The 47163-nt window shown below is 54.3% G+C and carries 43 protein-coding genes and 4 tRNA genes; 8 read left to right on the forward strand and 39 right to left on the reverse strand.

Annotated elements, in window-relative coordinates; translation table 11 throughout:
* Window positions 1-79: 79 nt before the first annotated feature.
* A complete protein-coding gene (locus JUF11_RS10680) occupies window positions 80-436 on the reverse strand; it encodes a YxeA family protein (RefSeq protein WP_204119599.1) in 357 nt (118 codons plus the stop codon).
* Window positions 437-517: 81 nt separating this feature from the next.
* On the reverse strand, window positions 518-1243 hold the full coding sequence (locus tag JUF11_RS10685; protein WP_204119600.1) for a GH25 family lysozyme: 726 nt from the start codon (window positions 1241-1243) through the stop codon (window positions 518-520).
* A 178-nt stretch (window positions 1244-1421) separates the two neighbouring features.
* Between JUF11_RS10685 and JUF11_RS10690 the strand changes: the two genes are divergently transcribed.
* From JUF11_RS10690 to JUF11_RS10700, 3 genes are all read left to right on the forward strand, one after another.
* Entirely contained in the window at window positions 1422-1613 is a 192-nt protein-coding gene (locus JUF11_RS10690; protein ID WP_203632775.1) for a hypothetical protein, read from the forward strand.
* Between the two features lie 27 nt (window positions 1614-1640).
* Window positions 1641-2555 carry an SPFH domain-containing protein gene (locus tag JUF11_RS10695; RefSeq protein ID WP_203632772.1) on the forward strand — a complete coding sequence of 305 codons (915 nt, stop codon included), beginning with the start codon at window positions 1641-1643 and terminating at the stop codon, window positions 2553-2555.
* A gap of 120 nt (window positions 2556-2675) precedes the next feature.
* The gene (locus JUF11_RS10700; RefSeq protein WP_204119601.1) at window positions 2676-3398 is read left to right on the forward strand and encodes a glycosyltransferase family 2 protein; all 723 of its coding nucleotides are present in this window, start codon (window positions 2676-2678) and stop codon (window positions 3396-3398) included.
* Window positions 3399-3499: 101 nt separating this feature from the next.
* On the opposite strand, the gene rlmD is transcribed toward JUF11_RS10700, so the two are convergent.
* The 17 genes from rlmD to JUF11_RS10785 form a co-directional block, all read right to left on the reverse strand.
* Window positions 3500-4867 carry a 23S rRNA (uracil(1939)-C(5))-methyltransferase RlmD gene (gene rlmD / locus JUF11_RS10705; RefSeq protein WP_204119602.1) on the reverse strand — a complete coding sequence of 456 codons (1368 nt, stop codon included), beginning with the start codon at window positions 4865-4867 and terminating at the stop codon, window positions 3500-3502.
* Window positions 4868-4989: 122 nt separating this feature from the next.
* A complete protein-coding gene (locus tag JUF11_RS10710; protein WP_204119603.1) occupies window positions 4990-6009 on the reverse strand; it encodes a diacylglycerol kinase in 1020 nt (339 codons plus the stop codon).
* 196 nt (window positions 6010-6205) lie between these two features.
* Complete coding sequence (gene gatB / locus JUF11_RS10715; RefSeq protein WP_204119604.1) at window positions 6206-7636, reverse strand: Asp-tRNA(Asn)/Glu-tRNA(Gln) amidotransferase subunit GatB; 1431 nt, start codon at window positions 7634-7636, stop codon at window positions 6206-6208.
* The gene (gatA, locus tag JUF11_RS10720) at window positions 7636-9093 is read right to left on the reverse strand and encodes an Asp-tRNA(Asn)/Glu-tRNA(Gln) amidotransferase subunit GatA (RefSeq protein WP_204119605.1); all 1458 of its coding nucleotides are present in this window, start codon (window positions 9091-9093) and stop codon (window positions 7636-7638) included. Before gatA ends, gatB begins: the two co-directional genes overlap by 1 nt.
* A gap of 2 nt (window positions 9094-9095) precedes the next feature.
* On the reverse strand, window positions 9096-9392 hold the full coding sequence (gatC, locus tag JUF11_RS10725; RefSeq protein ID WP_204119606.1) for an Asp-tRNA(Asn)/Glu-tRNA(Gln) amidotransferase subunit GatC: 297 nt from the start codon (window positions 9390-9392) through the stop codon (window positions 9096-9098).
* Between the two features lie 136 nt (window positions 9393-9528).
* The gene (locus tag JUF11_RS10730; protein ID WP_204119607.1) at window positions 9529-10677 is read right to left on the reverse strand and encodes a CamS family sex pheromone protein; all 1149 of its coding nucleotides are present in this window, start codon (window positions 10675-10677) and stop codon (window positions 9529-9531) included.
* A gap of 15 nt (window positions 10678-10692) precedes the next feature.
* Window positions 10693-12708 (reverse strand): NAD-dependent DNA ligase LigA, encoded by a 2016-nt coding sequence (gene ligA / locus JUF11_RS10735; RefSeq protein WP_204119608.1) that lies wholly within the window; start codon window positions 12706-12708, stop codon window positions 10693-10695.
* Window positions 12709-12720: 12 nt separating this feature from the next.
* On the reverse strand, window positions 12721-14961 hold the full coding sequence (pcrA, locus tag JUF11_RS10740) for a DNA helicase PcrA (RefSeq protein ID WP_373305870.1): 2241 nt from the start codon (window positions 14959-14961) through the stop codon (window positions 12721-12723).
* Window positions 14962-15096: 135 nt separating this feature from the next.
* Window positions 15097-16614, reverse strand: a complete 1518-nt coding sequence (locus JUF11_RS10745) for a DUF438 domain-containing protein (protein WP_204119609.1) — start codon at window positions 16612-16614, stop codon at window positions 15097-15099.
* Window positions 16607-16837 (reverse strand): DUF1858 domain-containing protein, encoded by a 231-nt coding sequence (locus JUF11_RS10750; protein ID WP_204119610.1) that lies wholly within the window; start codon window positions 16835-16837, stop codon window positions 16607-16609. The genes JUF11_RS10745 and JUF11_RS10750 overlap by 8 nt, the downstream gene beginning before the upstream one ends.
* Complete coding sequence (locus JUF11_RS10755; protein ID WP_204119611.1) at window positions 16824-18131, reverse strand: 3'-5' exonuclease; 1308 nt, start codon at window positions 18129-18131, stop codon at window positions 16824-16826. The genes JUF11_RS10750 and JUF11_RS10755 overlap by 14 nt, the downstream gene beginning before the upstream one ends.
* 351 nt (window positions 18132-18482) lie before the next feature.
* Window positions 18483-19781 (reverse strand): adenylosuccinate lyase, encoded by a 1299-nt coding sequence (gene purB / locus JUF11_RS10760; protein WP_204119612.1) that lies wholly within the window; start codon window positions 19779-19781, stop codon window positions 18483-18485.
* A 1-nt stretch (window position 19782) separates the two neighbouring features.
* A complete protein-coding gene (locus JUF11_RS10765) occupies window positions 19783-20907 on the reverse strand; it encodes an ATP-grasp domain-containing protein (protein WP_204119613.1) in 1125 nt (374 codons plus the stop codon).
* Window positions 20904-22241: a nucleobase:cation symporter-2 family protein gene (locus JUF11_RS10770; protein WP_125581529.1), complete on the reverse strand. Its 1338-nt coding sequence runs from the start codon at window positions 22239-22241 to the stop codon at window positions 20904-20906. The genes JUF11_RS10765 and JUF11_RS10770 overlap by 4 nt, the downstream gene beginning before the upstream one ends.
* The gene (locus tag JUF11_RS10775) at window positions 22241-22831 is read right to left on the reverse strand and encodes a xanthine phosphoribosyltransferase (RefSeq protein WP_204119614.1); all 591 of its coding nucleotides are present in this window, start codon (window positions 22829-22831) and stop codon (window positions 22241-22243) included. The genes JUF11_RS10770 and JUF11_RS10775 overlap by 1 nt, the downstream gene beginning before the upstream one ends.
* Window positions 22832-23084: 253 nt before the next feature.
* The gene (locus JUF11_RS10780; RefSeq protein ID WP_204119615.1) at window positions 23085-23678 is read right to left on the reverse strand and encodes a glycoside hydrolase family 73 protein; all 594 of its coding nucleotides are present in this window, start codon (window positions 23676-23678) and stop codon (window positions 23085-23087) included.
* A 1-nt stretch (window position 23679) separates the two neighbouring features.
* On the reverse strand, window positions 23680-24171 hold the full coding sequence (locus JUF11_RS10785) for a hypothetical protein (RefSeq protein WP_125581523.1): 492 nt from the start codon (window positions 24169-24171) through the stop codon (window positions 23680-23682).
* A 287-nt stretch (window positions 24172-24458) separates the two neighbouring features.
* On the opposite strand from JUF11_RS10785, the gene JUF11_RS10790 reads away from it, so the two are divergent.
* Window positions 24459-25088, forward strand: coding sequence for a hypothetical protein (locus JUF11_RS10790; RefSeq protein WP_204119616.1), 630 nt, complete (start codon window positions 24459-24461; stop codon window positions 25086-25088).
* A gap of 44 nt (window positions 25089-25132) precedes the next feature.
* Here the strand turns inward: JUF11_RS10790 and JUF11_RS10795 are convergent, their stop codons facing one another.
* The 17 genes from JUF11_RS10795 to JUF11_RS10875 form a co-directional block, all read right to left on the reverse strand.
* Entirely contained in the window at window positions 25133-25708 is a 576-nt protein-coding gene (locus JUF11_RS10795; RefSeq protein WP_236000566.1) for an ECF transporter S component, read from the reverse strand.
* 125 nt (window positions 25709-25833) lie between these two features.
* Complete coding sequence (locus tag JUF11_RS10800) at window positions 25834-26352, reverse strand: alcohol dehydrogenase (RefSeq protein ID WP_204119618.1); 519 nt, start codon at window positions 26350-26352, stop codon at window positions 25834-25836.
* Window positions 26353-26747: 395 nt separating this feature from the next.
* Window positions 26748-26833: transfer RNA gene (locus JUF11_RS10805), tRNA-Leu, on the reverse strand.
* Between the two features lie 74 nt (window positions 26834-26907).
* The gene (locus JUF11_RS10810) at window positions 26908-27354 is read right to left on the reverse strand and encodes a SprT family protein (RefSeq protein WP_204119619.1); all 447 of its coding nucleotides are present in this window, start codon (window positions 27352-27354) and stop codon (window positions 26908-26910) included.
* A 17-nt stretch (window positions 27355-27371) separates the two neighbouring features.
* Entirely contained in the window at window positions 27372-28130 is a 759-nt protein-coding gene (locus JUF11_RS10815; protein WP_204119620.1) for an ABC transporter ATP-binding protein, read from the reverse strand.
* Complete coding sequence (locus JUF11_RS10820) at window positions 28123-29022, reverse strand: ABC transporter permease (protein ID WP_203633664.1); 900 nt, start codon at window positions 29020-29022, stop codon at window positions 28123-28125. Before JUF11_RS10820 ends, JUF11_RS10815 begins: the two co-directional genes overlap by 8 nt.
* Window positions 29022-30020, reverse strand: coding sequence for a tryptophan ABC transporter substrate-binding protein (trpX, locus tag JUF11_RS10825; RefSeq protein WP_204119621.1), 999 nt, complete (start codon window positions 30018-30020; stop codon window positions 29022-29024). The genes JUF11_RS10820 and trpX overlap by 1 nt, the downstream gene beginning before the upstream one ends.
* A gap of 574 nt (window positions 30021-30594) precedes the next feature.
* Window positions 30595-31032, reverse strand: coding sequence for a hypothetical protein (locus JUF11_RS10830; RefSeq protein WP_204119622.1), 438 nt, complete (start codon window positions 31030-31032; stop codon window positions 30595-30597).
* A 22-nt stretch (window positions 31033-31054) separates the two neighbouring features.
* On the reverse strand, window positions 31055-33712 hold the full coding sequence (locus tag JUF11_RS10835) for a cation-translocating P-type ATPase (protein ID WP_204119623.1): 2658 nt from the start codon (window positions 33710-33712) through the stop codon (window positions 31055-31057).
* Window positions 33713-34029: 317 nt separating this feature from the next.
* The gene (gene nadE, locus JUF11_RS10840) at window positions 34030-34857 is read right to left on the reverse strand and encodes an NAD(+) synthase (protein ID WP_204119624.1); all 828 of its coding nucleotides are present in this window, start codon (window positions 34855-34857) and stop codon (window positions 34030-34032) included.
* 58 nt (window positions 34858-34915) lie between these two features.
* Window positions 34916-36376 carry a nicotinate phosphoribosyltransferase gene (locus tag JUF11_RS10845; RefSeq protein WP_204119625.1) on the reverse strand — a complete coding sequence of 487 codons (1461 nt, stop codon included), beginning with the start codon at window positions 36374-36376 and terminating at the stop codon, window positions 34916-34918.
* Window positions 36377-36647: 271 nt separating this feature from the next.
* Window positions 36648-37349 (reverse strand): GntR family transcriptional regulator, encoded by a 702-nt coding sequence (locus JUF11_RS10850; protein ID WP_125582777.1) that lies wholly within the window; start codon window positions 37347-37349, stop codon window positions 36648-36650.
* A gap of 75 nt (window positions 37350-37424) precedes the next feature.
* On the reverse strand, window positions 37425-38225 hold the full coding sequence (gene proC / locus JUF11_RS10855) for a pyrroline-5-carboxylate reductase (RefSeq protein WP_204119634.1): 801 nt from the start codon (window positions 38223-38225) through the stop codon (window positions 37425-37427).
* A gap of 79 nt (window positions 38226-38304) precedes the next feature.
* Complete coding sequence (locus JUF11_RS10860) at window positions 38305-38826, reverse strand: GNAT family N-acetyltransferase (protein WP_204119626.1); 522 nt, start codon at window positions 38824-38826, stop codon at window positions 38305-38307.
* Window positions 38827-38872: 46 nt separating this feature from the next.
* A tRNA-Tyr gene (locus JUF11_RS10865) sits at window positions 38873-38953 on the reverse strand.
* 60 nt (window positions 38954-39013) lie between these two features.
* On the reverse strand, window positions 39014-39826 hold the full coding sequence (locus JUF11_RS10870) for a metallophosphoesterase (protein ID WP_204119627.1): 813 nt from the start codon (window positions 39824-39826) through the stop codon (window positions 39014-39016).
* A 12-nt stretch (window positions 39827-39838) separates the two neighbouring features.
* A complete protein-coding gene (locus JUF11_RS10875; protein WP_204119628.1) occupies window positions 39839-40774 on the reverse strand; it encodes an Rgg/GadR/MutR family transcriptional regulator in 936 nt (311 codons plus the stop codon).
* Between the two features lie 97 nt (window positions 40775-40871).
* On the opposite strand from JUF11_RS10875, the gene JUF11_RS10880 reads away from it, so the two are divergent.
* Window positions 40872-42149, forward strand: coding sequence for an MFS transporter (locus JUF11_RS10880; protein ID WP_204119629.1), 1278 nt, complete (start codon window positions 40872-40874; stop codon window positions 42147-42149).
* A gap of 317 nt (window positions 42150-42466) precedes the next feature.
* On the opposite strand, the gene JUF11_RS10885 is transcribed toward JUF11_RS10880, so the two are convergent.
* Entirely contained in the window at window positions 42467-43936 is a 1470-nt protein-coding gene (locus JUF11_RS10885) for a peptide MFS transporter (RefSeq protein ID WP_204119630.1), read from the reverse strand.
* Window positions 43937-44288: 352 nt separating this feature from the next.
* Here JUF11_RS10885 and JUF11_RS10890 point away from each other — a divergent pair, with 352 nt between their 5' ends.
* Complete coding sequence (locus tag JUF11_RS10890; protein WP_203633658.1) at window positions 44289-44702, forward strand: hypothetical protein; 414 nt, start codon at window positions 44289-44291, stop codon at window positions 44700-44702.
* A gap of 49 nt (window positions 44703-44751) precedes the next feature.
* Here the strand turns inward: JUF11_RS10890 and JUF11_RS10895 are convergent, their stop codons facing one another.
* Window positions 44752-45549, reverse strand: coding sequence for a DNA/RNA non-specific endonuclease (locus JUF11_RS10895; RefSeq protein WP_204119631.1), 798 nt, complete (start codon window positions 45547-45549; stop codon window positions 44752-44754).
* 262 nt (window positions 45550-45811) lie between these two features.
* Here JUF11_RS10895 and JUF11_RS10900 point away from each other — a divergent pair, with 262 nt between their 5' ends.
* Complete coding sequence (locus JUF11_RS10900; RefSeq protein WP_204119632.1) at window positions 45812-46663, forward strand: hypothetical protein; 852 nt, start codon at window positions 45812-45814, stop codon at window positions 46661-46663.
* Between the two features lie 208 nt (window positions 46664-46871).
* A tRNA-Thr gene (locus tag JUF11_RS10905) sits at window positions 46872-46944 on the forward strand.
* 142 nt (window positions 46945-47086) lie between these two features.
* Here JUF11_RS10905 and JUF11_RS10910 read toward each other — a convergent pair.
* Window positions 47087-47159 (reverse strand) — tRNA-Asn (locus JUF11_RS10910).
* Window positions 47160-47163: the final 4 nt, after the last annotated feature.

Consider the following 47163-nt stretch of genomic DNA (forward strand, 5'->3'; position numbering starts at 1 on the left):
TAGTACTAACAAGAATAGGTCTTCATGGCCTTTTTGGTCTAGTCGTCAGGGTGTTGCACTTGAATTGTAAACTGGGGAATTATTCAAGATTAGCTTGGGCTTGTTTCGGTAAGTCCACGGCGTCGACGGCTTCCCAGCTCGTGACCCCTTTTTTCGTGTTATACACCAACTTGAGATAAGCCCCGCGGCGCAGCGGCCGGGATTTGTTGGCGTTAAAGGTTAGGGTTTGGCTCTTGCCTTTGTCATCGTAGCCAGTCAGCTCATAGCGATAATCGGCATAAACATTGCCAGCTTTGTCCCGTTGGTTGATTTTCGTGCCGGCGGTGGTGATTTTCGTATAATACGTCGTGCCACCATAGTTAGTGACTTCATACCATTTGAAACCACCAAAGGCCAAGGCCACAATCAAAACCAACGCAATCAAGAATTTTTTCATCGTTATCTCACCTCACCCATGATTATCGCAGGATTGACCTTTGGCAACCATCGATTCGGCGAACAGTGAGTGACAATTCTGTTAGTTGGTGAGCTGGGCTTTGAAGGTCTGTGTTGTGGCCAAATAGGCAACCGCCGTGTAATCTGTCCCGGCGGCTTTCAAAGTGCCGCTTTGCCAGTACTGCACCTGCTTGCCGGGATGGCCACCAATTTGCCAGCGCGGCGCCGAAGAAGCCACTTCGGTTAAATCTCCCAGCACCTGCTTGCTCCCCATCAGAATAAACGGATGCGTGGTGTAGCGCTGCAGCTCCACAATAAAGGCGCGCACCTTCGCCGCCACGACGGCTTTTTTCGGCGGCTTGGCAGCATATTGGCCATAGAACGCCACCTGAATACCGATGGGCAAGGTCCCTAGATTTTTCCCGACTTTGGTGGCAAAGTATCGCGCTTGGGCGGCGGGATCGCTGTCGAAGCTGAAGTAATGGTAAACGCCCACGGCTAGCCCGCTGCCGGTGGCCTGCTCGTAGTTAGTGCTGTAGGTGTCATCAAAAAAGCTGGCGCCTTGCGTCCCTTTCAGATAAACGAAGCGCAAGCCTTCGCTTTGCAGCGCCTGGAAATCGGCGTTACCATCGCTTTGACTGACCACCACCCCGCGCACCGCATACTTGGCCACGCCGGTGCGCCGCTGGCTCCACAGCCAGCCGCCCAGTCCTGCCGCTGCCAGCAAGGCGACGACTGCGGCCACCAGCAGCCAGCGCCGCCGTTTGCGGTAGGTATTTGAATAGATGGGACGTTTTCGTCTCGGCACCGTGAAGGTCTCCTTTCATCAAATCGGTGATTGCATAAAGTTTATTATACCTAAGCCACCCGCTAATGGCATTCTTCCTGTAAAATAAACAGTGCATAGCGCAATTAATCAGTCCAAAGGCTGATTAACTCCTGTCCAAACTCGCTATGATATGGACATCAGCAGTAAGGAGGAGAATATGTTAGATGAACGGCTGATTGGCACTACCTTCACCCTGACTCAAGATGGGCCAGGCGATGTTGCGCTTTATGGCATTCATTATCATTACCACGTGTTAGACCAAGCCAAAAGCGGCGATCTGGTGGTCGTCGTCCGGGCAGAGGCGTTGGGGCTGAGCGTGCGTAAGGCAAGCGAAACGTTAGTGTTTTGACCTGCCACACATAAGGAGGAATTAAAAATGGTTAGTATCATTATTTGGGCAATTGTTTTAATTGTAGTCATCTTGTTTGTGATTATGTTGTTCTCCAGCGTGGCCATTATCCACACCGGTGAAGTCGGCATTGTGGAACGCTTAGGGAAATACGTGCAAACCCTGGAACCTGGTTTTCACGTGGTACCACCGTTCATCTATCGCATCACTGAAATTGTGAACATGAAGCAAATTCCGTTGAAGGTCGACGAACAGGAAGTCATCACCAAAGATAACGTCGTGGTGCGCATTTCCGAAACCTTGAAGTATCACATCACCGACGTTAACGCCTATGTTTACCAGAACAAAGACTCGGTGCTGTCCATGGTACAAGATACCCGCGCCAACTTGCGTGGTATCATCGGGAACATGGATCTGAATGATGTGCTCAATGGCACCGAAACGATTAACCAAACCCTGTTCCAGCAAATCGCCACCACCACCGCCGGCTACGGCCTGAACGTCGATCGCGTTAATATCGACTCCATCCAGGTGGACAAAACGATTCAAGAATCCATGAACAAATTGCTCCGGGCTTCCCGGGAAAAGGAAGCCAACATCATGGAAGCGGAAGGCTTGAAGCAAGCGGCCATCGCCAAAGCTGAAGGGGAAAAGCAATCCGACATCCTGCACGCGCAAGCCAGCAAGGAAACCCAGATTCTGGACGCCCAAGGGAAAGCCGAAAGCCAGCGTCTGATTGCCGAAGCGGTCCGCGATCAAATCAACTCCATCAACGAAGGGTTGGAAAACCATGGCGAACTTTACCTCACCTACAAGAACGTCGAAGCGCTTGAAGCTTTGGCCAAAGGTGATGCCAATACCGTCGTGATGCCAAGTACCGCCATCGACTCATTGGGTCAAATTCCAGCGGTTGGCAAACTGCTCAAACAAGAAAGCAAATAGTCCCGATGACGAAACAGCCCGCCAGCATCCGGTTTACCCGGTTGCTGGCGGGCTGTTTTAGCGTTGAGGCAGATGAGTTGACCTGGGCCGCTTAGTTTGGATAATAACGGCGAGGTGATCATGATGACAACAACACTAACGCTCATTATTCCGACGTACAATCTCGGCAGCTATTTTGCCGGCATGTTAGGCGCCTTGCAGCGCCAAACCCGGCCATTTGACTTGTGGCTGGTCGATGATGGCTCAATGGACGAGACCGCGAGTCAAGCTGAGGCCTTCACCCGCGGCATCCCTAATTTTCACTATTTCGCTTTTTCCCGGCATCAAGGGGTGTCGACAGCGCGTAATTATGGGTTGGCCCGCGCGACCACAGCGGCGGTCGCCTTTGTCGATGGCGATGATCTGATTGCTGACGACTTCGTGCAAGTGCTGGCAACCGCCATGTCGCCGGCCGTCAGCGCGGTGGCGGTCGGTTACCGCTGGTTCCGCACGCCGGTAGTGGCCAAGGGTGAACAGCGCCTTGATCAAGCCGCCATGTTCGAGCAAGTCAGCCACCACGGCACGGCCATTGGCGGCTATGTCTGGAACAAGGCGTTTCGCCGCGCCGCCATTACCGCGGCCAATCTGCAGTTCGACCCCACCTTGCAACTGGCGGAAGATTACTGGTTCACCGCCAGCTTTGTTGCGCGTACCCCGGGGCCATATGTGTATTTGCCAGCAGTGCGCTACACCAAAAGAAATCGCCCTAACAGCACCATTCACCGCGCCGGCTTTCAAGCCCGGGCTCAAGAAGACGCCGTGTTTGAACGCATTCGCCAGCTCCGGGCAGGACTGGCCCGGTAATCAGCACTAGCTACCCGCTTTGACCGGCACAAACAACGCCGGTCCAGCCCAAGCAATTTGGGGCAAGCAAAAAGCCGCTCAGGTGAGCGGCTTTTGTTGTCTTAGTCGGCATTCAAAGTTAACGCCGTCACGCTTTCAATGCTGGTGGTTTGTGGGAACATGTCCACCGGCTGGGTCTGGGTGGCCTGGTAACCAAAGGCGGCCAGCGCCTTCAAATCCCGCGCCAGGGTGGCGGGATTGCAGGACACGTAAATCATCTTCGGCGGCAAAAGCACGCCTACCGCGTCGATGAATTCCTTGGCCAGACCTTTGCGCGGCGGATCGACCATCAGCACATCCACCGGCAGCTGCTGGTCGCGCCAAGTTTGCATCAAATCCTCGGCTTTGCCGACTTCAAAGGTGGCATTGTCAATGCCGTTCAGCCGCGCGTTTTGGCGCGCATCCGCCACTGCTTCGGGTACGATTTCCACCCCATACACATGTTTAGCATGCTTGGCCATCGCCAGCGAAATCGTCCCAATGCCGGAATAGGCATCAATCACGGTTTCCTTACCCGTCAACCCCGCGGCTTCAATCGCCTTGGTGTAAAGCACCTCGGTTTGCTGGGGATTGACCTGATAAAAACTCAGCGGCGAAATCTGGAAGGTATTGCCTAGGAGCTGATCGGTTAGATAACTACGACCAGCAAGCAGCCGAGTTTTGCGGCCCATAATCACATTGGTCCGCTTATCATTCAAGTTCAGCATGATGCTGGTCACTTCCGGGAGCGCCGCCTGAATGCCGGCCACCAAATCATCTTGATGTGGCAAGGCCCAGGTCGTGACCACCAGCACAATCATCATCTCGTGGGAGAAATAGCCCCTGCGCACCATGATATGGCGCACCAGGCCAGTATTTTTGGTTTCATCATAGCCGGTCAAACCGTACTGCCGGAGCAGGTCGCGCACCACCACCACGGCAGCGTCGATTTTCGGATCCTGAATATAAAAATCTTCCAGAGGCACGAGATCATGACTGCGGCGCTTGAAAAAGCCCGTGGTAGCCTGACCGTTCACCTGGCGCACCGGAATCTGGGCTTTGTTGCGATAGCCCTTCGGATCTGCCATGCCTAACGTGGGCAACACTGGTACCGCCAGATTCTGCTTTTGATACAACTCTTCAATTTGATGTTGTTTGAATTTGAGCTGCGCCGGGTAAGCCAAATGCTGCAGCGGCGCGATCCCGGTTTGGGTGTAGGCTTTGTCTACCGGTACTTGCCGGTCTGGCGAGGCTTTGAGCAGCTTCACCAGCTTGGCAAAGCCGTATTGCTTTTCGACCTTCAGCACATGGACCTGCACTTCTTCGCCAGGCAGCGCGTTTTCGATAAACAGCGGGAAGCCGTCGACTTTAGCCACCCCCATCCCCTCATACGTTAAATCCAAAATTGTCACAGTGAGTTCTTGATTCTTCACTACTGGTGCTTTAGCCACAAGGGACTCCTTTCGCCGCAATGCGGCAGACGCGAAAATAACTCCACCCACTTTACCAGAGAACGCCGTGGGATACAACCGCACTAAAACGCCCGCCGGCAGATGCCAAGCGGGCGCAGTGATTATTCTCCCTTGGCGATTTTACCATCGCCATTAATGTCTTGATGCGAAATATGTTCGACTTCCTCAACATAATCTTCGGTGACGACATCAGGGTCCAAGTTCTTCTTTGGGATCTCATCCACATTGGCAAAAATCTCCATGTGTTGCTTGAGATTTTTGAAGGTCATCGGCGCATTGCCGCCGAATTCCCCGTCCAAGTTAATTTTCATCTCCTGGCCATCGGTGCGCTTGGCCACGAGCTTGGAGGTCTTGGTGTAAATGACATTGCTATCATCCGTGTGGCGTCCACCGTTCAGGACCTTGCCAATCAGCACCAGGAAGTCGGCGAAGTTGCCGGTTTTCACCACAATCAGCGAAAACTTGCCATCCCCCATGCTGGAGTCAGGCACAATTTGTTCAAAGCCGCCCACACTATTAGTCATCGCTAGCAGGAACATGCTCGCCGGGCCGTCATACACGCCATCATCGAACTCCAAGTGCATCGGCACTGATTGCACTGCCGGAAGCATTTCGGCGCCTTTGACGACATAAGCAAAGTAGCCAAAAATCGACTTGAATTCCGACGGCACCTGGTACGTCAGCTCAGTGAGCAACCCACCAGCGGCGATGTTCATGAAGTAATGGTCATTGGCCTGGCCAATATCCATGCGCAACGTCTGCCCCTTCAAAATCAGTTTGGCCGCCGCCACCGGATCTTCACGCGGAATGCGCAGTGCCCGGGCGTAGTCGTTGGTCGTCCCCGCCGGAATGATAGCCAGCTTGGGGCGATGCCGATGCGGCGCAATGCCATTGACGACTTCGTTAATCGTCCCATCGCCACCCGCACCAACAATTAAGTCAAAACCGTCCTTGGTGGCGCGGCTCGCCTCTTTTTTAGCAGAAAATGGTTTTGGGGTCGTCTGAAACGCCGACGCTTCATAACCCGCCTGCTCCATGACGTCTAAAATGTCCGCTACATAGCGGCGCATGCCTTCGTTCCCGCTGGTTGGGTTATAAATCAAACGTGCGCGTGGTCGCATGTTCTTGCCTCCTGTGATGAAATGGGTGGTGAAAATGAGGGCGCGAGTTGCGCTCCGAAGCCTGTCGCAGTTGCGCTCCGGGGGGCAACGCTCGAGCAAATAGCTACGCTCAAGGCCTCACCGGCATAATTCGCCGGCAATGCCTTGAGCTAGGCTATTTGTCGAGCTAAGTGCGCCACCCTCCGCAGCCTGTCGCCTATCGCTTTTTAATTTCGCTCATCAAGATCTGGTTAACGACTTTCGGGTTCGCCTTGCCGTGCGTTTGCTTCATGATTTGGCCGACCAAGAAGCCGATGGCGCGGTCTTTACCGTTCTTGAAGTCTTCGATACTTTGCGCGTTATCGTCCAAGATCCCGTCGATGATCGGCGTGAGTTTAGCGGGGTCGGAGAGTTGGACCATGCCTTTTTCTTCAACCCAAGCTTTAGGATCGGTGTCGTTCTTGATGATTTCTTGGAAGACTTTCTTGGCGATTTTACTGGAAATAGTACCGTCTGCAATCAGTTTGATCATTTCCGCCAAGTGCGAAGGCGTCAGGGCCACGTCCTTGAGTTCCAAGTGTTCAGCGTTCAGGTAGCCAGAGACTTCGCCCATCAGCCAGTTAGAAGCTTGCTTAGGATCGGCGCCGGCTGCAACGGTGGCTTCAAAGAAGTTGGCCATTTCCATGGTCAAGGTCAAGACGCCGGCGTCATAAGCCGGGATGCCCCATTCGTTGATGTAACGCGCGCGCCGCTTGGCTGGTGCTTCTGGCAACTTGGCAGTGACGTCATCGATCCAGGCTTGAGAAACGAAGACTGGTGGCAGGTCTGGTTCTGGGAAGTAGCGGTAATCATCCGCGCCTTCCTTGACCCGCATCAAAATGGTTTCTTTCTTGGCTGGATCCCAGCGCCGGGTTTCCTGGCGCACCTGACCGCCTGCCATCAGCACTTGGACCTGACGCTTTTGCTCAAAGGCCAGGCCGTCACGGACGTGGTTGAAGGAATTCAGGTTCTTGATTTCGGTTTTGACGCCAAACCCGGTGGCGCCAATAGGCCGCACGGACAAGTTGGTGTCCACCCGCATGGAACCTTCTTCCATCTTCACGTCGGAAGCGCCGGTGAACTGCACGATTTGGCGGAGCTGTTCCAGGTATTGGTAGGCTTCTTCGGGGCTGGCAATATCGGGTTCGGACACGATTTCAACCAGCGGTGTGCCCTGCCGGTTCAAATCGACGTAGGAATAGCCGTCGTCTTCGTGCTGGTTTTTCCCGGCGTCTTCTTCGACATGGAGTTCGTGAATGCCGATTTTTTTCTTTTTCCCATCGACTTCGATTTCGATCCAGCCGTTGGTGGCCAGTGGGGTTTCACTTTGCGTGATCTGGTAGGCCTTCGGGTTATCAGGATAGAAATAGTTCTTCCGGTCAAAATGGGTGTGCCGCGTGATGTCAGCATGCAGCGCAATGGCGACCATCATGCCGTAGCTGTAAGCCCCTTTGTTGACGGTAGGCAGCGTGCCGGGGAAGCCCCAGTCGATAACGTTGGTATTGATGTTGGGCTCAGCACCGTAAGACACTGGCGTTGGCGAGTACATTTTGGATTTAGTTTTTAGCTCAACGTGGACCTCAAGCCCAATGGTGGTTTCAAAATTCATTAGTTCGCACCTCCTGGGATTTGGTCAACATAATCATTTGCCTGTTCAAAGGCATCCGCCGCTTGCAGCAAGGTAGCTTCATCGAACTGCTTACCGATCAGCTGCAGCCCCACTGGCATGCCTGCCACAAAGCCAGCCGGCACGGAAACCGCTGGCAGACCAGCCAAGTTGACCGGAATGGTCAGGATATCATTCATGTACATGGTCAAAGGATCGGTGACTTTTTCGCCAATCTTGAAGGCTGGCGTTGGGGTCGTTGGCGCAATGATGAAGTCATAGTCGGCAAAGACTTGATCAAAGTCGCGGGAGATCAACGTCCGTACTTGCGCCGCCTTCTTGAAGTAGGCGTCGTAGAACCCGGCGGACAAACTGAAGGTCCCCAGCATGATGCGGCGCTTGACTTCTGGGCCGAAGCCTTCAGAGCGCGAACGCACATAAACATCTTCCAAGTTCTTCACATCTTCGGCGCGGAAGCCATACCGAATGCCGTCGAACCGTTGCAGATTCGAGGAGGCTTCTGAGCTGGCAATAATGTAGTAAGCCGCCACGGCATACTTGGTGTGCGGCAGCGACACGGTTTCAACAGTGGCACCCAGCGCGCGGAATTGATCAGCGGCTTTTTGCACTTGCGCCGCCACCGCCGGATCGACCCCTTCACCAAGGTATTCACTCGGCAGACCAATCTTCATGCCTTTGATGGATTGGCCCAGTTTGGCCGTGTAATCTGGCACCGGGATATCGGCGGTGGTGGCATCTTTGTCATCATGGCCGGCAATCACATTCAAGGTTAAAGCCGCATCTTTCACCGTGCGGGTCAATGAGCCCACCACGTCCAGGCTAGAGGCAAAGGCAATGACGCCCCAGCGGGAAACTCGACCATAAGTTGGTTTAAGCCCGACAATGCCGTTAAAGGCCGCCGGCTGGCGAATTGAACCGCCAGTATCCGTGCCCAACGCCATCGGCACTTGGCCTGATGCCACTGCTGCCGCGGAGCCGCCTGAGGAACCACCAGGCACGCGGGTGTAATCCCAAGCGTTTTTGGTAGTTTGGAAGGCGGAGTTTTCCGTCGAGGACCCCATGGCGAATTCGTCCAGGTTCAGCTTACCAGCTGTAATCGCGCCGGCGGCCTGCAGCTTGTCCACCACTGTCGCGTTGTATATCGGCATGAAGTTGCCCAAAATTTTGGACGCCGCGGTGGTTTTGAGGTCTTTGGTGACAATATTGTCTTTAATGCCTACTGGCACGCCGGCAAAAGGCTGGTCGGCTGGAATGCCGGCTTCATCGATGGCGGCAGCCTGCTTCGTGGCGGCTTCCTGGTTCAAAGTCAAAAAGGCTTGCACGTCAGCGTCCACTTGCTCAATGTTGGCAAAAGTGGCCTTCAGCAAGCTGCTGGCGGTTTGGCTACCATTGACCAGTGCTTCATGCACTGAGGTGAGATCTTGCTTCAAATAAGTCACGCTTAGTCGTCCTCCTTGTCAATGATGGATGGCACTTGGATCAACGTCCCCTTCTTGGTTGGGACATTTGCCAGCAAGTCGGCGATCTTAGTGTCGTTATGCGCGACATCTTCGCGCATAACGTTTTCAAGGTGGATGCTTTGCGTCGTCACTGGCACGTCAGTCGTATCAACGGTTTCCAGCTGCGCGACCATGTTCAAAATCTCATCCAGCTGATTGGTGTATTGCTGCAATTCATCGTCGGTAAAAGCCAACTTGGCCAGTCCGGCAACATGGGCAACACTCTCTTTTGAAATCATGTTCTCCCTACCTTCTTCTGAGCGGCTTGACCGCACAATTATTCAACTTAGTTTACCATACCCACCGGCAGTGCGGGCACGCCGGCCGGGATTTATGCTGGTGCCAACAAAAAAACCAGGTCGCCCTGGCTTTTTCTTAGTAGCTGCCAAAGACATGGGTGTAAAAGTCTTTGCTGCTGCTTTCCCGCGAGACAAACGCCTGGATGCCTTGGGTGGATTGAATCGTAATTTCGATTTTGACCCCGCTTGGCAGGTACTTGCTGGCAGCGTTCGCCACGTATTGGGTGAAGCTGTTGAGCTCTGTGGCGCCGTAGAACTGGGTGTTAATGGTGATGTTCAGCCCGGTCAAGGCGTTATCACTGTAATGCGCCTGCGCTGTCACCCCGGCCAATGTTGGGAAGAAGTTTTCAACATTCGTGGTGAAGTTGTCAAAGTCCGTCGATACGGTTTTGTTGATGGGCTTTTTGTTGTCTACCGTTGGCAGCACTTCGTTTTGCTGATTGACTGGCGTCCAATCCGCCACATCGGTCCCAGACTTGGAGACCACATAGTCAAAATACGTGCCACCGACGAGTGAATCCGACCCGGCGAGCTTGTACAAGGCAATCACGATTGGGGTATCGTTGTTAACGCCGCTCATTTTCCGCACCCGCGCGACGACTTCCTTGGCCATGGCTTTACCTTGGGTCGTCATGTCCGCATCGCTGATGTGTGTTGTATAAGTCGCGCCATACTTTTCTTTCTGGTAGTAATCGTCAGCGTTCATGCCGAGGGCAATCGCCACCCCACCTAGGCTCATGTCACTGCCAGATTGGGTCATGTAATCCTGTTCCACCATGGTTTCTAGGTACATCGGGTTACGTTCAGTTTCGCCGGTTTTGCCGTTGTCTTTAGGGTTCAAACCTTGGCTGTCGTCACTTTTACGCGCGAGCCATTTTTTGGCGGTGCTGGTAGAAATCAGCTGGCCTTCCTCGAACACGTACTTGGAAGTTGAGAACTGCTTTTTGGCGATGTCCTGCAAACCATTTTCCATGCTCTTGATGTTGAAGCTGTTGCCGCCTTGTTGGTTGGTGGACAGCTGCAGCCCCCGGGCACTGGAGGTTTTATAGCGGCCATTTTGAATGACGCCTTCGTACATTCCTGAATCCACCGTGCCGGTGGTGGTGTAGCCTTTGCTGGAGCCGCTGGTACTGCTGCCGCTGCCAGAGTCAAAGCTCAGCTTGCCGCAAGCGGCCAAGCTGATGGCGGCGACTAGGATCAAGGCCGCTGTGAGTGCTTTTTTCATGTCAAATGCCTCGCTTTAAAGTTTCGTCAAAAGTTCTTGCTCCGTCATCACTGGCACTTGGAGCTTGGTGGCTTTGGCCAGTTTGCTGCCAGCCGCCTCGCCTGCCACCAGCAGGTCGGTCTTCTTGGACACGGAGCCGGTGACTTTGGCGCCCAGCGCCTGCAACTTGGTGGTGAGTTCCGGCCGGGAGAATTCGCCGAACTTACCAGTGATGACCACCGTCTTGCCGGAGAAAAAGCTGTCGGTAGCCGCCGGGGCCGAGCCGTGATAGGCCAAGTTCACACCGGCCGCCTGGAACGCCGCAATCAGCTCCTGCGCCTGCTCGCGCTGGAAGTACGTCGTCACACTGTCGGCAATGGTCGGGCCAATGCCGTCGATGCCGGCCACGGTTTCGGCGTCGGCTTGCATCAAGTGATCCAAGTCGCCGAAATGGGCGGCCAACAGCTGCGCCGCTTTGCCGCCAACATGGCGGATGCCTAAGCCAAATAGTAGCCGTTCCACGGAGTTCTGCCGACTGTTATCAATGGCCTTTAACAAATTATTAATCGACTTTTCTTTGAACTTGTCCAGTTGACTCAAGTCGGTGGCAGTCAAATGATACAAATCCGCCACATCTTTGACCAGGTGCTTGGCCTGCAACTGGGCGATGATTTTGGGGCCGAGGCCGTCAATGTTCATCGCGTTGCGCGAGGCAAAATGGGTCAGCTGTTCTTGAACCTGCGCCGGACACATTGGGTTGATGCAGCGTAGTGCCACTTCTTCGTCCAAATGCACTAACGGTTCGCCGCAAGAAGGACAGCTCGTCGGAATCGGCGCCGGCTGACTGTCCGCCGGCCGTTTGCTCAACACTACCTCTGACACTTCCGGAATGATATCACCGGCTTTGTGCAGCAGTACCGTATCGCCGATGCGAATATCCTTCTCCGCAATCAAATCGGCATTATGCAGACTCGCCCGCGCCACCGTGGTCCCAGCCAAACTCACCGGATCCATCACCGCCGTTGGGGTCACCACGCCGGTGCGGCCGATGGTCCATTCAATGTCGCGCACCACGGTTTCAGCTTGCTCCGGCGGGAATTTGTACGCAATCTCCCACCGTGGCACTTTGACTGTGTTGCCGAGTTGCGCTTGCAGCGGCAAGCTGTTCACCTTCACGACAATGCCGTCGATGCCATAGGGTAAACCATCCCTGTCGGCGGTTTGAGTGGTGATGTAATCATCCATCGCCGCCAAATCCGCGGTGCTCATCGAGGAAGGGTTCGTGGCAAAGCCCAAATTCGCCATGAAGGCAATGGCGTCGTGCTGCGTGGTGATTCCGTAGCGTTCTGGTTCAACCAAGGTATACAAAAACGTGGCGAGCTGGCGGTCGGCGGTGACTTTGGCATCCAGCTGGCGCAGGCTCCCCGCCGCCGCGTTCCGGGGATTAGCAAACGGCGCCAGGCCCTCGGCTTCACGCCGGGCGTTGAGTGTGGCAAAGGCGGCTTTGGGCATGTAGCATTCGCCGCGCACTTCGATGTCCAAAGGCTGTTTAAGCTGGTGCGGAATATCAGGAATGGTCAGCACATTGGCGGTCACATCTTCCCCGACGTTCCCGTCGCCGCGAGTGGAGCCTTGCACCAGCTTGCCTTGCTCATAGACCAAGGACAGGGACAAACCATCGATTTTCAGCTCCACATTGTAATCAACGGTTTCACTCACCCCGGCTTCCAGGCGCTCGGCCCAAGCCTGCAGTTCTGCGAGGGAAAAGACATCCCCCATCGAGAGCATGGGAATCGGATGCGGTACCTTGGTGAAATCAGGTGAAATAACATCCCCCACGGCTTGGGTGGGCGAATCGCTTTGAATCAAATCAGGAAAAGCCGCTTCAAATTCCTGCAGGCGCCGATAGGTTTGGTCGTACCGCGAATCTTCCACGCTCGGCGCATCATTGGTGTAGTATTCACGCCGCCAGCCGTTCAGCTGTTTGACCAGCTGCGCGACTTCAGTTTGCGCGGCGGCATGCGTGTAGGCGCTGATTGCCTGCTCTGCCATGTTGGGACCTCCTTAATCGGTTTGCTTCACGATTGGGGCAAAGGCGGCCAGTAACCGCTTCACGCCCATGTCTGGAAACGCAATGTCGAGTTCTTGATCATCACCGGTGCCGGAAACTTTGACAATCGTGCCAATGCCCCACTTCTTGTGCGCGGCCTTGTCGCCCACCGCCCACGTGGTTTTACCGGCCGCCGAATGCGGCGTTGCCACCACATGGGCTTTGGTGCCTTGTGGATGGCGGCTGAAGGTTGGCGTGACCGCCCGCTGGGTCCGATTCAAGAACGGAATATCAGACTTCGGTGCGGCTTGGCCGGTGGTTGCCAGCAATTCCGGCTCAATTTCGTCAATAAAGCGGCTTTGCGGATTGTTCTGGCGCTGACCATACAGCATGCGGGCATAGGCATTACTGATATACAGCTTATTCTTCGCCCGGGTGATGCCGACATAGGCCAGGCGCCGTTCTTCTTCCATTTCACTTTCGTTCATGGCCGAGCGGCTCAGCGGGAACAGGCCTTCTTCCATGCCGACCAAAAAGACCACTGGAAATTCCAAGCCTTTGGCAGCGTGCAAGGTCATCAATGTCACTTCCTGGGCGTCTTCTTCAATGTCGTCTTGATCAGACACCAAGGCCAAATCGGCGATGAAGTCGACGAACAAATCGCTTTGCTCATCTTCGGGTTCATAACGGGCATCGAATTGCTGAGTCACTGAAAGCAATTCCTGCAAGTTTTCGATGCGGGTATCCGCCTCAACCGTCCCGGCATTTTTCAGCTGCGGCAGGTACCCGGTATTATCCAAAATGCCTTCCATCAGCTCGGTAACACTGCCACTGGCGCGTTTGTCCGCCAGCTTGGCAATCGTTTCGCCAAAGGCCGCCAAACTCGTTCGCGCCTTGCCTGACACCTGGGAAAGTTCGGCGTTTTGCGCCGCTTCCAGCAGCGACCAGCCGTTTTGGCTGGCAAAAGCCTGCAGTTTCTCCAGCGAAGTGGCGCCAATGCCGCGCTTGGGTTCGTTGACAATGCGGTTGAACGACATGTCATCATCCGGATTGATCACCAAGCGGAAGTACGCCAGCGCATCGCGAATTTCCTTGCGGTCGTAGAATTTATGGCCGCCGACCATTTTGTAAGGAATGTTACTTTTGACGAAGGCTTCTTCAATCGCCCGCGACTGAGCGTTGGTGCGGTACAAAATCGCAAAATCGCCATAGCGCCGGTGGTGATCCGCCATTTCACCTTCGATGGTTTTGATGACGAAATACGCCTCGTCCAGCTCACTTTGGGCCCGATAGTAGGTGATTTTGTCGCCGGTTTTATTTTCCGTCCACAGGGTTTTGACCTGGCGCTTTTTGTTGTTTTTGATCACGTCATTGGCGGCTTGCAAAATAGTTTTGGTCGAGCGGTAATTTTGTTCGAGCATCACCACCTGGGCATCCGGGTAATCCTTTTGGAAGTCGAGGATGTTTTGCATGTTCGCCCCGCGCCAGCCATAAATACTCTGATCGGCATCCCCGACCACGCAGAGGTTGCGATAGCCATCCGCCAGCATGTGCACCAGCTGGTATTGGGCTTCGTTGGTATCCTGATACTCATCGACATGAATGTATTGGAACTTGCGTTGATAGAATTCAAGCGTTTCCGGTTCCTGCTTGAACAGCATGATGGTTTGCATAATCAAATCATCGAAATCCAGCGCCTGATCAGACCGCAGTCGTTTCTGGTATTCGGCGTACACACTGGCCGTCACCTGTTCAAACGGGGACGCCGCCGCTTTCGCGTAATCTTCCGGGGTCTGCAGGTCATTTTTGGCATTGGAAATCGTACTCAGCAAAGCTTTCGGGTCGTAACGCTTCGGGTCCAGATTCAAATCAGCCAGAATGTGCTTGACCAGCGTCTTCTGCTCAGCGGGATCAGCGATGGTGAAAGCACGGTTCATGCCTAATTTCTCAATGTCACGGCGTAAAATCCGCACGCACAGCGCATGGAAGGTTGAGACCCAGACATCTCGGGCTAGCTCCGGATCTAGTAGTTTACCGACCCGTTCCTTCATTTCTCGCGCCGCTTTGTTGGTGAAAGTAATGGCCAAAATGCGCCAGGGGTTAATCCCCTTGTCTTCAATCAAATACGCGATTCGATGCGTCAGCACCCGAGTTTTCCCGGAGCCAGCGCCGGCCATAATCAAAAGGGGGCCTTCGGTGGCTAACACCGCCTCAGATTGTTTGTCATTCATGCCTTGCAGTAGGGCTGTTGCCATAATATCGTCCTTTCACCGGTGCATAATCTTGTTTCATTGTACCAGAAACACGCGTTCGATTACAGCCGCTCGGCCGCATAAAAACGGCTTCACACCGGCTTTTGGCCGTGGTGAAGCCGTTTATTTTGTGATGCGTTACAGCCGCTTTTCACCTTCCAAGGCGCGAATGTCGGTCACATCTTGATTGACCTCTAGGCACCCCAGGTAGTCACCGGCGGGATTGTGAATGGCGAAGTAGCGAATATACAGCATGCGGTCCCGGAAGTGAATCCAGAAATCGGCATGGTCTGCTTTGCCGCTATGGAAATCAGCCAAAATCGCCTTCACCTTGTCCACCGATTTCGGTGGGTGGCAGTCTACCACCAAACGGCCAATCACGGCAGTGGTGCGCGGAAAGACCCGGTGGCCGTTGTCCGAGAACCAGCGCACGGTGTCCGTGGCATCCACAAAGGTCAGATCCACTGGCAGCAGCCGCAACACATTGGTGAGCTGATCGAGATCAAAACTCCCGGTAGGCAGCACCACCCGCGCCGGGTGCGTGCCATCGATTTCCACCCGGCCATCACTACTGTCAGAAGTGGCGGCGCCGAAAGCGACAGGCCCGCGGTGGCGTGGCTTTTGCACCGAAATGCGGGGACCAGTGCTTTCGCTCGCCTCGCCTTGGCCAGCCTGCAGCTTAGCCATCACTTCCGGCGGGGCCACGGGCATCGGCACATCCTGGTGAATTTGACTCAAAATGTCGCGGTCGGTGGGTTGCGCCGGCCGCTGAGAACCGAGTTGCTGGCTGGTGGCTAAAGCTTCCGCCTGGGCGTTCAATTCCTGAGCGAGTTTGGAAGGCTTAGGTTTTTGCTGGCGTTCTTCCGCAGTGGGTTGCCATGGCAACGGATCGGGAATCAGGGTGTAGCCAATCGGCCCGCTTTCGGCCTGGATCATCCCCCAGTCACTGGGGGTGAAAACCTCCAGCACCATCGGCAGCATGATTTCTTCTTCCTTGAAGACCATCTCATCGACTTCTTTGGCCACTTTTTCGATAGCAGTTTCCGCCTGGTACCGGTCGCTGACTGGCGGCGTCACCGCACGCTGCGCGGCTTTGATCCACTCGCGAATTTCATCATCCACGCCCCACATCACTTTTGGCGGGGCGGTAATGCCATACTTGGTCATCAACGGAAAAATCAGGTTTTCTTTCCGTTTGTAATGCGCATCGATTTTACCCAAATCCGCCAAAGCGTTCTGCAGCCGCTGCAGCAAAATCGCATCTTCAGTGGGGTCGGTTTTGGCGCCGGCGCTGGCTTGCTGAATCCACTTCTTCAGCGTCGGCAGCAGTTCATCATTGATCAGTGATTCCAGCACCACGTTTTCCAGCTTCATCACCTGCACTGGGTGGCCAGGGATTTCGGCCATTGGCGTTTTCTGGTTGGTGATTTTGCCGCGGAACACCGCGGCATGGACATTACACAGGGTTTGGATTTCCATCGGGTTCAGACCGCTGGCAATTAGCTCGCGCTCGGCACCGGTGATTTCCGCCACGTCGACCCCGTCAAAGGTCTCGTCAAAGATTTGCTTGGCGGCTTCAAAGTCGCCGCCTTGGTGCAGCATCTGCAGAATTTCGACAATCTTCTTTTGCCGTTCTACGGCGTTTTTTTCAGTCATGGCCCTCTACCTCAAATCCGGCTTGCGTTAGCGTCTCAATCAACTGGGCCAGCGGAATGTGCTTCATCTTAGCCCCTTTTTCCAGCGTCATGAAGCGGCCCACCGTGTTGAGTAACCCCGGCTGGGTCACCCCGTCCAGCCCCATCTGCACCATAATCGGGACGATATCGGGATGGGCCGCCACCAAATCGTGGACCGGCATGGTTAAACTAATTTTGGTCATGCGGCGCTCCTTTCAAACTGCGGGCAAAGACCTGCTCAAACTCCGCCACCAAAGCCTCTGGCGCCACGGGGTGGCCTTCCAAGTACGCGTACAAGGCGTGGGTCGTCACCGCATCATACAACGCGCCATGCGCCAACAAACTCAGGCCCAGATAATGCCGATACCGAGTCAAACTGACTTCCGGCGTGCCTGGCATCGGCCCCACCCGCTTGGCGAGCTGCGCCACATCAATCAGGCGCCCAGCCGTCGGATACAGGTCAAACTGCCGCCGCAGTACCGGCAGGTCGCCGCCATGCATGGAAAAACCCAGCAGGACATCGCTGCCGATAAAATCGATAAACTGGCGCGCGGCTTGATCGGCGGGCAGGCCATAGGTTTTGAGCGTCGCCTCGTGAATACCAGTGACGCGCTGGGAATAGACATTTAAGCGGTGCTTGGCGGGGACTTTAACGAAGACATTGAAGGTGTCCACAATGTGCCCGGCGCGCACTTTCACTGCCCCGATTTCAGTGATAAACATCCCTTCATGGACATTACCGCTGGAGAATTCCAGGTCAAACACCGTGTAATCCTGCACGCTACCTTCATGGTACAAAGTCGGCTGTTCTTGGCGGACAAACGCCGGCCGCTTGGTGCGGGGAAAATGGCGCAGTTGCAGCGCCTTGGCGCGGGCTAAGACCTCTTGCTGCTGCCCCACGCCGGCGCGACCATCCCGACTTTTCTCGCCGACCACGACTGGCGTCATCGCCCTGCCTTGGAAGCCAGTGGCCCAAGGCTGCGCCATCGGTTCAAAACTGGCTTTGACCCCCACAGTGGCCAAGAGCTCTTTGGTGCTAACAGCCACTGGGCCGTAAAGCGTTGCCTGCACATTCGGCGCCTCTGGCTCTAGCCGCCACTGGTGCATGACAGCTTGGACCGCAGCGATTTGGTTGTAGACCTGGCGCACCGCAGGCCAGTCTGCCACGAGCACTGGCGGCAGCGCCGTGGGATCACGTAGCGACAAGGTATAAGCATTGAGCAGCCGCCGGAGCACCCGGTCGGCGGCTTGCTTGGGCTTGGGTGCGGTGGGCAAACAGGCCATGGCGTTGAGCGCTGGCAAAGCCGGGACGGCGTCGGGCCAGAGACAGGCCAAATTGACCATGAGGCCGGTTGCTTCATCCCAGGTGGCGGCGGCCTGCGCCGGCGTGCCGCCGCTGAAGGCGGCCAACGCCGTCAGGGCTGCTTGCAGGCCGGGTAGCCAATCCCCTTCGGCCAGCGGGGCTTGCACTGTTTTAATGACTGCTGCTTGATTCATTCCTCCACGCTCCATTCAGGTTCAGATTACCCAAAAAAAGGGTTGAGGGCAAGTGGTGGCCAGCGCTTGGAGCCTCGCTTTGCGAGTCTTCAAGTCGCGGCTTGTTCTAAGCCAACCAAGACCGTTGGCTAAGAACAATTTCACCACTGAGCCCCTGCCTGCTTCGGTGGTCCTTGCCTACCGTGGCGGTAAACTGAACCATTCACCTGAGCGATTTGGGCGCGGCAAATGTCAGCACTCATTTCGGTCTTTCATGAATCCTTCCCTCCTAAAATTCCGCCAACGCCGAGGAAAACCAAAAATCGGCAGCCATTCTTGCTGACACAAGAACAGCTGCCGATCATTTAGAGTTTAATCGCCCAAGCCAATGCGGTCGAAGATTTCATCGACGTGCTTCAGGTGGTAATGGTAGTCAAAGGCGTCGTCCAAGGCCGCCGCGCTGAGACGGTCAGTGACGGCTGGGTCGGCTTCCAGTAAGGTGCGGAAGTCGCGGTGTTCGTCCCAGGCCTGCGCGGTTTTTGGCTGCACGAGGTCATAGGCCTGTTCCCGGCTCATGCCGGTTTCAATGAGCTTGAGCATCACGCGCTGGCTGTAAATCAGGCCATGCGTTTTTTGCATGTTAGCTTTCATGGTGTCTGGGAAAACGTCCAGGTTAGCCAAGATGGTGGTGAAGCGGTGCAGGATGTAATCCAAAAGGCCGGTCGCATCCGGCAGCATCACGCGCTCTGCTGAGCTATGGGAGATGTCGCGTTCGTGCCACAGTGGTACGTCTTCCAAGGCCGGTGTGGCATAGCCGCGGATGATCCGGGCCAGGCCGGTGACGTTTTCGGAGCTGATTGGGTTACGCTTGTGCGGCATGGCAGAGCTACCTTTTTGGCCGGCGTTGAAGTGTTCTTCTACTTCATGGACTTCGGTGCGCTGCAGGTGCCGAATTTCCAAGGCAAAGCGTTCCAAGGAGGTGGCAATTAGGCCCAAGGTTTGGATGTAATGCGCGTGCAAGTCACGCGGCAAGACCTGAGTGGAGATTTCCTGGGCGCGGATGCCCAGGTGTTCGCAAACGTAAGCTTCGACCGCTGGTGGGGTGTTGGCAAAAGTGCCCACCGCGCCAGAAATCTTGCCGGCTTCCACATCCGCAGCGGCATCATCAAAGCGCTTAGCATTGCGCTTCATTTCGGAGTACCAAGTCGCCAGCACGAGGCCAAATGTTGTGGGTTCGGCGTGAACGCCGTGAGTGCGGCCCATCATTACCGTGTGCTTGAATTCCTTGGCGCGCTGGCCGATCAGGTCAGTCAGTGCCTGGATGTCGGCGCGGAGAATTTCATCCGCCTGTTTCAACACCGCGCCTTGCGCCGTGTCCACCACATCGGTACTGGTGAGGCCAAAATGGACCCATTTTTTCTCTGGGCCGAGGGACTCTGACACATTGCGGGTGAAAGCCACCACATCATGGCGGGTCACCGCTTCAATTTCGTGAATGCGATCCACATCAAACTTGGCATTGGCCCGCAAGGCTTTGACATCAGCGGCAGGAATTTCGCCTAGCTGGGCCCAGGCTTCGGCTGCCAGAATCTCGACTTCCAGCCAATTGCGGTAACGGTTTTCTTCGGTCCACACTTGCGCCATTGCAGGCCGGCTATAACGGTCGATCATGTTACTCCTCCTTATTCAGTGACAAGTGAAAATGGTCAGTCGCGTTCAAGGCGGCTACCGCTTCGGCAGCCGGATGGAAAATGGTCATGGCGCCCAGCTGCGGGCTACCCACCGGATAAAATTCAAAGTGCCAATCGGGTTTGATCTGCACCTGGGTCATCGCCGCCGCTTTTTGCGTCGTCGCCAGTGGTACCAGGAAACCAGGCCGCAGTAGCGACACCACCGGCAGCGGCCAGCCGAGCAGCGCCCGCAGGTGCATTTCGACCGGACTGATGCCAGCCGTGGTCGCGAGCACCGCAGTGTTGACTTGCGGCGCCGGATAAATCCGCTTCACGTAGAGACTTTGACTTTCGGTCATGAAAAATTCCACGCCAAACGCACCAGTGTAATCCAGATGTTCGGCAATCACCTTGGTCACGCGCACCAGCTCCTGTGTCACTTCCGGGCCGGCCATGGTAGGCACAAACGCCGCCTGCAAGCTGCGGCCATCGACCACGGTTTGCACCGGTGGCATCACTTGCACGGTGTCCCCGCTTTTGGCGGCGGCCACCGCAAACTCGACTGGATGCGCCAGCCAAGCTTCCAAGACATACGGCCGCTGCTGCAACAATTGCTGCGCATTAGCCACATCTTCGGGACCATTCAACAGCAGCTGTTGATCAGCGCCCATGTCTTTTTGAATCGGCTTCAAAATCGCGGGGAAGCCGACGCTTTCGATGGCTTTGCTAATGTCATTGGGGCCGACCACCTGCGCGTAAGGCAGGATGTTGATATTCTGATCGTCCAAGAACACCATTTCCAAATAGCGGTCCTGGGTCACCGTCAAAATATCCGTGCCTGATGGCAACTGCGTCTTCGTGGTCAGCTCCGCCAAGGCATCGCCATCGACGTTTTCATTCGCGTAGGTCACAATGGTGGACACCGAAGCGAGCCTTGCCAAGGCATCAGCGTCATCCGCAGCGCCCACCAGCGGCATATCCGCTGCGGTCAGCGCAATATCATCTTCACTGGGGGCCAGCACAATGGCGTGCATCCCCAGATTTTTTGCCGTTTGCGCGAGGGCGTAACCCAGCGGCCCCCCGCCAATGATGCCGACCCCGGCACCAGGTTCGATAAATGCAGTCACGGCCTGCCTTCTTTCTGATCGGTTTCATTCAGTCCATCTTGCTCATCTAACTCTGGTTGCGGTTTTTTGGCGTTAAACAACAGGTTCAACCCCACCGCCGAGATGCTAGCCAGCAAAATCCCTGACGAGAACAGCAGTTGGAGAGTCTTCGGTAGGAATTGGACAATGTCAGGTTGGACCGTCACGCCCAAGCCCAGCCCAATCGAAATTGCCGAGACCAGCAAGTTCTTATCATTATGGAAGTCCACTTGCTGCAGCATGCGAATACCTTGCACCGCCACCATGCCGAACATCACCAGCATCGCCCCACCTAACACGGGGTTAGGAATGATGGTCGCCAGCGCACCGATTTTCGGCAGCAGCCCCAACAGCACCAAAAACAGCGCCGAGAACATCACTGGCTTACGGGTTTTGATACCGGACAACTGCACCAAGCCCACGTTCTGCGAAAAGGTGGTGTAGGGGAAGGTATTAAAAATTCCGCCTAACAGCACCGCTAACCCTTCGGCGCGGTAACCTTTTTTCAGGTCCTGGCTTTCGATTTTGCGGCCAACGACATCCCCTAAGGCGAAGAACACCCCAGTGGACTCCACCATCGAAACCAGCGAAATCAAAATCATTGTCAGGATCGAGCTCCATTCAAAGTGCGGCACCCCGAAGTAAAACGGCGTCGGCACATGGAACCAAGAAGCTTCAATCACAGGCTGGAAGGAAATCATCCCCATCAGCCCGGCCAAAACGGAGCCGCCGACCATACCAATCAAAATCGCGATTGACCGGATGAAGCCGCGACCCCAGACGTTAAAGGCCAAAATCAAGAGGACTGTGAACGCGCCCACGGCCAAGTTAGCCATGCTCCCGTAATCCTTCGCGGCGGTGTTGCCCCCACCCAGGTTCTGGAATGCCACGGGAATCAGCGACAAGCCGATCACGGTGATCAGCGTGCCAGTCACCAGCGGCGGGAACAGCCGCCGCAGCTTGGCGAACAAGCCACTGATCAAAAAGACAAACAACCCGGCGGCGATGATGGCCCCATACATGGTTTGAATATCGAATTTTTGGCCGATGGCAATCAATGGCGTCACAGCTTGCACCGCACAGCCTAAAACGACCGGCAAGCCGATGCCGAAGAATTTATTGGCAAAGACCTGCAGCGCCGTGGCCAAACCGCACATGAAAATATCGATGGACACCAGATAAGTCATCTGCTCGCTGGAAAAATGCAGGGCCGTCCCAATCAGAATCGGCACCAGCACTGACCCCGAATACATTGCCAGCAGGTGCTGCAAGCCTAGGACCGCCGCTTTCGGGGCGGAAACATCTTGCTGCTTCATTAGGCCTGCTCCTTTTCGTCTGGGCTGAACACCACTTGGCCATTTTCAAAGGCGGCGATGCTGGCCAAGGCTTCTGTATGGATATGCCGGTCATCCAGCAACTTGCGACCCTTTTGGAATCGCTTCTCAATCACCACCCCAACGCCTTCCAGCGTCGCGCCAGCTTGCTGGATAATGTCAAGCAGCCCTTCAACGGCCTGACCGTTGGCTAAGAAGTCATCAATCACCAGCACATGGTCGGCGGCGGTGAGGAACTTTTCCGCAATCGCGATGGTGTTGGCGGTTTTCTTAGTGAAGGAATAAACTTCGGCGGTGTACAGATGGTCTTTAAGCGTCAAACTCTTGTGCTTGCGCGCAAACACCACTGGCTTGTGAAACGCCATCCCCGTCGCCAGCGCTGGCGCAATGCCAGAGCTTTCGACGGTCAAAATCTTCGTGATGGGCACTCCTTGAAACCGACGATAAAATTCTTCGCCCAACGCTGTCATCAAATCCGGATCCACTTGATGATTCAAGAAGCTGTCCACCTTCAGCACATCAGCTCCTAACACTTGACCATCCTGTCTGATTCGGTCTTCAAGAAGTTTCACGTTTACTCCCCATCCTTTTCTGCAATTTAGTTTCACAAAGTTTACCATAAAATCCCGGCAGTCACAATTTGAATTCCGGGGATTATGTGGATTTTCCGTTCGGGAATGAGCAAGCGTTGAAGGCGCGTTTAGCGCATGGTGAAAGGCTTATCCTCGGCCGCGTCAGGCCAAAATTGGGTAAAAATAAAAACCCGATTATTCGGGTTTGCTCAAGTGAAACGTTATTTTCGGTCAAAAATGTGCGGATTATTCGTTATTGGTCATATTGAGTCAAATTATACGTCTCAATAATCTGAATCAGTTTGTCGGCGTAAGTGGGATCCGTGGCATAGCCTGCGGTTTGGAGCGCCTTGGCCGCGGTTTGGTAATCAGTCGCTTGGCGCACCGGATCATACAAATGGGCATTCCATTTGGTACCGTACACCAGGAGCAAGGCATGGTCTTTAATGGAGGCCTCGTCATTGGCATAAACCCGAAACCGAGCTTTCACCGTAATCCACTTACCATTCACATATTCTTTCGTGGCTAACTCGCGGCTGGTGTTGGGATCGGTGCCTTTGACCCCAAACAGATTATGGTAGTCACTGGCCAGCGTCGACTGGCCCCAATTAGATTCCAGAATGGCCTGGGCTAAGGTGATGCTGGCCATGACGGAATACTGCTGCTGCATCTCCTGCGCGTAAGGTGCGATGCGTTTAATGAAGACGCGGTGTTCATCAACTGCCGGCTTGGTCGGGGTTTCGGTCAAGGTCAAGCGGTGACAGGCCACCACGCCAACCGCCACAAAAAACACCGCCAATATTCCTGTGATCATTGCTGGCAAATGCTTCTTGCGGCGTTTTGGCATACTAGTCCTCCGTTTGCGGCGCTGGTAGCTGCTTTTGGGCAAATTCCAGCAGCGTCAGTTGCTTGGTTTGTAGTTGTTTGAGTTCAGGATTGGGCACCACAAAGTCCAGAATATCGGCGAGACCATGACTGCCATAATCGAGGCGAATTTGTAAGTGCGCCTCGGTTTGCCCGCTGGCCAAAGTGGTTTTCTTGAGCTCAGTTTCGACTTCGGGCGCTTGCAACCACGCCGTCGCGATGGTCGCCTTGGCCGCCTGAAAGCGCCATGCCGGCCGGCCACCGTCTTCGCTCAAGGTCATCTTTTGAGCCAGCATCCATTCATAATCGGTGAATAAATAACGTAATTTTTCCCGCTGGTGCGTCGTCAACGCGGCATCGCCGGCGTAAACTTGCGCCACCGGAATCCGCAATTGCTCAGCCAAATAAGCCTGGCCATGGTCGGCGCGCCCTTGCAGGGTCAAAGCCGCTAGTTCTAGCAGTGTTTGATCATCCATAAAATCACCTCATGCCTATTGTAGCAGACTCAAGTGGCGCCGGCGTGAGGAAGTGACCGGTGTCGCTAGGCGACCCGCTATGAGCGCTCGCCTCCGCCGCCTTTCCTAGTTGCGCTGCGTACGTGAGTAGCTACGCGCCACGCCTCGCCAGCAAAGGACGCTGGCAATGCGTGGTGCTAGGCTACTCATCCGGCCAAAAGCGGCCTTGCTCCGCTGCCTTCTCTGTCAATGACTAGCATTCTGGGGCTTAATCGGCTAGGATATAGGAAGATAAGGGGGCGCATGCGATGAAAAAAATTGGCTTGGTCATTGCCAGCCTGCTACTGCTGGCAGGGTGCTCAACGGCGGTATTTGACCAAAAAACACAATTGAACGATGCGGCCCAAACCATTTTGACGCAGGTCAGCAAAAAAACGACCTTGATGAACGAACTGGATGCCGATGCCGGCGCCTTTCCTTCCACCTTTGAAGCCGCCTATAACAAAGATCCCAATCAGGACTTCAGCAGCGAAGGCCCAGTGGCGGCGCTCATCAGCAAGCGCGAGGCGACCTACAAGAAGCTCGAAACCAGTCAAAACAAAATCGAGCAGGCCAACACCACGCTCACCAAGATCAACGCGCAAGGTAGCAAGCTCCCGCAGCAGCGGCTGTCGGATGCATTGAACAGCTTAAAGCTCGCCCATCTGGATCATAAAACCTTCGTCACTTACTACGACGAGCTGACCACTGCTGAAACCACCTTCTTCAAAACCGTCAGCAATGACCCCAGTGATCACAAGGCCGTTGAAGCGGCGTTGACCCGACTGATGCAATACACCAGTTCCCTGAGCCAGCAAGCCGAAATCGTCTCGGCCAACCTCGAAACGGTCACCACCGAAACGAAATCCTTACAAAAAGCCATCGCCAAACTCGATTGATGGTCCAACAAAGCCCCTGAATCCTAGCGATTCAGGGGCTTGTTTTATCTTCTGCGGGCTTGTACAGCCAGGAGGACCCGGCCCAGAATTGGCGTGACGATGCCGGCCATCGCCGCTTCCGCAATGGCATTGATGCCAAACGCCGCCATCAGCAGCAAGCCCAAGTTGGCAGAGTCAGCGCCGGCCACGACCTGCGTCGCTCGGCTGGCGAAAAAGATCCAGGTGAACACAATCACGAGGCCGGTATTCGTAAGGGCTCCAAGAATCCCAGCAGCGACCAGTTTGACCGTGGCGCCCAACCCAGTTTTGACCTTTGGCGCAATCAGATTAAACACCGCTGCCGCGACAATCCCCACCATCACCCGTGGCACAATCGCGATAACTGGATTTTGAAACAGCAACAACGTCATCGGGTCGGTGGCTGACGTGTAAGCTTTGATCAAGCTAATCACACCCCACAAGAGCCCTAGCCCGGCGCCGCCCGGGATGCCGAGCAGCACCCCGCCTAAAATAACCGTCAAATGAATGGTCGAAATCGCCGGCCACGCAGGAAAAATGCGAATGTAACCCACCATGGGAATGTACGCCTGCAAAATAATGAGGGCACCGAAAATCCCCATCAAACTGATGGTGCGACTAGAGTGTTTCACGTTGCTGCCTCCTTGGCCACCACTGGCCATGATTTTGTTGCTATTGTACAGATTTTTGCGGCAAAAAAAAGCCTGATGAACCATCAGGCTGAGGCCTACGCTTCCAACAACTCCATCAAAGACATTGCTTCAGGCGTTTGCACCCGTTTCAGTAGCGGCATTAAGTATTGCCGCTCCGCGTGCTGGCGCGCCGTAACCGCCTCACCGAAAGAGCAATACGTCCGGTTCAGCACCAGCTGGCCCTTGAAGAACAACCGCGCATTCCATTTGCCAGACTGCTGATCAAAGCTGACGCCAGTGACGCCGCTTTGATTGGTCGAGCGCACGGTTAACGTCGCATTCAAATTGACGCCTTCCGTGGCGGCAAATTGATTCTTTTGGCCAATTTTGGCTGCGGTTTTCGGATTTTTGCGAATTGCTTCGCGCATCACTTCGCGCCGGTAGCAGCCGCAACTGGTCGTGGCCCCTTTACGCAACCGGTAACCATCAACCACGGTCCGCTGCCCACAATCACATTGGCAAAGCCAAGTGGCATTGCCGTTTTTGGCGGCGCCTTCATAGCGCATCACCGTTAAGCGGCCAAATTTTTGGCCAGTAATATCCTTGCGTTTCATCGTAAACACTCCCAAAAAATGATGACGTTCCCCCAGTGAACGATTGTCACCCTTTTCCCAGCGCAAAGCAAGACTATTCGCCAAACATTTCCCCTGATGTATAAAAACCGAAGCTGGGAAATGGTGGTATGAAACTAGGTCTAAAATAACACATAGCATTTAATAAATGCAAATAATTTTCATTGTATTTTATATCACAATTGAAAAGTTCAAGATTGGCAATGGTTTTCATTAGATTGTAGACAATTAAGAACAAGTAAAAAAACATTTCATCAGCTCAACCCCGGCTCAAACCTGTGATCAAAAAACACGGCCTCTTTTGCACAAAAAAAGTCCCACGTCGATCTATCGAGAGACCGGATCGTGAGACTAATTTCAAACCTGTTATTCAGCGCTGCGGGTGAAAAGACTCGAACTTTCATGATCAATAATGATCACAAGATCCTTAATCTTGCGCGTCTACCAATTCCGCCACACCCGCATGGTATGCCAGAAGCACAAGAAATAGTATATGGGAGCACACCGGCAATGTCAACGGCTTTCCGCCTTTTTTGCTCAATTCACCGCCACTAGCACCAGTGGATGGTGACACCGCCCGCAAGCAAAACGCCGTAAATTCATCCGGCGCTGGCGCGGATACTCAAGCCCGCAATAACTGCAACGATACAAGTACCGCACCGGTTTGCTGGTCAGCCGCGGTGCATAGCGCAAGCCACCCACCTGGGCCAACAACTGCTTGAAGTCTTGGTCGCGGTGATGATACCCGCGGTGCATGCGGTACAAGTGGTAGTGGCACAGTTCATGGCGAATGATGCCAATGCGCACCGTTTCGTCTTCGGCAGCAAACAAGCTTGGATTAAAATCCAGGTTCTCATCTGGCAAGTGGAACCGCCCGCCGGTGCTGCGTAGGCGCCGGTTAAACGTGGCGCGATGAACAAACGGGCGGTGAAAATCGCGCAGCGAAACGGCTTCAACCAGCCGTTGTAGTTCCTGATCAGACACACTGCGCCTCCTTCGTATTAACCAAAGTATTCCAGCAAATCAGCCCGGGTCAGCTTGGCCTTAGCTTCAGCATCATAGTCAAAGGCAATCTGGCCATCTTTCAAGACAATCATCCGGTTGCCATAAGCCAGCGCGTCTTCAAGCTGATGGGTGATCATCAAGCAGGTCAGGTTTTCCCGACTGACGATTGCCTGCGTCAAGGTCATGATGGCCTTGCTAGTGTGGGGATCCAGCGCGGCGGTGTGTTCATCCAGCAGCAACAATTCCGGCTGGGTCATCGTCGCCATCAACAGGCTCAGGGCCTGGCGCTGGCCGCCGGACAATTCCTCAGTCGGCTTGTTCAGCGCCTGATCTAGCCCATTACCGGTTTGCGCAGCCAAGGTCTTGAACTCAGCCAGGCGCGCATTGAGCTGGCGGGAACCCAGCGACAAGCGCTTGCCGCGGCGGCTGGCCAACAGCAGGTTCTCGGCCACAGTCATCCGCGGCGCGGTGCCCATTTTTGGATCCTGAAAGACCCGAGCAATCAACCGCGCCCGCCGTTCAGGCTGCTCGTCCGTGATGTCATGACCAGCCAGCGTGATGCGACCGCCTGCCACTGGCACGTCGCCGGTAATAGCATTGAACAGCGTGGACTTCCCAGCCCCGTTCGCGCCGAGCACGGTGACAAATTCACCGGGTTTGACGCTGAGGTTGATATTTTTGAGCAAGGCGCGGGCGGTGTCACCCACTGCCACATTCACGGCGACATTTTCTACTTGTAATTGGACATCAGTCATTGTGTTGCACCCCATTTCTCAAAACGCGCCGGATTCGTAGCTTGTGCTCCATGGTTGGCACCATGATGGCAATCGCCAGAATGATGGCGGACAGCAACTGCAAGTCGTTGGCTGAAAAGCCCAGTGCCAGCACCAGCAGTAAGACGAAGCGGTAGAGAATACTACCAAGCACGGTGGCCACCAGCCGCTGACTTAAGGTCAATTCGCCAAACAGCACCTCGCCAATGATGATGGCAGCCAAACCGATGACGATGACCCCAATCCCCATGTTCACATCGGCATAGCCGTTGTTTTGGGCAATCAAGGCGCCGGCAATGCCGACCAGGCCGTTACCGACGACCAGGCCAAGGATTTGCTGATGCGCGGGGTTGATGCCAAGGCTCCGGGCCATGGTTGGGTTATCCCCAGAAGCGATAAAGCCCTGGCCAATCTGTGTGTTCAGGAACAAGATAAGCAGCGCCACCACAATCACGGCAACAATCAGACCGACCACCACGCTGTCAAAATACGGCGGCAAGTTTTTCAAAAATGGGGCGTTGAACAGGTTTGCTTTGTTGAGCAACGAGACATTGGCCGCGCCCATGATGCGCAAGTTGACGGAATACAACCCGGTCATGACCAGAATGCCCGCCAGCAAAATCGGCACCTTGCCAGTGGTGGTCAGAAATCCGGTTAACGCCCCAGCCGCCATGCCAGCGAGCATCGCCAGTAATGTCGCAATCAGCGGCGAAATACCATGAGAAATGGCACTAACGGCCACTGCCGCGCCGAGCGGGAACGTGCCTTCAACGGTCATATCCGGGAAGTCCAAAATCCGGAAGGTCAAAAACAACCCAACGCCAAGCAGCCCATACAAAAGCCCTTGGCCAATTGCAGATACTCCTAAACTAATCATTTGATCACTTCCCCATTCTTTTCAGCGTCTTTGATGACAGAATCTGGAATCGTCAACCCAATTTTCGCGGCTTGCCTCAGGTTGATAATCAGCTTGCCTTTTTTCTCGAAATGAATGGGCGTGGTGGCGGGATCTTTGCCGTTCAAAATGGCGGCGGTCATCTTGCCGGTTTCGACCCCGAGTTGATATTGATTCAGGCCCAGCGTGGCCACCCCGCCGTCTTTGACCATGGTATCTACGGTTGGGAACACCGGAATGTTGCGGCTGTTAGCCACCTGGACCAGCGTTGGCATCGCGCCGGCAATCGTGTTGTCGGTCGGTACGAAGATGGCATCGACTTGGGTGACCATTTGGGCCGCCACCTGATGCAAATCATTGGTCGAGGCGATGGTGAAGTTTTTCACCGTGAAGCCTTCTGCCGGCGCCGCTTTAGTCACCATTTTGGCTTGGACCTGAGCCGAAGCATCGCTGGAAGTAGAAATCACGCCCAAACGCTTGGCGTTCGGCATCAGCTTCCGAACCAGCTTCAGTTGTGCTTTCAGCGGCGCTTGGTCTGACACGCCGGTGATGTTGCCCCCAGGCTTCTGATTGTCTTTTACCAGCCCGGCCCCCTTGGGATCGGTGATGGCCCCCAGTACAATCGGAATTTTCTTGGAAGCGTCAGCTAAGGCCTGCGCTGACGGGGTCGCGATGCCGATCATAGCGTCGGCTTTTTCGTTGACGAAGCGTTCGGACATGGTTTTCATGTTGCTTTGATCGTTTTGCGCGTTTTGAAAATCAATTTTGACATTTTTGCCGACGGTGTACCCTTCGTCCTTCAAGCCGGCGATGATGCCTTTATGAATGGCATCCAGTGCGGGATGGCTCATCAGCTGCAAAATCCCCACGGTTTGCACCTGCTTCTTTGGCTTAGCGGCTTCTGGTTTGCTGGTGGTGACAAAAGCAAACCCCAAAAAGCCCAGTAGCACCACGATTAATCCAATCATTCGTTTCATGTTGTACTCCCCTTTTTCCACAAAAAAATCGGCAGACTTCTGTGCACAGGTGTGCGGAAATCTGCCGAAACAAAAATCCGCATAGTCCCAAGTTAAGCGGGGTCTATGCGGACACGTGTAAAACGCCAACATAGACACGACCTGCGCATCTGGCAGGTCGCGCCTTGCGACCTACCTACAGTTGGCTTTGCCAGCGAACATTAATTTCGGTAGTGTACTGCTTCATGTTGGTGTCCTCCTTGAATTCGATGCCTTTATGTTACGAGTTCAGATTTCCGCTGTCAACTGGGAAATCAAAGTTTTTTTGTTTTGAGGGGCGCGGGTGCGGCTGGTGAGGCGCCGGCATTGGGCTGCGGCGGGGGACGGCTGGAGCCACAGTATGGTCTCCAGCCTCACGCGGCTGCCCAATGCCTCTGCCTCACCAACCGCACCCGCTAGATAACAGTATGCTTAAGTTAACCATCCGGGTAGTCATCTCTCCTCGCAAACTGCCGCCGTATTCAATCGAGCTGACAGGTCAATCAAATAAAGCACCTAGCAAAAAAGCAACCAGCCTGAGCTGATTGCTTTCAGTCTACGCAAGGCGCGTAATCTTGCTGAGTTGCGTCAGGATGTGCTCGGTGGCGTCATCTTGCGCTTTCTCGGCGGCGTCGAAGGCCGGCTGATCCAGGTCAGCGGGGGTGTCGCCCAAGCTAGCGGTCATCGCTTCGCAGCCAGCCACGAAATCGCGGTAGGCACTGATCAGGCGCTTGTGAGTGCCGATGAAGCGCGCTGGCGGCATGGTGGCTTCCAGCTGGGCCAAGAGTTCAGCATAGTGCGCGGTGCCAGCGGTAAATAACTCGTGGGTGCTGGTGTATTCACCCGCATCAAACTCGCTGAGTTGCTTGTCGTCAATGGCTTTGCGCAAGGTGGTGAACTTGGGGCTTAAGCGGTTTTGTTCTTCTTCGGTGCCACTCATCACGGCGTTCATCACGTTGCTGTAGTGGACCATTTTTTGCTGATTTTTATTCATGAAATAACCTCCGCTCCCCAGTTTACCGTTTTTTGGTAGCGCGTAAAACAAATTTCACGATTTCGACGATGACAATAATCGCCACGCCGGCGCCCAGGACAATCGCCCATTGGAAGAGATCCAAGGTGGTTACATGGAACAGGCCGTTAAAGCCTGGGACCAAAATCGTCACGGCCAGCAGCAAGCCACTCACCAGAATGGCCCAGTTAAAGGCTTTGTTCCGGAAGGCGCCCACAGTGAAGAGGCTTTGGTGCACCGACTTCACGTTGAAGGCGTGGAACAGTTGAATGAGGCCCAAGGTCGCATACGCCATGGTCAGCGCATCGGCGTGAATTGCGGCGTAGCTCGAGTGGACCGGCCAAGTGATGGCGATAAAGTACACGCCTAAGGTTAAGGCCCCTTCAAGCAGCCCTTGCCAAATCACAGCTGGGCCGACGCCGCCGGTGAAGAAGTTGGAAGCGCGGCCGCGCGGCTTTTGCTTCATGATGCCTGGTTCGGTTGGTTCAACGCCCAACGCAATCGCTGGGAAGGTATCGGTGACCAGGTTGATCCACAGGATATGCACTGGCGCCAGTAAATCCCAGCCCAGCATGGTCATCATGAACAAGGTCAACACTTCGCCGAGGTTAGCGGACAAGAGGTACTGGATACTCTTTTGAATGTTGGAAAAGACCTTGCGTCCTTCCTCAACAGCAATCACGATGGTCGAGAAGTTATCATCCGCCAGCACCATATCTGAGGCCCCTTTAGACACTTCAGTCCCGGTGATCCCCATGCCAATGCCAATGTCAGCGGCTTTCAGCGCTGGGGCATCATTGACGCCGTCGCCGGTCATCGCCACGACTTTGCCGCGCTTCTGCCAAGCGTTAACAATCCGCACCTTGTGTTCCGGCGCCACGCGCGCGTAGACGCTGTACTTGGTGACATTCTTTTCAAATTCGGCATCGCTTTGCTTGTCGAGCTCGGCGCCAGTGATTACCGCGGCATCGTCGCCAGGTTCGATAATCCCCAGCCGCGCCGCAATCGCTTCGGCAGTATCTTGGTGGTCACCAGTAATCATCATTGGCCGAATGCCCGCCGCTTTGGCTTCCGCCACGGCTTTAGCCGCTTCTGGACGCTCTGGGTCAATCATCCCCACCAAGCCGGCAAAAATCAGGTCTTGCTCGATGGTGTTAGTGTCAATGGTTTCCGGCAGCACATCAAGGTGTTTGTAGGCCATCCCCAACACGCGCAAGGCTTGGGTGGCCATGCCTTTGTTGGCACTCAAAATTTGCTTTTGATCAGCTTCGGTCAGCGGCGCCACCTCATCGCCGGTAGCCAGCTGGGTGACGCGCTTGAGCAGTTGATCTGGCGCGCCTTTCGTGGCCACCAGGTAACTGCCATCCGCGAGCTGATGAATCGTGGTCATCAATTTCCGTTCCGAATCAAATGGCACTTCTGCCACGCGCGGCTCCTTGGCCAAAGCGGCATCAAGATCGAAGCCTTGCGTTTTCCCATAAGCAACGAGGGCGGTTTCGGTGGGATCGCCTAACAGCTTGCCATCATCTTGAACCTGCGTGTCATTGGCAAAGTTCATGATGGTCATGATCGGGTTAGCCGAGGTGATGCCAGCACTAGCGTCGTGCAGCGCACCATCGTAGTACACCTTTTCCACCGTCATTTTGTTTTGCGTCAAGGTCCCAGTTTTATCTGAGGCAATGATGTCGGTGGAGCCGAGGGTTTCCACCGCTGGGAGCTTGCGGACCAGTGCGTTACGCTTGGCCATTTTCTGCGTGCCCAAGGCCAGAATAATCGTGACAATCGCCGGTAAGCCTTCTGGAATGGCGGCCACGGCCAGCGAAATCGCGGTCAAGAACATTTCCGGCACGCTTTCGGCGCCACGCCACACGCCGACACCAAAGACAATCACCGCAATCACCAAAATCATGATGGTCAGGGTTTTCCCCAAGGCTTTCAGGTTATCTTGCAGCGGCGTGGTGGTTTCATGGGCGGCATTCAACATGCCGGCAATGCGCCCGACTTCCGTTTGCATCCCCGTAGCCACCACCACGCCGACCCCGCGGCCATAAGTGATGTTCGAGTTCATGAACGCCATGTTCGTGCGGTCACCAATCCCAATGTCAGCGCCGGTCAGCGGTTCAACTTGCTTGTCCACTGGCACGGATTCCCCGGTCAGGGCCGACTCTTCGATTTGCAGATTGGCTGATTCCACCAGTCGCAAGTCGGCCGGCACCACGTCTCCGGCTTCCAGCAGAACAATATCACCGACCACCAGCTCAGAGCTGGGAATAGTCAGAATTTGGCCACCGCGCCGGACATGAGCGTTTGGCGTGGCCATTTTAGCTAAGGCATCGATGGCTTCTTCGGCTTTACTTTCCTGGAACACGCCGAAAATCGCGTTCAAGATCACCACCGCCAAAATGATGCCGGCGTCAGCCCATTCGTGAACCACAAAACCTGCGATCAAGGCCGCCGCCAACAGGACCATGATCATGAAGTCCTTGAATTGATCCAAAAACCGTTCAGCGAGAGTTTTCTTTTTCCCTTGCGCTAAGGCGTTCGGGCCATTTTGGGCCAAACGCTGGGCGGCCTGGTCAGGGCTCAAGCCGTCAGCCACCGTGGTCTGGACTCGCTTCAGCGCTTCTTCAGATGTGATTGCATAAAATGCTTTATCAGCCAATCAGTTTTCCTCCTCTGCGGGCTTAACTTGAAAAAAAGAGACTTGTCGCTGTCTAAACAGCGCACAAGTCTCACAGTTTCAGGTAACACCAGAATTTTTCCTAGTTGGTGGCGTTACCGCGGCTAGGCCGCTAGTTACTCCCTTATGTGTGGTATCAGTATAACAAGTCTAGCGCGGTATTTGCAAGTCTTAGCGGTGACTGCCGGGCGGGCCAGCCTCCGCCCTACATTCACGTTAGCGGCGAGTTGGTGTTCACCACTCAACTCTCGATACGTGTCACTTTGACGTAAAAGAATTGCGAAGGAAGTTTTGTCGGATTACTTCCAGAACGTATCGTAAACCGTAATCGGCAGGTGTCGCTTGTGAGCCGTCTTCAGATACCAGGCTTCAATCTTCTCGGCAGCAGCTTCGTCGATGGTTTTGCCTTCTAGGTAGTCGTCGATTTGCCGGTACGATACGCCCAAGGCGACTTCATCTGGCAAAGCCGGGCGATCCTCTTCCAAATCAGCAGTTGGGGCTTTTTCGTAAAGATGGGCCGGGGCGCCGAGGAGTTTCAAAATCGCGGCACCTTGGCGCTTGTCCAAGCGCGACAGTGGGGTCACATCGGCCCCACCATCGCCGAACTTGGTGTAAAAACCGGTGACCGCTTCGGCGGCGTGGTCCGTGCCGATCACGGCGCCTTGCCGCGCGCCGGCAATGGCGTACTGGGCGATCATGCGGGCCCGCGCCTTGATGTTGCCTTTGTTGAAGTCACTGACGGCGAGGTCATTGGCTTCAACCGCGGTAGTCATGGCATCCACAGTAGGCTTGATGTTCACGCGCATGGTTTCATCAGCTTGCATGAAGTCAATCGCGGCCATGGCGTCGGCTTCGTCGGCCTGCTCGCCATAAGGCAGGCGCACGGCAATGAAACGGTATGCTTCATCGCCAGTTTCTGTGCGCAGCTCTTTAACCGCAATTTCGGTCATCGCCCCGGCCAACGTCGAATCTTGGCCGCCGGAAATGCCGAGCACATAGGTTTTAAGGCCGCTATACTTTTTGAGGTAAGCCTTGAGGAAATCAACCGACCGCCGCAGCTCGGTTTGCGGGTCAATGGTTGGCGCAACGTGTAAGTCATCGATAATCGTTTGTTGTAATGGACGCATAGTAATCTCCTTTGATTCAAAGCAGCGGAGGCCGCGGCCTCCGCTGTCGCTGAAAAAATTATAGTTGCTGCTTGGCTACTTTGGTCTTCACGTGCTTGATCAGATCCATCTTGTTGTCCCACAAGGTCTGAGACAGGTCGACCGGGTATTCCTGTGGATTCAGCACCCGGGTGTATTCGTCCCACAGGGAATCGACACTACGCAGGCAGAATTCGCGAATATCACTCAGATTTGGCAGCTGGTACACCTGCTCGCCTTGGTCAAAAATCAGCCTGAGCACCGGCCGCGCATCGAAGTCACGGACGGTTTTGTTGATGTAGGGATAGCTGGGGTGGAACATGTAGAGTTCATCCAAACCGGCCACTTCTTCTTCCGCCCGGGCAATGTAGTCCCCTTCGGACTTGCCGTTGGAGTGGCGCGTAATCCGCCAGACTTGCTTTTTGGATGGGGTCGAAACCTTTTCTGCATTGCTGGACAGCTTGATGGTGTCCACCATGGCGCCGGTTTCATCTTCGATGGAAACAAGCTTATACACCGCGCCCAGTGCTGGGTGATCGTAAGCCGTGATCACTTTGGTGCCGACGCCCCAAACGTCGATTTTAGCACCTTGCATTTTCAGACTCTGAATCGTGTTTTCATCCAGGTCATTGGAGGCAACGATTTTGGTGTCGGTAAACCCGGCTTCATCGAGCTGCTGGCGGACGCGCTTGGAGATGTAGGCCATATCGCCGGAATCAATGCGTACCGCCTGAAAATCAATGCGGTCGCCCATTTCCCGCGCCACCTTGATTGCCGCCGGCACGCCAGAGCGCAACGTGTCATAGGTGTCCACTAGGAAAGTCACGTCATGGTTGACTTCGGCATATGCCTTGAAGGCCTGATAATCATCACGGTAAGCCTGCACCAAAGCGTGGGCATGAGTGCCGGAAATCGGAATGCCAAACAGCTTGCCGGCCCGGACATTAGAGGTGGAATTGAAGCCGCCGATGTACGCGGCCCGGGTCCCCCAAATGGCCGCTTCCGTTTCCTGCGCGCGGCGAGTGCCGAATTCCATCAACGGATCATCGCCGACCACGGCGCGAATGCGGGCGGCTTTGGTGGCGACCAGCGTCTGATAGTTCAGCATGTTCAAAATCGCGGTTTCAACCAGCTGCGCCTGTGCCAGTGGCCCTTCCACCTGCATGATGGGTTCATTGTTGAACACCAAGTCGCCTTCAACCGCCGACCGCACGGTGCAGGTGAACGCCATGTCCTTCAGGTAAGTCAAAAATGCTTCTGGATAAGGCGTGGTTTCCCGCAGATAGGCGATGTCATCATCGGTGAACTTCAAATCTTGCAAATACTTGACGACATGTTCCAACCCAGCGAACACCGCAAACCCGCTCCCAAATGGCAACGTGCGGAAGTACACTTCAAACACCGCATTGCGTTCGGCAATACCCTGCTGCCAATACGTGTACATCATATTCAGCTCGTAAAAGTCGGTATGCAAGACTAAGCTGTCGTCTGCATATTTCATAAGTATTCTGCTCCTTCTGCCACCGGTTACCCGAGGCTGTCAGCTAGTTTCATTCTTTCCAGTTGCTCACCATTATACCAAAATCAGACGGCGCCGCGGCATTAGATTCGCTCATTCAGCCGAATCTTCAGATTTCGCGAGTCTAAAATGGCGCTCATCGGTGGCCCAAGATGAAAATCTGCCGGCTAGGTGACCATGAAATTTTCAGCTGGTCATATCATCAAAAAAGCGCCTTGGCCGAATCGCCAAGACGCGCAGTGATTTGTTATTTTTAGCGTTCCAGATAAAACTCGAAGCGTTCGCCCACATATTGGGTCCGCACATATTCGAACGGCCGGCCATCTTGCAGATAAGAAATCTGCCGCAAGCGCAGGATAGCATCCCCACGGCGAATGTCGAGGAACTCCGCAATCCGCTCGGAAGCCGTCATCGCGCTGACGGTTTGATGCGCCCCGCCGAGGACATAACCACCTTTTTTCTCCAAGGTGTGGTAGAAGGATTTGGTGACTTCGGCCTTGCTGAACATCTTGACCAATTCGTAAGGCACCGTGGCCACTTCAAAACTGATTGGCGTTTCATCCGCGAACCGAATGCGCTCCATGCGCAGCACTTGATCGCCATCAGCTAACTTGAGCTGCTCACTTTCCGACAAGGAAGGCTTGGCGACGTGGTAGGAAATCGTTTTGCTGGAAGGCTTTTTTCCTTGAGCAATCATGATGTCCGTAAAACTGGTGACGCCGGACACTTTTTCCTGCACCTTGCGATTGGCCACGAAAGTCCCGGCGCCGATGCGGCGCTCGAGAATGCCTTCATCGACCAGCGTTTGAATCGCCTGGCGCAAGGTCATCCGCGACACATTGAAGGTCACCGCCAAGTCGCGCTCACTTGGGATGCGATCGCCGATCTGCCATTTACCGGCTTCTATTTCCTGCCGAATTTGATTATGGATTTGAATATAAACTGGCGATTCCACGCTGCCCCATTCCTTTCCTAAACCCGCGGTGCTGTCACCTTTATTTTAAATGGTATAGACCGAAATAGCAACCCTTTACCGCGATTCTTGGTCCTTGGCGATGGTCGCATCCACCCCCGCCACCACTGACGGCATGAAGCCAGCCGCTTCCATCGCCAGCATCCCTGCCACCGTGGTGCCACCAGGGCTGGCCACCTTATCAGCCAAATCCATCGGGCTATCGCTGCTGGCCACGACCATGGCGCCGCTGCCAAGCACCGCTTGAGCCGCAATCTTAGTGGCGGCCTGTTTGGTCAGACCGTACTTCACGCCGGCGCGGCTGAGCGCATCGATGAACATGTAGACAAACGCTGGTGAACTGCCAGCCAAGGCCACAAAAGTAGAAAAATCAGCCTCTGGTAACGCAATGGTCTCACCGAGCTGCTTCAGTAAATCAACCACTGCTGGCAAGATAGTCGCCGCTGCCTCATTAGCCGCATACGCCGTGATCCCGGCATTAATCGCCACATTTAAATTCGGCATTACCCGCACTAACGGGATGGCTTTGGTACCAAGGTCGCCTTCCAGTTGCAACAACGAGACACCGCTCAGCAACGACAGAATCGGCACCGGTTTGGCTGCCAAGGCTGGCGCGATTTCATCAATCACATCTGAAGCCAGTTCGGGGTGCACCGCCAGCACGACGTAATCGCTCGCCTCAACCACCGCCCGATTGGACGCCAGCGCCTGCACCCCGGTTTTCGCGGCATAGGGTTCATAGTGCGCCGGTGTCCCGCCGTGAATCAAGATATCGGTCGGCGCCACTGTCTGGGCCTTTAACCATCCTTGAATAATGGCCTGCGCCATATTGCCAGCGCCGATAAAGCCGATTGTCATTGCCATCGCTCCCTACTCGTTTTCTTTCAGCCTAGCTGTTGCCGTGAAGCCTGTCAATCACTTAAGGCTGTGGCGGGTGTCAACTTCTCTGCCGTACTGAAAAGCCATAATGCGGCATCTCGATGCCGTAGTAATGTTTCACCATTCGCCCACGCACGAGCATCCCATTTCTAATGGCGACATTCATCGACGCAAAATTGGTATCACGAATAATGGACCACACTTCTGGCACCTTGAGCTGGTCAAAGGCGTACCGCTTGGCCCCTTGTGCGGCCTCAATGGCATAGCCGTGATGCCAAAACCGCCGGGCCAGTAAATAACCAATTTCGACCACCGGCTGGTCACGAAAGACTTGTTTCGTCAGCCCGCATTGGCCGATAAATTGCCTGTCACTGCGGCGAATCACCGCCCACAAACCGAACCCATCTTCGCGGTATCGCCGCCGGTTATTGGCGAGCCACGCCGCCACTTCGTCATCTGAGAAGGCATGCGCGTAGGCGTACATCGCCTCGGGGTCCTGCAAGGTTTCCTTCAAAGCTGGCAAATCAGCCGCGGTCATTTCGCGGGCAATCAGCCGTTCAGTCTCAAAAATCATTCCCATACCTCCGACAAAAAAGGCCAAGCAGCAATCGCTACTTGACCAGAACTGGAGGATCTAGGATTCGAACCTAGGAACCCGAAGGAACGGATTTACAGTCCGTCGCGTTTAGCCTCTTCGCTAATCCTCCATCAATCAACGTTTATTAGGATAGCGAAAATTTGCCGCAAATGCAATCCTTTTCCACGCCTTACGCCGTCAGCGTCACCAGCGTCGATGTCCACTCGTGGAACCAGTCGGCCGTCCCCCACTCGTTCAGCCGCTTCAGGCCGTAGCCCATGGGCTGATGATAATAAGTGGTGCCCCCACGCTTCAAGGGCGCTTGCCGGCGGTGTAAATGGCCAAACACCACCGCCGCGACTTGCGCCTGCTCCAACATGGCCCCGAGCTTGGCGGAACCCATCATTCCGGTAGCCATTTGCCACCACTGATGTTCAGGACTGTAATACATGGCCGCTGGCGTCGGCACAAAATGGGTCACGTAGATCACGCGCTTGCCAGCGTTCGCCGCCAGTGCTTGCCTGGTTGTGGTCAGCACGCGCGCCATGCGCTCGGCATCGGTGACCGGTTGATCAATCGCTGAATCTATCCAGTACGCCCGTTTCCACTGGGCAAAATCAGCGGTTTGTTGCAAGTCCTGCGGCGCCAGCGAATAGTCATACCAGCCGTTGTTGCCGATGATCACTGTATTGTCCCCGACCGTCAGCGATTGTTCATGCAGATACAGCGGGTCAATCCCCCGCTGTGCATCTTCATAGCTGATACCTTTGACCAAATCGTGATTGCCAGCTAGGAAGCGAATCTGCACCGCCGGGCCCACCAGCTGCTGGAGGTGATGATAATACGCAAGCGTCTGTTGAAAATCGTTGAAGCTATCGCCGGCATTGACATAAAGGCCGTAATGATGCGCCAGCAGGTAGGCCGCCTGCCGCCGCGCCGCTTCATCGGGATCAATGCGGTTCACGTCGAAATGATTATCAACACTAAAACCGAGCTTCACCATGGGCAACCTCCCTTACAAACTGATAAACACCATTGTATTCTTCTCATCCGCCAGAAAATACTGCAGCCTTTTTTGCCACAGCTGCGCCATGGCCGGCTGCTCAACTGCCTGCATCAAATCGATAGCCGCCTGACAGGTCGCATGACCCTCCGCGCGGCGCCCGGCCACAATCGCCAACCAGCCATGCGCAAAGCGCCGGACAAGCGGCTCCAAGTTGTTCAACGTCGCTTCATCCAGTAAAGTCAAAATCTGTTTGGCCGCGGTCAATTCGTGCGCCGCCAATTGTGCGCTGAAATCACCGAACAGCAAATCAAACAACATCGTCTCATACACCGGCGTGGCCTGCAGCTGCTTGGTCAGCTTCACCGCCATTCTCAGGAGCTGCAAATTCACCGGCGTTGGCATCATCGGCATAAACAGCTTGAACAACTGCACTTCATAAACGCCCCAGCTGTCCACCTGCTGCAAGTATTGCGTCACCGGCAGCGACCAGCGGTTCGGCACCGGCTGGTCGGGATGTTCTACCAGGGTCAGCAGACCTTGGTAGAACAAGTAACTGAAATGGCGGTTACGGGTTGAAACTGCCCGGTAAGCGGCGAGGGCCTCATCGCGGGCTTGCGTCAGCTCGGTGACGTTCTCACTGGAATAATCCGTTTGCTTGAGAAACGGCGCCAAAAACGGCAGTTGTCGCTGCACCAGCACCATTTTCGCCGCGTCAGCACTGAGGCCAACTGGCAAATCCGCATGCTGGGCATGATACCAAAACTCTGGATGCGCCAGATTGATCGCGGTCAGCAGCGCCTCGAAATTCGGCAGTGACACCGTGCTTTTTCCCCGCTCAAAGCGCGAGATAAAGGAACTGGTTAAGCCGGTTTCGGCCGCCACGGCATCCAGCGTGATGCCTTTGCTTTGCCGCAACTGGCGATAGATTTGGCCATAATTCGTCATGCTTTGCCTCACTTTATTTGACATATATGACAAATATGCCGAGTGAGAAGCAGATTGTCAACTATGATGACCTCATCAAAGCTTGGAGGTCATCATCATGAACATTTATCGCACAAACAAACCTTTCCGCATTCTCGCAAACGCCGCTTTCCTCAGCAATATCGGCTCGGTCATGTTCAACTTTGTTTTCATGATCTATGCCCAGACCCTACCCTTCAAAACGCTCGCCTTGTCACTGGTCACCCTGGCCAACTTGTTGCCTACGCTGGTGACCATGCCTTCCGGTTACCTGGCTGATCACACCCCCGCCCAGCGCCGGTTCAGCTTCATGTTCTGGCTGCGACTGGTGCAAGCCGCACTTTATGTGGCCCTTGCCATCATCATTCAGGCGCCAGGCACGCTGGCCACCTTCGCCTTCCTCCTCGCCATTAACGTGGGTTCCGACCTGATTGCCGATTTTACCGGCAATCTCATCTTCCATTATCAAAAGCATATCCTACACAGCCAAGACGAGTATCAAACGGGGCTGGGCTTTCTTTCCGGCGTCGGTAACATTATCAGCATGGTCTTTCAAGCCGTGGGTACGAGCCTGATTTTGATGCTGCACCATAACTATGTGGCTTTTGGCCTGATCAACGCGGCCAGCTTTGCCCTGGCAGCCCTAGTCTTGCTCCAAGGCCGCCGTCAGTTTAAGGCCGCTGATACCGCAGCGGCAGCTGAGCAAGTCGAAGCTGCACCAGAGAACATGGTCCAAGGCTTCAAGCGCGCCATGCAATTTATGGTGCAAGACCGGGCCCTGTTTGCCGTTATCATGCTGGCCGTGGGCATCAACGCCCTCGGCACCAGCATTGATGGCCTGTTATCCGTGCTGATTGCCAACACGACCAGCCTCTGGTTCGCCCATGACTTCGGCGTCACCTTGGCCATCATCGGCATCAGCGCTTCGCTGAGCACCACCGTTGCCGCCTTATTCATGCATGACGGCTTGCAGCGCTGGTCCCTGCCAGCTTTGACCATGATCACCACCAGCGCCTTAGTCTTACTGGCCATCGATCTGGTCGTCTGGCACAACAGCTACGCCATGGTGGCATTGTTGGTCATTGCTTGCTACCCCATTGGTAAAATCAATCCGCGCCTTTCCGCGACGATCATGAGCCGCGTTGATAGTCAGCACCTGGCCACCGTCGCCAGTGCCTTGCAAACCCTGATCATGATCGGCGCCCCTGCCGGCACCGCCTTGTTCCTCGGCATTGCCAACCTCAGCAGCCCGACCCTCGCTTGGGCCGTCTTTGGCGGCTGTGCGGCGTTGATGACGCTACTAGCCGCTTGGATGCGGCGCTTTACGACCAACCCAACCACTGCGACTGAAGAATAGAAGAATAGCGTCTTTTACATGCCTTTATTGGTTGAACGCCTGAGATGCTGTGATGCCAGCCACCGCCCTCACGCACGCCAATGGCACCGGGGCTCGTTTTAACTAGCAAGAAGCGGCGGTGGGCGGAGCTTGGGGCGCGTGGGCCTGCCGTGAAACGAAAATCAGCCTTTAACCTGCGTTCTGGGCAGGCTAAAGGCTGATTTTCGCGGCAGTTTGGAAGACGCATCGGAGCTTTAAAACTAGGTTGGAGACCGCTTTGTGGCTCCAACCGGCCGCACAGCAGGCTACGCGCCCCAGCGCTGCTCGCGGCCGCATGGTTAGTTGACCCCTTGCATCAACTTTTCGATGCGCGGCACGATCAGGAACATCACCAGCCCGAACAAAATGGTTAGACCGCCGAAAATCCCAAAATATGCCAACTCGGTGCTTGGCGTGTACAGCCGCACAATCTGGGCGTTCACCGCCTGCGCCGCCGCATCAGCCAAGAACCACATGCTCATCATCTGGGAAGCAAAAGCCTTAGGCGCCAGGCGCGTGGTCACAGACAGGCCCACTGGCGAAATCAGCATTTCCCCAATTTCAACGATCGCCCATGACAGCACCAGCCACAGCGGCGACACCCGCGCATCGGTGCCGGCCAGCATCAGCGGCAGCATCATCACCAGGTAAGACACCCCGGTGAACAGCAGCCCGTAAGCAAACTTCTTCGGTGAACTCGGCTGCTTTTTGCCCAGTTTCACCCATAAGGTAGCAAACACCGGCCCATACAACAAAATAAACAATGGGTTCAGCATCTGGAACCAGCCAGGCAGAATTTTGAAACTACCAAAGGTCAGTTGCGTTTGGTTCGCGGCAAACACCGCCAGCACACTGGAGCCAGATTCTTCAATCGCCCAGAAAATCACTGCCGCGATGAACAGCGGTACATAAGCCCACACCCGCGAGCGCTCGACTTTGGTGACTTTCTTGCTCGTCAGCATCATCACAAAGTAAGTGATTGGCACCGCGATGGCAATAATCGTCAGCAACATGATGACATTGGCAATCGTCAAATTGCCAGTGGCTGCCATGATGCCCAGCACGATGATGGCAGCGGCCAACCCGCCAGCCACTTTGATCAGCAGCGGCTTGAGCTCGCCGGGCTTCAGTGGATCTGGGGCCTGGTTATCCTGTTCACCGATATACTTGCGGCTATCGATGGCATAGACAATCAGCCCAATTGCCATCCCGAACGCCGCCAGTGAAAAACCGACATGGAAATTGAACTTCACTTGCGCCCAGTTGACGATCAGCGGCGCAATCAAGGAGCCCAAGTTGATGCCCATGACGAAAATACTAAACCCGGAATCGCGGCGGAGATCCTTTTCCCCGTATAAATTCCCGACCATTTCCGACACGTTAGGCTTCAGTAGCCCGGTCCCAATCACAATCAGGACAATCGAGGCAAACAAGGCGCCGGCGCCAAACGGCAGACTTAGCACAATGTGACCAAACATAATCAGCACCCCGCCCCAAAAAACGGTGCGCCGCGCGCCAAGCAGCCGGTCAGAGATAAAGCCGCCAATGGTCGAACTCAGGTAAACCAGGGAGCCATAAATGGACATCACCGACAGGGCGGTGCCTTGATCAAAGCCTAGCCCACCTTTGGCAACGGAATAGTACATGTAATAAATGAGAATCGCGCGCATCCCATAATACGAGAAGCGTTCCCAAAATTCCGTCATGGATAAGGTGAGCAGTCCCCGCGGATGCCCCATGAAGGCGCGGTCTTTAGATTTTTCTTTCATCGAAAATAATACTTCCTCTCATCTCGTGAATACGTTGAATCGATTTCGCTGAGAATACAAAGAAACATTATAAGCGTGAATGATTATGCTCTCAATGTGAAAAAAAGGTCATCGAAAAACTCTCATGAGACTCTTTGTAAGCTTCACATTTTATACCTTCTATCACTTCGGAAAGCCTATTTACTGGGGACTCATTTGGAATACCGGCTTTTGTCCCAAAATGTGTTCTTTATGAGTAGCGTAGCGCTTTCAATTAGAACTTAATAATTATTCACCACGGGCCGGCCGAACCACATCACGGCAGTGTGCTATACTCGAAACTAAAGATAACGGTTCAAAGGAGGCCAGGGGCATGGCCATGTGGCATTTAATGTTGAAAAAACCGGCCTTCACCAAGGGCCAAGCCAAACACATCGTTTACACGCTGCAGGATGCTGGGACCTTTGGCGGCTTTCCCTTGAAAAAGGTCGGCATCGTCCGGGACACCGAGGACTTGCTCTATATCGACTTGTCCTTCACTCAGCCCATCGGTTTAACTCAGGCTCTGTTTGAAGAAATGGTCAAGTATCTGATGGTGTTATCCGGGCGGCTGGAAACTGCCCCACTGTCAGTCTATTTTGCCATCATGCAAAAAACGTTTGATGAATTGGACATTACTTACCAGCACTATCCTGACAACAGCCTCGATATCGTCTTTTGGCAAGGCTCACCCATTGTGGCGCCACCGGAAGACAAGGAAGAATTGCGCTTCCGCGATGATGAATAAGTAACGCAAAATGCCTACTCTGGCTCAGGTCAGGGTAGGCATTTTTACGTTACTGCTGCGGCACTTTGACACTTTGATCGACCACGCTGCGACCGGTCGCATAATCATACTTGATGCCGGCTTGGACGTTGAAAATATAGACATTAAAATCCAAATTGCCATCCGACTTGGCGCGCAGCCAGTAGCCGCGGGGCATCAGTTCATCACCGCGAAAGATTGTGGTGACCTTGTAGATGACTTTTTGACCATTGGCTAGCGCATCACGCACCTGCTGCTCATACGGCTGCATCAGCACCTGATTGGCGTATTCCGTTTGGGTCGCGAGGTTCTTCGGATTATCACTGGAACCGAGCTCACCTTGCTGGAACTTACCATCCACATCCAAGTTTCCTGACAGCGTGTAGGCAATCAGATGCCCGCGGTTTTGGCGATTAACTCGCTTGCCATCCACTAAGGTATAACGATTGTGCCACCCAGTGGGCTCAAACTGCTGACTCGGCCGCCCCGCCGATTGGATCAAGGTCTGCTTGTTCAGATACCCAGTATTGGTCGTCGTGCGATTGAGACTGTCCAAATTGCCATAGATAATCTGTGGCCCTTGCCACTGCCGCATATTCAACCCTGATTGATTGTGATCTACCGTGACCACCGGTGCGGAATCATTTTTGTAATCCAGGCCTTCCAGCTTGGCTTGCACCTCGCTAGCCGCTGGCGCCTGAATGGTGGTGCCTGCCTCACCTTTTTGTTGCAACACGCCCAGTTGATTAGCGCCCCAGCCGACTAAAGCAATCAGCACCGCCACAACCACGCCTAACGAACGGTACTGCTGCCGCCTCCGCTTTGCCATTTTGTTTCCCCCTTGGTTAATTGCTCATCTGTCCAGTATAACAATACTTCGCGAGCAGTGCCTGCGCTTTAGCCAGGTGAACTATATTAATCAGATTCATGAGGACTTTTCCTCATTGAAGCGAAATATCTATTGCTTGGGTCATTATTCACTGCACGGCGTTTTTTGGCTTGATACTAAGTTTTACTAGAAAAGGCACCGTGTACGCTTATTTTCGATTCAAAGCAGACGAGTCGCAAGCACTGCAAGGGAGGATGACAACATGAAAAAGGTTTGGGTAGTGTTTAGCTTGTTTGCTATCCTGATATTATCAGCATGTAGCAAGGACAAAATGCAAATTGAATCTGGGGTCTCAGAAAATGATGTCTTTGTAAAATATAATGGCGCAACTTACAACGCCAAAGTGAGTGTCAAACTACCTGTGGCAGCGAAGTATCTCACAGTCTATTATGATGGCTATGTCCAAAAATCACTGAAGGCCAATAGCGATCACATTGTCACTTATACAGATTATATTTACGGTAAGCCTACCGTAAAACTGCTCGCCACGATCAAAAAATACGAGTACGGCGACGCTTTTAGTTTGGTAGAATCGATTGACACCTTGGCACTTAAAGGGGCAGGCCTCAAAGAACCCACTGCGGACGAAACTGAAGACGTCGACGATGAGACTGATTTTGACAATTCAACCGATGATTCTTTTGAAGACGAATCCGATTATGACCTTGAAGACGATTCGTCTTCATCTGAACCGTTTAACGCTGCAGACTATAGTTCAGGAGTCACGTTTGAAAACCTTGCCCGCACCCCGGACGAATTTAAGTACAGAAAGTTCCAGATGACAGGCAAGGTACTTCAAGTCATGGAAGGCGATGAGGTAAACAACCTGCGTGTTGGCATTAATGGCAAGTACACTGATGTCGTCTTGGTTGAATACGAACCTGGAATTATGGCAGGATCAAGAGTTCTTGAGGGCGACAAGATTACTTTCTACGGCACGAGCTTTGGGACAACGTCATATGAATCTACCATGGGTGCCACAATCACGGTACCAGATGTTTTAGTCGTGAAGATCGATGATTTCGGCAAGGCCCCAGACAATTATGGTTATTGAAATTAAGCCGATTTTACCCTTCAGGCATGGCATTAACAGTGTGGCTCCGGCGCACTGTTTTTTGTTGATCGGAATATTTGTGCAGCATTGCTCGTCACTTTGGCGACTTGAAAACGGCCATAACGTGGAGAGCCATTTTGCCTAAAAAGGGGTTTACACCGGCTTTTCCCTCCTGTATAATTACGTTTGTTGTGATGAAACACATCATGCCGTCTTAGCTCAGCTGGCAGAGCATCGGTATCGTAAACCGAGGGTCGAAGGTTCGAATCCTTTAGACGGCATCTATAACAAAAATAGGTTCTGCTAATGTGCAATTAGCGGGGCCTATTTTTGTTATATCAATCCAACTAGCCTCAACGTCATATCTTCCGAAAATCGGCATGATGACACAAAAAAACCAGCCCGCTTAGACTGGTTGTTTAGCTCCGGATGTCAGGCTCGAACTGACGACAACCTGATTAACAGTCAGGTGCTCTACCAACTGAGCTAATCCGGAATAA

Origin of the sequence: Lacticaseibacillus suilingensis (genome assembly GCF_016861845.1) — a bacterium.
GTDB lineage: Bacteria > Bacillota > Bacilli > Lactobacillales > Lactobacillaceae > Lacticaseibacillus > Lacticaseibacillus suilingensis.

What these genes read in the sequence shown, in the direction of transcription:
- JUF11_RS10900 (WP_204119632.1), top strand. Translation starts at nt 45,812, where the DNA reads ATGAAAAAGGTTTGGGTAGTGTTTAGCTTGTTTGCTATCCTGATATTA.
- JUF11_RS10880 (WP_204119629.1), top strand. Translation starts at nt 40,872, where the DNA reads ATGAACATTTATCGCACAAACAAACCTTTCCGCATTCTCGCAAACGCC.
- proC (WP_204119634.1), bottom strand. Translation starts at nt 38,225, where the DNA reads ATGACAATCGGCTTTATCGGCGCTGGCAATATGGCGCAGGCCATTATT.
- JUF11_RS10795 (WP_236000566.1), bottom strand. Translation starts at nt 25,708, where the DNA reads ATGGGGATTTTCGGTGCCCTCATTATTTTGCAGGCGTACATTCCCATG.
- JUF11_RS10750 (WP_204119610.1), bottom strand. Translation starts at nt 16,837, where the DNA reads ATGACCAAAATTAGTTTAACCATGCCGGTCCACGATTTGGTGGCGGCC.
- JUF11_RS10745 (WP_204119609.1), bottom strand. Translation starts at nt 16,614, where the DNA reads ATGACTGAAAAAAACGCCGTAGAACGGCAAAAGAAGATTGTCGAAATT.
- JUF11_RS10800 (WP_204119618.1), bottom strand. Translation starts at nt 26,352, where the DNA reads ATGAAACGCAAGGATATTACTGGCCAAAAATTTGGCCGCTTAACGGTG.
- JUF11_RS10890 (WP_203633658.1), top strand. Translation starts at nt 44,289, where the DNA reads ATGGCCATGTGGCATTTAATGTTGAAAAAACCGGCCTTCACCAAGGGC.
- JUF11_RS10860 (WP_204119626.1), bottom strand. Translation starts at nt 38,826, where the DNA reads ATGGGAATGATTTTTGAGACTGAACGGCTGATTGCCCGCGAAATGACC.
- JUF11_RS10845 (WP_204119625.1), bottom strand. Translation starts at nt 36,376, where the DNA reads ATGAAATATGCAGACGACAGCTTAGTCTTGCATACCGACTTTTACGAG.
- gatC (WP_204119606.1), bottom strand. Translation starts at nt 9,392, where the DNA reads ATGATTTCAAAAGAGAGTGTTGCCCATGTTGCCGGACTGGCCAAGTTG.
- JUF11_RS10695 (WP_203632772.1), top strand. Translation starts at nt 1,641, where the DNA reads ATGGTTAGTATCATTATTTGGGCAATTGTTTTAATTGTAGTCATCTTG.
- JUF11_RS10755 (WP_204119611.1), bottom strand. Translation starts at nt 18,131, where the DNA reads ATGAATCAAGCAGCAGTCATTAAAACAGTGCAAGCCCCGCTGGCCGAA.
- JUF11_RS10895 (WP_204119631.1), bottom strand. Translation starts at nt 45,549, where the DNA reads ATGGCAAAGCGGAGGCGGCAGCAGTACCGTTCGTTAGGCGTGGTTGTG.
- nadE (WP_204119624.1), bottom strand. Translation starts at nt 34,857, where the DNA reads ATGCGTCCATTACAACAAACGATTATCGATGACTTACACGTTGCGCCA.
- purB (WP_204119612.1), bottom strand. Translation starts at nt 19,781, where the DNA reads ATGATCGACCGTTATAGCCGGCCTGCAATGGCGCAAGTGTGGACCGAA.
- JUF11_RS10710 (WP_204119603.1), bottom strand. Translation starts at nt 6,009, where the DNA reads ATGCGACCACGCGCACGTTTGATTTATAACCCAACCAGCGGGAACGAA.
- JUF11_RS10690 (WP_203632775.1), top strand. Translation starts at nt 1,422, where the DNA reads ATGTTAGATGAACGGCTGATTGGCACTACCTTCACCCTGACTCAAGAT.
- JUF11_RS10780 (WP_204119615.1), bottom strand. Translation starts at nt 23,678, where the DNA reads ATGCCAAAACGCCGCAAGAAGCATTTGCCAGCAATGATCACAGGAATA.
- JUF11_RS10830 (WP_204119622.1), bottom strand. Translation starts at nt 31,032, where the DNA reads ATGAATAAAAATCAGCAAAAAATGGTCCACTACAGCAACGTGATGAAC.
- trpX (WP_204119621.1), bottom strand. Translation starts at nt 30,020, where the DNA reads ATGAAACGAATGATTGGATTAATCGTGGTGCTACTGGGCTTTTTGGGG.
- gatB (WP_204119604.1), bottom strand. Translation starts at nt 7,636, where the DNA reads ATGAATTTTGAAACCACCATTGGGCTTGAGGTCCACGTTGAGCTAAAA.
- JUF11_RS10770 (WP_125581529.1), bottom strand. Translation starts at nt 22,241, where the DNA reads ATGAAGCAGCAAGATGTTTCCGCCCCGAAAGCGGCGGTCCTAGGCTTG.
- JUF11_RS10790 (WP_204119616.1), top strand. Translation starts at nt 24,459, where the DNA reads ATGAAAAAAATTGGCTTGGTCATTGCCAGCCTGCTACTGCTGGCAGGG.
- pcrA (WP_373305870.1), bottom strand. Translation starts at nt 14,961, where the DNA reads ATGGCAACAGCCCTACTGCAAGGCATGAATGACAAACAATCTGAGGCG.
- ligA (WP_204119608.1), bottom strand. Translation starts at nt 12,708, where the DNA reads ATGGCAGAGCAGGCAATCAGCGCCTACACGCATGCCGCCGCGCAAACT.
- JUF11_RS10785 (WP_125581523.1), bottom strand. Translation starts at nt 24,171, where the DNA reads ATGGATGATCAAACACTGCTAGAACTAGCGGCTTTGACCCTGCAAGGG.
- JUF11_RS10730 (WP_204119607.1), bottom strand. Translation starts at nt 10,677, where the DNA reads ATGAAAAAAGCACTCACAGCGGCCTTGATCCTAGTCGCCGCCATCAGC.
- JUF11_RS10700 (WP_204119601.1), top strand. Translation starts at nt 2,676, where the DNA reads ATGATGACAACAACACTAACGCTCATTATTCCGACGTACAATCTCGGC.
- JUF11_RS10680 (WP_204119599.1), bottom strand. Translation starts at nt 436, where the DNA reads ATGAAAAAATTCTTGATTGCGTTGGTTTTGATTGTGGCCTTGGCCTTT.
- JUF11_RS10815 (WP_204119620.1), bottom strand. Translation starts at nt 28,130, where the DNA reads ATGACTGATGTCCAATTACAAGTAGAAAATGTCGCCGTGAATGTGGCA.
- JUF11_RS10875 (WP_204119628.1), bottom strand. Translation starts at nt 40,774, where the DNA reads ATGACGAATTATGGCCAAATCTATCGCCAGTTGCGGCAAAGCAAAGGC.
- JUF11_RS10885 (WP_204119630.1), bottom strand. Translation starts at nt 43,936, where the DNA reads ATGAAAGAAAAATCTAAAGACCGCGCCTTCATGGGGCATCCGCGGGGA.
- JUF11_RS10870 (WP_204119627.1), bottom strand. Translation starts at nt 39,826, where the DNA reads ATGGTGAAGCTCGGTTTTAGTGTTGATAATCATTTCGACGTGAACCGC.